Raw genomic sequence first — 41,431 nt, 5'->3', positions numbered from 1 at the left:
ACCCGGAAGCTAAGCCTCACAGCGCCGATGGTACTGCAGGGGGGACCCTGTGGGAGAGTAGGACGCCGCCGAACAATCATTCAGAAAAGCCCCTGATCCTTTGGATCAGGGGCTTTTCGCATTTCCGGACCGTCCGACCATGAACAGCCAGGTGTTGCTCCTGTCACCGACAGGTGGTCCTAGGTCCACCTCGGAATTGGGGTGCCATGGCCAATGTCCGGAGCGGGTCGTTGGTGAACACTGATGAAGGACGATCGGTACCGGCATCAGGAGCTTGCGTGACCACAGAGATTCGTACGAGCGGCACGTCCGTGCGTGCGCAGATGCGGGAGGCGCTCCGGACCGGCGGTCAGGGTCTGGGCCGGCTGGCGCAGGCAGTGCTGGGCGCGCTGCCGGGTTTCGTGCTGCCGGTGGGGGCCGCGATCTTCTCGGGGGTGGTGACATCCCGGTTCCTGGAGTACTACTACGCGGCGCCCTTGGTGGCCCTCGCGCTCGCGGCTGTCGTGGGCGCCGCGGTGGCTGCCCTCTGCGTCCGTCGGACCGCGGACCGCACGCGCAGGTTCCTGCAGCGCTGGTACGGCATCCGCCTGCCGGCGGTCTACGATCCGCTGCCGAAGCTGGAATCGGACGAACGCGGGCACTGGTGGACGGGTTACTCCTACCATCGCTCGGGGACCGTCGCGAGGTACGCGCAGCTGGTCCACTGGGGCCTGCGGGACCGGACCACCCGCGCCGAACTGCTCTGGCTGGTCGTGAACCCCGTCCTGGTCCTGGCGCTGGGCGGTGCGGTGGGTCTGCTGCTGGTGCTGGGCACGGCCTTCGCCCTCTCCGGCCCGGTGCCGGCGAACGCGTTCGGTCCGGTGAGCCCGAGACTGACGTCGATGGCGTTGAGCCTGCTGGTCGGGATCGGCATGGTCCTCGCCGGGATACTCCTCGCCCCGTACGCGGTGCGCGGGTACGCGGAGGTCGCCCGCAGGGTGCTGGACCAGGACGGCAGGGCGACGCACGCCCAGCTGACGAAGCGGGTCGCCGAGCTGACCGAGACCCGGGCGGACGCGGTGGGCAGCCAGGCGGCCGAGCTGCGGCGGATAGAGCGCGATCTGCACGACGGCGCCCAGGCGCGGCTGGTCGCGATCGGGATGACGCTGGGCACCATCGAGCACCTGATGGAAACCGACCAGGATGCCGCGCGGGAACTCCTCTCCGAGGCGCGGCAGTCCTCCGCCCGGGCGTTGCAGGAGCTGCGGGACCTGGTTCGCGGCATCCATCCGCCGGTGCTCGCCGAACGCGGACTCGGCGACGCAGTCCGGGCGTTGGCGCTGGACAGCGCGCTGCCCACCGAGGTGTTCGTGAGCCTGCCCGACCGGCTGCCGGCTCCGGTCGAGGCGGCCGCCTACTTCAGCATCAGCGAGTTGCTGGCCAACGCGGCCAAGCACTCGGCGGCGGAACGGGTCTGGGTGGACATCCTGTACCGGGCCGGCTCCCTGCGGATCACGGTGACGGACGACGGTGTGGGGGTGGCGGATCCGTCGCGGGGCACGGGCCTGCGCGGGATCGAGCGCCGATTGGGTACCTTCGACGGTGTCCTCGCCATCGACAGCACGTCGGGCGGTCCTACCACCATCACCTTGGAGTTGCCGTGCGAGTTGTCCTCGCCGAGGACCTCTACCTCCTCCGCGAAGGCCTGATCCGTCTGCTGGAAGCGCACGGCTTCACCATCGCGGCCGCGGTGGAGACCGGTCCCGAGCTGCTGGAGGCGCTGCTGACCCACCGCCCGGACGTGGCAGTGGTGGACGTCCGACTGCCCCCGACGCTCACCGACGAGGGGCTCCAGGCCGCGCTCAAGGCGCGCCGGGAGATCCGGGGCCTGCCGGTGCTGGTGCTCTCCCAGCACGTCCAGCAGCTGTATGCCCGGGAGTTGCTGGCCGACGGCACGGGTGGGATCGGCTACCTGCTGAAGGACCGGGTCTTCAACGCGGCGCAGTTCATCGACGCCGTCCGTCGGGTGGCCGCGGGCGGCACGGCGATGGACCCGGACGTGATCGCCCAGCTGATGCAGACCACCTCGCGCCGGCCCGGCCCGCTGCTCGGGCTGTCCCCGCGCGAGCGCGAGGTGCTGGAGCTGATGGCCGAGGGCTGTTCCAACTCGGCGATCGCTGCCCGCCTGTCGGTGAGCGACGGCGCAGTGGCCAAGCACATCGCGAACATCTTCAGCAAGCTCGAACTTGCCCCGGACGAGGATGCCAACCGCCGGGTGATGGCCGTCCTCGCCTACCTCAACGGAACCGCGGGGCAGAGCGGCTGACGGCCCGACCGGCCCGGACGCCCGGCGGCGGCCCGTACGGCGACACTCCAGGCTGCGGAAGAGCCGGAACAGGCGTACGAGTAAACTCCGGTGGGCCGAGCCCGGAGGTTGCTCAGCCGTCCGGCGGCCCGACTGACGGGAACCGGCAGCCGAGGCCCGTACGGCAGCAGCCGACATCCAGGGGTTGATAGACGTAATGGCACGCCCAACGCTCACCAAGGCTCATCGCGGCCTGCTCGGCCTGGTCGCGGCCGGCGCCTGCATTATCTCGGGCATCGGCTTCGCGGGCTCGTACAACGCGGTGCGCGAGCTGGCCATGGAGAAAGGTTTCGGTGCCTTCTCCTACGCCTTCCCGATCGGCGTCGACGCGGGCATCGTCGTGCTCCTCGCTCTCGACCTGGTGCTGACCTGGCTGCGGATCCCCTTCCCGATGCTGCGTCAGACCGCCTGGCTGCTGACCGTCGCCACCATCGCCTTCAACGCGGCCGCCTCCTGGGGCGACCCGCTCGGCATGGGGATGCACGCCGTCATCCCGGTGCTCTTCGTCGTCGTGGTCGAGGCCTCTCGGCACGCGGTCGGCCGGATCGCGGCGATCACCGCGGACCGCCACATGGAGTCGGTCCGGGTGATGCGCTGGTTGCTCTCCCCGGTGCCGACCTTCCGGCTCTGGCGGCGGATGAAGCTGTGGGAGCTCCGCTCCTACGACGAGGTCATCCGGCTCGAGCAGAACCGGCTGGTCTACCGGGCGCAGCTGCGGTTCCGCTACGGCCGCGGCTGGCGCCGCTCGGCCCCGATCCAGGCGCTGCTGCCGCTCAAGCTCGCCAAGTTCGGCGTCCCCCTGGACCCGTCGCTGCTCGACCGGTTGGACGAGGAGGCCCGCGAGCGCGAGGCCAAGGAGGTTCTGGTGGAGCAGGGGCCCCAGGAGCTCGAAACCCCGACCGAGCAGAACCTGGCCGCGGTGGCCATCGCCCCGGCGGCTCCCGCGGTCGGCAACCCGGCCGCTGCCCCCGCTGCCGCTCCTGCCGGAGCCCGGCCGCCGGCGGCTCAGCAGGCAGGGCCCCCGCAGGCTGGGCCCCAGCAGGTCCAGCCTCCGCAGGCCCAGCCCGAGTCGGCCCCGACCGGGCACCCCGTCCAGGACCAGCCCCAGCCCCAGGCCCAGACCCCCGCAGCCGCCGCTCCGCTGTCGCCCGAGGTCGCCGCGCCGATGCTGGCGAAGCTGCACGCCGTCCGGCTGCGCGCCGCCCAGGAGCCAGAGCAGGCGGCGGACAACGCCCCGCAGCCGCGTGACGAGGAGCTGAACGTCTGGACCGCTCGCCCGGTCCGCACCACCGGCCACTCGGCCGACCCGGCCCCGGGCGGGCGGGTGCCCGGCCAGGCCTCGCCGTGGTTCAAGCCCCCGCGCCCGGCCGCCGATGAGCCCGCCCACACGGCCCCCGCGCCCCGGTCGCAGTCCCAGCACCCGACCGCCCCGCAGCCGCAGGCCGAGCCGACCGTCGACCCGCAGTACCGCCAGTCGGCCGCCCAGGGCGAGCACCACGCCCAGCCCGAGCAGCCCGTTCCGGCCGAGGAGCCCGCCCAAGCCGGCCAGTCCGAACTCCACCCGGAGACGGTGCCGCTCGACCAGGACACCGCCTACGACGCCCTGGTCTCCTACATCGACAACCACGGCCACCAGCCGGACCCCCCGCGCCTCGCCGCCTGGCTGACCGCCGAGTACGGGATCACCGGCAAGGGGCCGGACGGCTCGGTCCACCCCAAGGAGGTCGCCGAGCTCTACCCGCAGCTGCGTGACCGCTACGCCGCCGCCGGAAGGGACTGAGCCCGCGCCGACACCCTCCGTCCACCGCTCGGTCGGCCATTGACGCCCGAACCCGCCGGAGCTACCTTCGCATCAACAAATTGTTGAAGCGCTGGTTCGGCACGGAGGAGTGCGGATGTCGCAGGTCGAGGTCGACGGAACCGGAGCGACCGGCGGAGCCTCCTTCTCCGCCGCCGCCCGCGACGCCGTGGAGGCGCTGCTCGCCCCGGTGGACGCGGACCTGGCGCGCCGCTACCCGGGCGACTCCGGCACCCGGCAGCCGGTGCACACCGTCTACGTCCCCGCCGACGCCTTCGGCGCCGACACCGTACGGGAGTGGGGCCGCCAGGCCCTGGAGGCCTTCGACACCCACGCCGGCACCCCCGCCGAGCTGGCCCGCGCCCTCGGCGTCGCCGACGACGCGCTGCTCGCCGACGTGCACGCCCGGGTGCGCGCCAAGCTGGAGCGCGAGCCGATCGAGGACCTGCGGATCGACTTCGAGGACGGATACGGCCCCCGCCCGGACGCCGAGGAGGACGCCGCCGCCGTCCGGACCGCCGAACTGGTCGCCGCCGCGGTGGCCGAGGGCGGCGCGCCGCCGTACCTCGGCATCCGGATCAAGTGCATGGAGGCGCCCGTCCGCGCCCGCGGCATCCGCACCCTGGAGCTGTTCCTCGCCACCCTGCTGGCGAACGGCGGCCTGCCCGAGGGCCTGGTGCTGACCCTCCCCAAGGTCACCTACGCCGAGCAGGTGACCGCGCTGGTCCGGCTGCTGGAGGACTTCGAGCGCCGGGCCGGGCTGCCCGCCGGCCGGATCGGCTTCGAGATCCAGATCGAGACCACCCAGGCGATCCTCGGCCCGGACGGCCGGGCCACCGTCGCCCTCATGATCGAGGCCGCCGAGGGTCGCGCCACCGGCCTGCACTACGGCACCTTCGACTACAGCGCCTCCTGCGGCGTCAGCGCGGCCCACCAGAGCATGGACCACCCGGTCGCCGACCACGCCAAGGCGGTCATGCAGGTGGCGGCGGCCGGCACCGGGGTCCGGCTCTCCGACGGCTCGACCAACGTGATCCCCACCGGCTCCACCGAGCAGGTGCACGCCGCCTGGAAGCTCCACCACGACCTGGTCCGCCGCTCCCTGGCCCGCGCCTACTACCAGGGCTGGGACATGCACCCGGCGCACCTGCCGACCCGCTACGTCGCGGTGTACTCCTTCTACCGCGAGGGTCTGGCGGCGGCCGCCGCCAGGCTGGCCGCGTACGTCGCCAAGGCGGGCGGCGACGTGATGGACGAGCCGGCCACCGCCCGGGCCCTCAGCGGCTACCTGCTGCGCGGCCTCGACTGCGGCGCCGTCGACCCGGCCGAGTTCACCGCGCTGACCGGTCTGGACCGCGCCCGCCTGGACGCGCTCGCCGGCCGCTGAGCCCCGGCTGCTGAGCCCCCGGCCACCGCACCGTCCCGGCCGCAACCGGCGGCCGCGGACCCCGCGGCCGCGCGCCAACTAGGCTGGCGGTGCCGCCCCGGAACCCTCCGGGGTGCGCGCCGCCAGCCGTCGCCGTTCCCGGGAGAACCACCGCGCCATGTCCGCCACGCCGGAACCGACCACCAGGCCGTACCTCACCATCCGGCGGGCCGGCAGCCACGAGACCGAGATCAAGAAGTCCCGCTTCATCTGCCACCTCGCCCGGGTCTCCGACGAGGACGAGGCGCAGGCCTTCATCGCCGGCATCCGCAAGCAGTACTGGGACGCCCGGCACAACTGCACCGCCTTCGTGGTCGGCGACGACCAGCGCCGCGAGCGCTCCAGCGACGACGGCGAGCCCGGCGGCACGGCCGGGGTGCCGATGCTGGAGGTGCTGCGCCGACGGGGCCTGACCGACACCGTCGCCGTGGTGACCAGGTACTTCGGCGGGATCAAGCTCGGCGCGGGCGGCCTGGTGCGGGCCTACGGGAACGCGGTGTCGGAGGCGGTCGACGAGGTCGGCCTGCTGGAGCGGCGACCGGTCGCACTGCTCGCGGTGACGGCGGACCACGTGCGCGCCGGGCGGGTGGAGAACGACCTGCGGGCCGCCGGGTACGCGGTGAGCGACCTCGCCTACGAGGCGGCCGGGGTGCGGATCGAGGTGGGCGTGCCGGAGCCGGAGGTGGCGGGGTTCCACACCTGGCTGGCCGAGGCGACCGGCGGTACGGCGGTGGCGGTGCCGGCCGGCCGCACCTACGTCGAGGTGCCGGTCTGAGGCCAGGCCCACCGGGTCGCCTTTCGTAGCCGAGCGGTTGTGCCACGCGGAAGACGGCTTGAACAGATTCACCCGAACGTAGTGTCGTAGCCCGGAGTTGGAACTTCCGCTCCGGGCCGTGGCGTTTCCTGGGCAAGGATCCGGCCGAACCGGACGAAATCCATCGATGGAGGACAACAGACCCCACCCCGCACCACGGAGGTATGCGCATGACCTCAGACCGCTCGCCGTCGTCCGCCGGTGCCGTCCTACCCGGCGCCCGCGGCCCCGCGACGCCCTACCGGATGACCGTCACCACCGCCCTCCCGCACGCCGACGCCGTCGCCCTGGCCGACGAGCAGCTCGCCTCCTGGCTGAAGCAGGAGGGCTGCGAGGAGCCGCCACCCACCTCCGACGCCGCCGCGGGAGCGCCTCCCGCCGCCGAGCGCCTGCGCCTGGGCGAGCGCGTCCTACTGGACCGTGACCACGGGCCGCTGCGCGGCGGCCCGGGCGCCGGTCGCTACGACCGCCGCCGCCTGCGCACCCCGGCCCCGCACGGCACCCGGCAGCTCACCCTCACCGTGGCCACCGGCGTGGGAGGCCCGACCTGGTTCCGGCTGGAGGCCGAGACCCACAGCACCGGCAGCGGTGTGCGCACCCCCTGCCGGGTGCCGGTCCCCGAACTCGCCCGCACGCTGCTCCCGCTGCTGGACGCCGCCGACGGCCCGGCCGCCGTCCACTCCGCCCCCCGGGTGATCACGGCCGACGAGGTCGACGACCTGATCGACGAGCTGTGCGACCCGGAGCGCCGGCTGCCCACCGTGGTCGCCAGCGTCCCGGTGAACCTCCCGCTCGACCACTGGGTCCAGGAGGTGGTCCGCCCGCTCTGCCGGCAGCTGCCCGGTCTCGCCAACGCCTACGTGCTGGATCCGGGCGCCCGCACCGGGTTCAACGTCGCGCTGGAGTACCACACCGTGTACGGCGGTGCGGTGCGCACCTACCTGCCCGAGGTCGACCCGGCCTCCCGGCAGGACGGCGTCCGGCACCCGGTGCTCGCCCGGGGCCGAATAGAGCAGGACCTCCGCGGTGCCGCCGGGCTGCTCGCCCGGGAGCCTCGCCGCCTCGCCGCCGACCAGCCGCTGCCGCCGACGCTGGCCGCCGTCCCGGTGCTGCGCGTCCCGCCGCCGCAGCTGCGCCCGGCCGTCGAGCGGACGACCGTGGCCGTGCCCGCGGGCACGGGTGCGGGTGCGAGTACGGCTGCGGCCGTGGACCGGGCCGTCGATCCGGTCGCCGAACTGGCCGCGCTGGCTCGCGAGGAACAGCAGGACCGCGCCGAGCAGCAGGCCAGGGCCGACGAGCTCGAGCGGGTCCGGCACACCCTCCGCCTGGAGCGTCGCGACCGTGGTCAGATCAGGGAAGCCCACGAGGTCCGCCTGCGCGCCGGCACCCGAGGTGTCCTGGCCGGCCGTCACTGCAGCGGCCCGGGCGCCGTCGGCCGTCGTGGTGCCGCCCAGTCCGCCGGGCGCCCAGTCAAGCCCGAGACCTTCACCGAACTCCTCGCCAGGATCGGGGAGTTCCCGCTGCTCACCTTCACCGGCGACCAGAAGAGCGCGCTCGCCCTGGACGGGCTCCAGTGCGTGGGCGCCGGCTGGGCCCGGCTCGCCTGGGACGGCCTGACGGCTCTGCAGGAGTACGCGGAGGCGGCCGTGCGCGGCGCTGCCGGCGGGGACTTCAAGCAGTGGTGCGAGCACACGCCGGACGGCTGCCACCGGTTCCCGCCCCGCAAGGCGGTGCGCGGCGAGTCCCGGACGGTGTTCAGTCACACCAAGTGGAAGCGCGAACGGATGCTGCCGGTACCGGAATGCGTGGACGCCTCCCGGCGCGCGTTCATGGGCGCACACCTGAGGATCGGCGGCGGCCGTACCGCACCCCGGCTGCACTACCTGGACGACTGCTCCGGCAGTGGCCGGATCTACGTCGGCTACATCGGTCTGCACCTCACCAACACCCGGACCAACTGACCGTCCTGGCTGACCGCTGCGCCCGTTCGGTGGACAATGTCCGGCAGGGGCGGGGCCGCGGTCCGGTCTGTCGCCCCTGGCAGGCGCCGGACGAGCATGGGGGAACGACGACCGATGCAGTACTCAGCAGACGGCCAGTCCGACGGCACCGCCACCGTCCAGTTCCCCCAACCGGGCTTCCTCGCCTCGGTCTTCCGCGACCTCGGCGCCGACCAGGGCCCGGAGCCGGAAGGCGCCGCGGGCCGGCCCGCGCCCGGCCGCCCCGGTGCGGGTCCGGCCGGGGACGACCAGTCGGCTCCTGGCGGCCCGTCCGACCCGAACTCCACCGACCCGAACTCCGCCGCCCCGAACTCCGCCGACCCGAATTCGGCTGCGCCGAACCCCACCGAGCCGAACCCCGACGACCCCGCCATCGCGGCGCACGCCCGGGCCGCCGCCCTCACCCACCACCGCACGCTCACCGTCCAGGCCGAGCACGACCGGCTGGCCGACCTGCTGCGGCGGGCCGCGCTGCCCGTCTCGGCCATGGACTTCGAGAGCCAGTTGCGCCACTACGAGCCGCGCCCCTACCCGGGCGACGGCCCGGGGGCCGACGAGGGGTCCGAGCCTCGCTGGGAGGACTTCGCCCCCGCCGAGCCGGCCGCCGCCGACCCGGAGGGCGGCGCCTCGCGCCGCCTGCTGGACTCCGGATACCAGCGCGAACTGGCCCAGGCCCGGCTGACCCACCAGCGGGCCCTGCGCGAGTGGCGCACCCGCCGGGCCGAGGCGGGCAGCCCGGCCGCCGACGAGTCCCGGCGCGCCCACGAGGCGGCCGAGGAGGCCCGGGCCCGCGCCGTGCGTGAGTACAACGACAGCCTGGAGGAGTGCCGGCGCGCCTACCGGCTGGCCGAACCGGCCGCCGTGGAATCGCTGCTCGAGCGCGCGCTGGCCGCCGCCGAGACCGCCACCCAGGACCTGTCGGCCCCCTGCCGGGCGGTCTTCCGGCCGCTCACCCGCACCGCAGTGCTGGACCTCGACCTCCCCCCGCTCGACCTGGTGCCCTCGCTCACCGGCTACCGGCTCGCCCCCGACGGCGACATCGTCCCGGTGCCGCGTCCGCCCGCGGACCGGGCCACCGACTACCTGCGGCTGGTCGCCCGGCTCGCCCTGCGCTCGCTGCAGGCCGCCGACGCCGTGGACACCGACGAGATACTCGCCGGCGTCGTCCTCAACGGCTGGCTGCGCGAACCCGGCGCGGTCGAGCCGCTCTGCCTGCTCAGCGTGGACGCCGACCGCGACGCGCTGGCCCGCACCCGGCTGCTGCCGCCGGAGACCCCGTACGAGGACCGCGACGACGAGGGTGTCTACGCCGACGCGGAGCAGGACGAGGCACTGGTCCGGCTGCGCCAGCTCGGCGCCGCCGTCACCCCGGACCCGTACGCCCGGACGGTCGTTCGGCCGGCCGCCCAGGCCGGTGCCACCGTCCCGGCCGCGCCCGACCTGTCCGCCAACGAGTTCGCCCAGCTGGTGCGCGACCTGCTCACCCGGGGCGGGCTCGCCGAGTGGAGCGTACGGCTGCGCGGCCCGGCCGGACTGGTCGCGACCGGCGAGGGCTCCCCCGGCAGTGCGCTGCCCGGCCGCTGGGTGGTCTGGGCCTCCCGGGACTCCGCGTCGGTCGGTGTGGAGCAGATCGAGACCCTGGCCGAGGCGGTCCGCGAGGAGTCCGCCGACCGCGGCCTGCGGCTGACCACCGGCCGTTTCGCCGACGAGGCCCTGGACCTCACCGCGGAGGAGAGCCACCGGCACATCCACCTGATCGACGGCGACGGCGTGCGCGAACTCGCCCGCACCCACCTGGGCCTGCCGCTCGCCGCCGGCCGTTGAGCCGTCCGCCCCCCGAAACCGGGGCGGCCCGCTCCGCCCGGAACTTCACTCCGACGGCCCACCCGGCGGGCGCCCTTCCGCGCCCGGACCAAGGCTGAGGGAACCGGGCCGACGGGACCGCACGGAGCAGCGGTCGAGCCCCTGGGCACCCCCCGGGCGATCACCCTCGAACGGCCGTCCGGTACGGTCGGCGGTCGGCCCGGCCACGGGCGGACCCCAGGGGAAGAGGAATGGGCACAACGCTCGGCAGACCACACGACGGCACCGGTCATCCGGCGGTCCTGGCGGCGGAGGCGGCCCGATGACCGCCGTCCTGGTCGCCGCCGGAGCGTTCCTGATGACGCTGATCGGCGGCTTCGTAGCCCAGCGCACCGGCGACCGCCGCCACCTGGTGCTCGGCTTCGCCGCCGGCCTGATGCTCGGCGTGGTCGCCTTCGACCTGCTGCCCGAGGCGATCCACCAGGCGCCGGGAGAGGTGCACGGCGTGCCCCAGGCACTGCTGATGTTCGCGGGAGGCTTCCTCACCATCCACGTGATCGAGCGCGCCGTCGCCATCCACCGCGGCCACGAGGGCGAGTACGCCGAACACACCCACGGCGGCCACCACCACGGCCACGCCCACCACTCCGGGCACCAGGGCATCGGCCTGACCGCCGCGCTGGCCCTGGTCGGGCACAGCGTGATGGACGGCTTCGCGATCGGCGCCGCCTTCCAGGCCGGCACCACGGTCGGCACCGTGGTGGCCATCGCGGTGGTCGCCCACGACTTCGCCGACGGCTTCAACACGTACACGATCACCCGGTTGTACGGGAACAACCGGCGCCGGGCGCTGACCCTGCTCGCGGCCGACGCGCTGGCCCCGGTCTCCGGCGCCGCGATCACCCTGGCCTTCACCATCCCGGAGCACCTGCTCGGTCTCTACCTGGGCTTCTTCTCCGGCTTCCTGCTCTATCTGGCGACCTCCGACATCCTCCCCGAGGCGCACAGCCCGCACCCCTCGCGCAGCACCCTGCTGTGCACCCTCGCCGGGGTCGGCTTCATGTGGCTGGTCATCGGCTTCGCCAGCTAGCCTCGCCGCCGCTCCCGCCGCTCCCGCCGCTCCCGCCGCTCCCGCCGCGGGTCCCGCCACCGACGCTGCTACGCCGCCCGCCGCTGAGCCTCCTCGACCGCGGCCCAGCAGTCCTTCATCACCGCCAGCGCCTCGGTGATCGCCGGCCGTCGGGAGGCCTGGGCGCGCCAGAGCGCGAACACCCGCCGGCTCGGCTGCGAGGCCACCGGGCGGGCCGCCACCCCGGCCGGCAGCGGGCCCCGGCCGAGCCGGGGCACCACGGCCATCCCCAGACCGGCCGCCACCAGCGCGATCTGGGTCTCGAAGTCGTCGACCTGGTAGCGCACGTCCGGCTCCTCGCCGGCCTCGCGCAGGGTGCGGACCAGCCAGTCGTGGCAGATGTTGCCCGGCGGCACGCTGATCCAGCGCTGCCCGCGCAGCCGTTCCACCGGCACCGCGTCCAGTGCCGCCAGGTCGTCGTCGGCGGGCAGCACGAGGTCCACCGGATCCGTACCGAGGTCCAGCCGGGAGAGCCCCTCCTGCACCGGCAGCGGCACGCTCGGCCAGTCCTGCACCAGCGCGAGGTCCACCTCGCCCCGCCCCACCAGCTCGGCCGCCGGGTACGGGTCGCTCTCCAGCAGCCGGACGTCCACCTCCGGGCAGCGCCGCCGCAGCTCGGCCAGCACCCCGGGCATCAGCCCGCGCGCCCCGGTCGCGAACGCGGCCACCAGCAGCCGCCCGACCGCCTGGCCGCGCTGTTCCTCCAGTCGCACCTCGGCCCGCTCCATCAGCCCCAGGACGGTCCGCGCGGTGGCGGCCAGCTCACGGGCCGCGTCGGTCAGCACCACGCCCCGGCCCTGCCGCTCCAGCAGCACCGTACGGGTCTCCCGCTCCAGCTTGGCGATCTGCTGGGAGACCGCCGAGGGCGTGAACCCCAGTGCGGCCGCCGCCCGGCCGACCGAACCGTGCACCGCCACGGCGTGCAGCGCCCGCAGGCGCCCCAGATCCATCATGCAGCAATCCTAAAGTGTTCTCTTCAGAATTCATCGCTGGTGCTACACGTTCCCGCGCCGCCATGCTCAACCCATGACCGCAACCCCCGCCGCTTTGGTCGGCGCGAGCATGAGTCCGCGTCACATGGCGCTGGCCGTCCTGGTGGCCGCCGTCTGGGGCCTCAACTTCGTCCTGATCCACGTCGGCCTGGACAGCTTCCCGCCGCTGCTCTTCTGCGCCCTGCGGTTCGCCGTGGTCGCCGTGCCGGCGGTCTTCTTCGTCGGACCGCCCCGGGTGGCCCGCCGCTGGGTGCTGGCGGTCGGCGTGGTCCTCGGTGTGGTCAAGTTCGGGCTGCTCTTCATGGGCATGCACGCCGGGATGCCGGCCGGCCTCTCCTCCCTGGTGCTCCAGGGCCAGGCCGGCTTCACCGCGCTGTTCGCCGCCGTCCTGCTGCGCGAGCGCCCCGGTCGGCGGCGGCTGCTCGGTCTGGCGACCGCCTTCGCCGGCATCGCCCTGAGCGCCTTCGACCAGGGCCTCGGCGGCCCGTTCGGCGCCTTCGTGCTGGTCGTGCTGGCGGCCGTCGCCTGGGGCCTGGCCAACGTGCTGACCCGCAAGGCCTCGCCGCCGGACGCGCTGCGCTGGATGGTCTGGGTCAGCGCCGTCCCGCCCCTTCCGCTGCTGGCCCTGTCCCTGCTGGTCGAGGGCCCGGGCGCGGACCTGCGCGCGCTGCGCGGGATGACCCTCGGCGGGCTCGGCACGATCGCCTACGTCGGGCTGCTCTCGACCCTGTTCGGCTTCGTCGCCTGGAGCTACCTGCTGCGCCGCTACGACGCGACCGCCGTGGCGCCCTACTCGCTGCTGGTGCCGGTGTTCGGGATGTCCTCGGCCTGGCTGCTGCTCGGCGAGCGGGTCAGCCCGACGGGCGCCGCGGCCGCCCTGCTGGTGATCGCCGGGATCGGGATCACCGCGCTGCGCCCGGGGGCGCCGTCCGCGGCGGCGGCCCGGCTGCGAGGAAGCGGGCCTCGGCGGCGCGCAGCACTCGCAGCAGCACCTCCTCGTCCTCGGGGCTGACCTCGCCGAAGTACTCCTGCGCCACCTCGTCGCGGACCTGCCCGATCCGTTCCAGGGCCGCGCGCCCGGCCTCGGTGAGCAGGATCCGGACCGCCCGCCGGTCGGCCGGGTCGGGGCGGCGCTCGACGAGCCCGGCCTCCTCGAGCGCGTCGACCACGGTGGTGGCCGAGCGCGGGGCGATGTGCAGCTTCTCCGCGAGGTCGCTCAGCCGCATCGCGGCGTCCGGGATCTCGCAGCCGGGGGCGTGGGCGAGCGTGCGCAGCGCCCGGGCCTGGCCGGGGGTGATGCCGTACGGCTCCAGACGCCAGCCGGTCTGGCGGCGGATCCGCTTGATCGCCCTGGTCATGCTGTCCGCGAGTTCGGCGGCGGAGCCGGGGGCGCCGGGCCGCGGGCCGGGGGAGGGGTCCGCCGGACCGGCGGGTGGCGTGGTGGTCATCGGCGGTCTCCTCGGCTGGCGTCGGGCCAAGCGTATCGGCCGGTCCCGGGCGTGCGGCCGACGGCGGGAAGTGGTCGGAGAAATATGTTGAGCCTAGCTCAGCATCTACGTTAAGGTGCCCCTAAGTGAGGGAACCCTAAGTTCTCCCTCCCGACCTTGGAGCACCCATGCCCGTTTCCACCGCCCGCGTCGCCACCGACCGTGCCGCCCGCTACGCCAAGCAGCTCGCCGCCCACATGAGCCGCCGGATCGAGACCTCCTTCTCCCCGGAGACCGGCCACGGCACCCTGGTCTTCCGCGCCGGCACCGCCACCCTGGAGGCCCAGTCGGACGCGCTGCTGCTCACCGTCGAGGGCGAGCGCGACAAGCTGCCCGAGCTGGAGGACGTCGTCGGCCGCCACCTCGTCCGCTTCGGCGCCCGCGACGAACTCGTCGTCGAATGGCACCGCGACAACGGCGAGGCCGGCCTCGTCCACCGCAACGACGAGGACGCCCCCGAGGCCTGACCCCCTCAGGCGCCCGTCCGGGGCAGCCACCGGTCGAGCGCCCACAGCACCAGGGCCGCCAGGCACCAGCTGGCCACCACGTCCAGCAGCCAGTGGAAGCTGCTCCACACCAGCCCCGCGCCCACCCCGAGCGCCGACACCGCCGCGGCCGCGGTCAGCCACCGGGCCGTCCGCGCCCCCGCCGCCCGCGCCAGCAGCAACGCCGCCACACCGTAGGAGAACGTCGCCGTCGCGGTGTGCCCGGACGGGAACCAGCCCCACTGCCCCGACGCCAGCGGATCCCCGAGCGGACCGGGCCGGGCGAACGCCGCCTTCGCCGGGACCACCAGCAGCGGGATCAGCGCCGCGGTCAGCGCCGCCACCGGCAGCGGAAGCCACCAGCGCCCCGCCCCCGCCCGGCGCCACCACCGGGCAGCCAGCCCCCCGGCCGCCAGCAGCACCGGAACGGCGAGCACACCGTTGCCCAGGTCCGACAGCAGGTGGCCCAAGTGGTCGAGCAGGGCACTCGGGTGGTCCCGGTGGGACGACCGGACGGCCGCGCGGACCGAGCGGTCCAGCCCGAGCAGCGGCCCGTCCACCACCACCTGCCAGGACACCAGCAGCAGGACCACCGCCGCCACCACCGGTACCGCCACCGACCGGGCCACCCGGCCCGGAACGGCGGACAGCCGCCCCGGAGCAGGGGGGAGAGCTCCGGGACGGCTCTGATGATCGCCGTTCCGTGCGCCCCGGGGGGTGTGGGTCGGACGGTCGGTCGATCGGCCTTCGGTGTGCGCCGACCCTCGCGGGGCGGCCTGGTTGTCCTCGCGGTGCCCGCGCGGACCCGTCCCTCGGGGAGGCTCCGCGGACGGCTCCGCCGATGGCTGAGGCTCGCTGTCCATCTGCGATGACACTACGTCAACCACCCTTCCACGCCGAGCGCCTTCAGCGATTCCGCACATCATCTTCACCCGGCTCCGGGCAACCCTCGGACGGTCCCGTCGATCATGCCCGAACGGCCCGGAGCAGCCCTCCGACGACCCCTGGACCCCCCGCACCCACCCCCGGCGAACCGAACGGCCCGTGGGGACCAGAAGTCCCCACGGGCCGTTCAGCGCTGCCGGACATCCCTCCGGCGGGCAGGTGGCGCCTGGATCAGGCGGCGGTGACACCCTGGAGCGCGAAGGCGCCCTCGATGATGTCCAGACCCTCGGTGAGCAGGTGCTCCGGGATCACCAGCGGCGGCAGGAAGCGCAGCACGTTGCCGTAGGTGCCGGCGGTGAGCACCACCAGGCCCTCGGCGTGGCAGGCCTTGGCCACGGCGGCGGTGAGCTCCGGGTTCGGCTCCTTGGAGCCCGGCTTCACCAGCTCGACGGCGATCATCGCGCCGCGACCGCGGACGTCACCGATCACGTCGAACTTCTCCTGCATGGCCCGCAGGCGGCCCAGCATGACCTCGCCGATCCGCTGCGCCTTGCCGACGAGGTCCTGCTCCTTCATCGTCTCGATGGCGCCCAGCGCGGCCGCGCAGGCCACCGGGTTGCCGCCGTAGGTGCCGCCCAGGCCACCCGCGTGCGCGGCGTCCATGATCTCGGCGCGACCGGTCACCGCGGCCAGCGGCAGACCGCCGGCGATGCCCTTGGCGGTGGTGATCAGGTCCGGGACGATTCCCTCGTCCTCGCACGCGAACCACTGGCCGGTGCGGCAGAAGCCGGTCTGGATCTCGTCGGCGACGAACACGATGCCGTTCGCCTTCGCGAACTCCACGATGGCCGGCATGAAGCCCTTGGCCGGCTCGATGAAGCCGCCCTCGCCCTGGATCGGCTCGATGATGATCGCCGCGACGTTGTCGGCGCCGATCTGCTTGTTGATGATCTCGATCGCCTGGGCGGCGGCCTCGGCGGCGCAGTTCTCCGCACCGGTCAGCCAGCGGTACGGGTAGGCCACCGGCACCCGGTAGATCTCCGGGGCGAACGGACCGAAGCCCTGCTTGTACGGCATGTTCTTCGCCGTCAGGCCCATGGTCAGGTTGGTGCGGCCGTGGTAGCCGTGGTCGAACACCACGACGGCGGTGCGCTTGGTGTACGCGCGGGCGATCTTCACCGCGTTCTCGACCGCCTCGGCGCCCGAGTTGAACAGCGCCGTGCGCTTGTCGTGGTCGCCCGGGGTCAGCTCGTTCAGCTGCTCGGCGACGGCCACGTAACCCTCGTACGGGGTCACCATGAAGCACGTGTGGGTGAAAGCGGCCAGCTGCTCGCTCGCCTTGGCCACCACGGCCTCGGCGCTGTTGCCGACATTGGTCACGGCGATGCCGGAGCCGAAGTCGATCAGCGAGTTGCCGTCCACGTCCTCCAGCACGCCGCCGTTCGCACGGGTGACGTACACCGGCAGGGTGGTCCCGACGCCGGCCGCCACCGCACCCAGCTTGCGGGCCTGCAGCTCCTGCGACTTCGGACCGGGGATCGCGGTGACCAGACGGCGCTCCTGCGGGAGCGGCGTTACGGCGCTCATGGGTATCTCCAGACTTCTCGGCTCGGTGGTTCGCAGGCTACGGCCGCCCTCCCCGACCGGGCATGCGCCACTCGGTAGCACTGCGCCGTCCGACTTGTCCGGCACGGCCAGCGCGGGCGACACGACTACCCGCAGGCCACGCTCCACTACCCTGAGCGCGGGCGTGTCGCCGGTACGGCGGCATGGGTATGGCGGCACCGACGGCGGTCGGGCCGGGCGGGCGAGGGAGCGGGGCCGTACATGGCACAGGACGGGTCACACCACCACGTCGAACACACCACCACCAGACCCCCGACCCCCGTACCCCACCAACGGCCTGGCACCCCTGCCTTCGACCTCGCCGCCTGGGCCACCGCCCCGCGCCCCGAAGCCGAACCGGGCGTCTACCGGCTCGGCTACCGCCGCATCGACCCGGAGCGGGCGGAGGCCGCCCGGGTCCCGACCTGGCCGCTGCTGCTCCGGGCGGCGCTCAACGTGGTGGTGGGGTGGCTGGCCTTCGTCTACGGGGTCGAGTTCGCCAAGGACGGGACCACCCTCATCGGCGTCCTACCCTCCCGGTCGGCCTTCGTCGCCACCTCCGTGGTGCTGACCCTGAACGTCCTGGTGCTGGGCGTGGTCATCAAGGTCTTCGGCCGCATGGGCCGCTGGCTGGAGGTCTGGCGCCGCTACGCGGCCCCGCTGCTGTCGCGGACGGTGACGCAGGAGGAGCCCGCCGAGGAAGCCGACCCGGCGGCGGGGGAGGCGGCCCGCAGGCTGGACCCGTGGGACGGGCTGCGCCGGGGCGGAGCGGTCGAGGCGGCGGTGCGGCTGGACGGGGAGGCGGTCGGCGACGTCGACTACGTGCGGATCCGGCGCGCCTGGGAGTCCGCGCAGGCGGACCCGGTGTTCGTGCCCGCCTTCGCCGAGCAGGTGGCCACCCGCGGCGCGGCGGCCTTCGCCCATCCCTCCGAGGCGCGTGAGCTGCCCGGCCGCGTCCGGCGGCACGATCTGCTGCTCGGTCAGGTCTGCCTCGGGGTCACGCAGGACGTACCGAAGAATCCGCTGAGCCATCGGGCGGCCGGCTTCGCGCTGGACCCGGCGGTGCTGGGCACCTCGCTGCTGGCGGTGGGTCCGGCCGGCACGGGGAAGACCGCACGGCTGGCTCGCCCGGTGGCCGAGGCGCTGTGCCTGCAGGCGCTGGCGGGCACCGCGTGCGCGGTGGTGGTCGGGGCGGCGGACGCCGACCTCGGCCCGGACGCCTGGTACGACGTGGTGATCGCTCCCGGCGATCCGGCCTCGGTGTACGGACTGGACCTCTACGGCGCGGCGCAGGACCCGGACGACGCGGCGGCCCGGTTGGCGGACGCGCTGCTGCCCGACGAGCTGACCGCCCGCGCGGAGAACGCGCGGACGGCGCTGCAGCAGGTGGTGGGCCCCTTCCATGCCGCGTTCGGCCGCTATCCGGGGGTGCGCGAGCTGCGGGCGCTGCTGGGCGGCGAGCCGGATGCGCTGGCGGCGCTGGTGAAGGCGCTCGGCGTGGCCGGCCGGCTTGCCGCGTACGAGCGGGACCTGGAGTACCGGGAGCGCCAGCGCGACCGGGCGGACGATCCGGGGGCGCTGCTGGCCGACCGGCTGGGGCTGCTGGAGCGGCCCGCGTTCGAGGGGGCCTTCGCGACCGACGGCTCGGGCCGTCCGCCGTTCGCGATGCGGGTGCTGGACCATCCGCTGCGGGTGCGGGTGAAGCTGCCCGAGCGCAGCCACCCGGAGGCCGCCCGGATGCTGTCCCGGCTGGTGGTGGGGCAGTTCGTGCAGGCGGCCGGGGCCCGCGAGGACCGCTCCCTGTTCGCCGGTCTGGTGGTGGACGACGCCTCGGCGGCGTTGGACGCCAACACCGTCCGTGGTCTCCAGCGGATGCGCGGCGCGAACGCGGGCGCGGTGCTGCTGCTGCGCACCCTGGTGGACCTGCCGGAGGCGCTGCGGGCGCCGCTGTTCGGCGCGGTCGGCTGCCGGATGGCCTTCCCCGGGATCGCGCCCTGGGACGGGCGGCTGTTCTCGGAGGCCTGGGGGACGCACCTGGTGCAGGAGACCGCGGTGACCCACACCCCCGACACCTCCGGGGGTTTGATGCGGCGGGCCGGGCGGGTCGGGCGGAAGGCGTTGTCGGGGACGACGGCGCAGACGGAGTCGGTGACGACGCGGGATGTGGAGAGGCTGCGGTGGTCGCCGTCGGATCTGGCGCACGCGTTGCCGGCGGGGCACGCGGTGGTGTCGTTGACGGCGGTGTCGGGGGAGCAGGTGCCGCCGTTGCTGGTGGACCTGCGGGGGTGAACCGGGGCGGGGGAGGGCCGGGGAGGGCGATGGGACGGAAGTCGCCTTCGAGGTGGATTCGGCAGTGCCGGTTGTCCGGGGCGTCCATAATGAAGGGGAGAAACCCCTCCCTCACTACTAGTCCCACTGCCCTCTCCTCGCCCGGCCGCAACGGCGCGGTCAGGTCGACCCCCCGAAGGTGCCATGCCCCCCACACTCGCCTCCGTCGTCCGCAACAGTTCGCTCCACCTGACGGTGCTCGCCGGTGCGGACCACCTGGAGCGGCAGGTCCGCTGGGTGCACACCAGTGAGCTGGACGACCCGACGCCGTTCCTGGAGGGTGGGGAGCTGCTGCTCACCACCGGTATCAAGCTGGGCCGTACGACGGCGCAGCTGCAGGCGTACGTGCACCGCCTGGCCGATGCCGGGGTGGTGGGGCTGGGGCTGGGGGTGGGGCTGTCGCACACCGAGGTGCCGCAGCCGCTGGTGGAGGCGGCGCAGCAGCGGGGGCTGCCGTTGCTGCGGGTGCCGGAGCCGACGCCTTTCATCGCGATCAGCAAGGTGGTGTCGGCGGCACTGGCCGCGGAGCAGTACGAGGCGGTGACGACCAGTTTCGAGGCGCAGGAGGAGCTGACCCGGGCGGCGCTCGGGAAGGACGGCACGACGGCGGTGGTGCGTCGGCTGGCGGCCCGGCTGGGGGGTTGGGCGGCGCTGTACGACGGGTCGGGGGCGCTGTCGGTGGTGGCGCCGGACTGGGCGGCGCGCCGGGCGGGGCGGCTGGCGGCGGAGGTGGACCGGTTGCGTCGGCGGCCGGCGCCGTCGAGTGCGGCGCTGCAGGGCCGTTCGCCGGGGATAGACACGGCGGACGAGGACTACGTGGTGGTCCAGTCGCTGGGGGCGGACCGGCGGGCCCGGGGTTTCCTGGCGGTGGGGACCGAGGACCGGATCACGCCGACCGAGCGGTACGTGCTGAACGCGGCGGTGGCGCTGCTGACGCTGACCCTGGAGCGGTCGCGGGAGTTGCGCCAGGCCGAGGAGCGGATGGGCGCGGCGCTGCTGCGGATGGTGCTGGCGGGTGAGGTGGCGACGGCCCGGCAGGTGGCGGTGGGGCTGTTCGGCGGGATGCCGGAGGGGACGATAAGGGTCCTGGTGGCGGGGGCGGGGCCGAACGCGGATGCCGCGGAGGCGCTGGCGGAGCTGGGGGACCGGGCCGAGCAGGCGGGTTCCCGGGTGGGCGAGAAGCTGCTGGTGGCGCGGGAGGACGGTGCGCACGGGCCTCGGCTGATGGTGCTGGCGCTGGACAACGGCGCGGTACACCGGGCCTGTCTGGGGGCGGTGGAGGAGCACGAGGGCCTGTCGCTGGGCGTCTCGGCGCCGGCCGCGCTGGAGGAGGCGGGTACGGCGCACGCCCAGGCGGAGCGGGCGCTGGCGGTGGCGCTGCGCGGCGGCCGCAGGTCGGTGGACCACGAGGAGGTCGGGGCGGGTTCGCTGCTGCCGCTGCTCGGGGAGGACGCGGTGACGGCTTTCGCGGAGGGGCTGCTGCGGCCGCTGCGCGAGCACGACCGGACGGCCCGCGGTGACCTGGTGGCCTCGTTGCGGGCGTGGTTGTCGCGGCACGGGCAGTGGGACGCGGCGGCGGCCGACCTGGGCGTGCACCGGCACACGCTGCGCTACCGGATGCGCCGGGTCGAGGAGTTGCTGGGCCGTTCGCTGGACGACACCGACGTGCGGATGGAGCTGTGGCTGGCGCTGCGCTCCGGCGAGGAGTAGGCGTTCCGGTCGAGGAGGAGGACGGCGGTCTGGACGAGGAGGACGGCCGCCTGGACGAGGAGGACGACGCCGCCTGGACGCGGTGGAGTGGCCCCGGAACCGAACACTCCTGGTCGGCCAATCCGGTCGGCCTGTCCTCGCCCCTACCCTCGGGTTCGGGTCCCACTCCCGTGGGCCGTACGACGACGAGGAGAGGGCCGGTACCACGGTGACCACCACGTACGATTTCTGGCTCGCCGGCCGCCGGGCGAGCGGTGACGCCGAGTTCGAGGTGCACAACAGCTGGGACGGCCGTCTGGTCGGCAAGGTCAGCGTTCCGACCGAGGCGCAGGTCGAGGAGGCGCTGGACGCCGCCGTGGCCGCGCTGCCGGTGTTCGCCGCCACCCCGGCGCACCAGCGGGCCGCCGCCCTGGACCACGTGGCCAAGCGGCTGGCGGAGCGCTCCGAGGAGCTCGCCCAGCTGATCACGGCCGAGAACGGCAAGCCGATCAAGTGGGCCCGCGGCGAGGTGGGCCGCGCGGTGTCGGTGTTCCGCTGGGCCGCCGAGGAGGCGCGCCGGACCAACGGCGAGACGATGCGGCTGGACACCGACCCGGGCGGCGTGGGCCGTTTCGCGCTGGTGCGCCGCTTCCCGCGCGGTGTGGTGCTGGGGATCGCCCCGTTCAACTTCCCGCTGAACCTGGTCGCCCACAAGGTCGCCCCGGCGATGGCGGTCGGCGCCCCGATCATCCTCAAGCCGGCCCCGGCGACCCCGCTGTCGGCGATGGTGCTGGGCGAGATCCTGGCCGAGACGGACCTGCCGGCCGGCTCCTGGTCGATCCTGACCGTGCCGAACGACCGGATGCCGGCCCTGGTGCAGGACGAGCGCCTGCCGGTGATCTCCTTCACCGGTTCGGACAAGGTCGGCTACCAGATCATGGACTCGGTGCCGCGCAAGCACACCACCCTGGAGCTGGGCGGCAACGCCGCGGCCGTGGTGCTCGCGGACTGGTCCTCGGAGGCCGACCTGGACTGGGCGGCCACCCGGATCGCGACGTTCGCCAACTACCAGGGCGGCCAGTCCTGCATCTCGGTGCAGCGGGTGATCGCCGACGCGGCGGTGTACGACGCGCTGGTGGAGAAGGTCGTGGCCAAGGTCGGCGCGCAGGTCACCGGTGACCCGAACGACGACGCGACGGACGTCGGCCCGCTGGTCGACGAGAACGCCGCGAAGCGGGTGGAGTCCTGGGTGGACGACGCGGTCGCCAAGGGCGCCAAGGTGCTCGTCGGCGGGACCCGCGAGGGCGCGACCTACGCCCCGACCGTGCTGGCCGAGCTGCCCTCGGACGCGATCCTGGCCAAGGCCGAGGTGTTCGGCCCGGTGCTGTCGCTGCACCGGGTGGAGGGCGTGGCGGAGGCCTTCGCCGCCGTCAACGACTCGCCGTTCGGCCTGCAGGCGGGCGTGTTCACCCACGACCTGCAGACCGCCTTCCGGGCGCACCGGGAGCTGGAGGTCGGCGGCGTGATCATCGGCGACGCGCCGTCCTACCGTGCCGACCAGATGCCGTACGGCGGTGTCAAGGACTCCGGTGTCGGCCGCGAGGGCGTCAAGTACGCGATGGACGACTACACCGTCGAGAAGGTCATGGTCCTCACCGGCCTGGACCTCTGAGGGTTCGACCTCTGACAGCCCGAGGACCGTCCGACGACGGTCCGATGACGGTCCGAGCGACGCGGGGCCCGGTCCGATGCGGACCGGGCCCCGCGCCGCGCTCAGCCGTCGTGCCCGGCCGCGGCGGCGACCGCCTCGGCCACGGTGGCGTTCCCGGCGACCAGCTCCAGGGTCTGTCCGGCGGTGCCCGGCTCGCGCAGCAGGGCGGCCAGGACGGCGGCCACGTCGGCCCGGTCGACCGTGCCGCGGCCGACGGAGGGGGCGAGGCGGACCAGGCCGGTGCCGGTGCCGTCGGTGAGCGAGCCGGGGCGCAGCACCGTCCAGTCCAGCGTGGTGCGGGAGCGGACGGCGTCGTCGGCGGCGCCCTTGGCCCGCAGGTAGGTCTCGAAGACCTCGTCGGGGTGGTGGGCGGCCGCGTCGGCGCCCATCGAGGAGACCATCAGGTAGCGCCGGACCCCGGCGAGTTCGGCGGCGTCGGCGAGCAGGACGGCCGCGTCGCGGTCGACGGTGTTCTTGCGGGCGGCGCCGCTGCCCGGGCCGGCGCCGGCGGCGAAGACCACCGCGTCGGTGTCGGCGAGCAGGGCGGCGAGCTGCGGGGCGGTGGCGGACTCCAGGTCGAGCACCAGCGGCTCGGCGCCGGCGTCGACGAGGTCCTGGGCCTGTTCGGGGCGGCGGATGATCCCGGCGGGGCGGTCGCCGCGGTCGGCGAGCAGCCGTTCGAGTTTCAGTGCGATCTGGCCGTGGCCCCCGGCGATGACGGTACGCATGGGTCCGACGGTAGCCCGGAGGGTGCGGATCGTCCTGGGGAGTGCCGCGAACAGGACACAATGGGCGCATGACTTCGCTCGCCCACCCGCAGCTGCGTTTCACGCCCACCGTGGCGGACCCCTCCGGCCCCCGGGAGCTGGTGATCCTCGGTTCCACCGGTTCGATCGGCACCCAGGCCATCGACGTCGTGCTCCGCAACCCGGACCGGTTCCGGGTGGTCGCCCTGTCGGCGGCGGGCGGCCGGGTGGAGCTGCTGGCCGGGCAGGCGCTGCAGCTGGGGGTGCACACCGTGGCGGTGGCCGATCCGGCGGCCGAGCCGGCGCTGCGCGGGGCGCTGGCGGCGAAGGCGGCGGGCCGTGCGCTGCCGGCCGTGCTGGCCGGTCCGGACGCGGCGACCGAGCTGGCCGCGATGGAGTGCCACTCGGTGCTGAACGGCATCACCGGCTCGATCGGCCTGCGGCCGACGCTGGCCGCGCTGCGGGCGGGCCGGGTGCTGGTGCTGGCCAACAAGGAGTCGCTGATCGTCGGTGGCCCGCTGGTGAAGGCCGTGGCGAAGCCGGGCCAGATCGTGCCGGTGGACTCCGAGCACGCCGCGCTGTACCAGGCGCTGGCGGGCGGCACCCGGGCCGAGGTCCGCAAGCTGGTGGTGACGGCGAGCGGCGGTCCGTTCCGCACCCGGACCCGGGAGCAGCTGGCCGGGGTGACCCCGCAGGACGCGCTGGCGCACCCGACCTGGGCGATGGGCCCGGTCGTCACGATCAACTCGGCCACCCTGGTCAACAAGGGCCTGGAGGTGATCGAGGCGCACCTGCTGTACGACGTGCCGTTCGACCGGATCGAGGTCGTGGTCCATCCGCAGTCGGTGGTGCACTCGATGGTGGAGTTCACCGACGGTTCGACGCTGGCGCAGGCCAGCCCGCCGGACATGCGGATGCCGATCGCGCTGGGCCTGGGCTGGCCGGACCGGGTGCCGGACGCCGCCCCCGCCTGTGACTGGACCAAGGCCGCGACCTGGGAGTTCTTCCCGCTGGACGACGAGGCCTTCCCCGCCGTCGAGCTGGCCCGTGAGGTGGGCACCCTGGGCGGGACGGCTCCGGCGGTGTTCAATGCGGCGAACGAGGAATGCGTGGAGGCCTTCCTGAAGGGCCGCCTCGCCTTCACCGGAATCGTGGACACTGTTGCGAAGGTCGTGGCCGAGCACGGGACGCCGGCGGCGGGAACTTCCCTGACCGTCGAGGACGTCCTGCACGCGGAGGACTGGGCGCGCGCCCGGGCCCGCGAGCTGGCGGCGGGCTGACGGGCCCCGACTCCGGAAGGCGGCGGCGGGCCGCCGGTGCCCCGGTACCGGCGGTGTCCGGCGCGGCACGGACCGCGGTACGACGAGACGATGAGCGGAGCGGCATGACGGAGGGCCAGCGGTGGCAACGGTTTTGACGGTGGTCGGCATCCTGGTCTTCGTGGTCGGGCTGCTCTTCTCGATCGCCTGGCACGAGCTCGGCCACCTCTCCACGGCCAAGCTGTTCGGCATCCGGGTGCCGCAGTACATGGTCGGCTTCGGCCCGACCATCTGGTCGCGCCGCAAGGGCGAGACCGAGTACGGCATCAAGGCGATCCCCTTCGGCGGGTACATCCGGATGATCGGGATGTTCCCGCCGGGTGAGGACGGCCGGATCACCAAGCGCAGCAGCTCGCCCTGGCGGACCATGATCGAGGACGCCCGGGAGGCCTCCTACGAGGAGCTGCAGGAGGGCGACGAGAACCGGCTGTTCTACACCCGCAAGCCCTGGAAGCGGGTCATCGTCATGTTCGCCGGGCCGTTCATGAACCTGGTCCTGGCGTTCGGGCTGTTCCTGACGGTCATGATGGGCTTCGGCGTCACCATGGCGGTGCCGACCATCGGCTCGGTCGCCCAGTGCGTCGTCAAGGCCGGCCAGCCCACCGACACCTGCCCCGCCGACGCGCCCAAGACCCCGGCCAACGAGGTGGGGCTGCGCCAGGGCGACAAGGTGCTCTCCTTCGACGGCGACCGGATCCGCGACTACGACCAGCTGCAGGCGGACATCCGCAGGAGCGCCGGCAAGCAGGTGGAGGTCGTGGTGGACCGCGACGGTCAGCGGCTCACCTTCAGGCCCACCATCGCCGTCAACGACGTGCAGAAGTACGACGGCAACGGCGTGCCGGTGAAGGGCCAGACCGTCCAGGCCGGGTTCCTCGGGTTCACCCCCAGGAGCGAAACCGTCCAGCTCGGCCTCGGGCAGTCGATCGACCGGATGTACGGCATGGCCGAGAACGGGGTGAAGTCGCTGGCGGCCCTGCCCGGCAAGATCCCCGGCCTGTGGAACGCCGTCGTGGGCAACGCCCCGCGTGATCCGGACTCCCCGATCGGGATGGTCGGCGCCGCCCGGGTCAGCGGCGAGGTGTTCTCGCTCCACGAGTCGGCCGCCCAGCGGGTCGCGATCTTCGTGAACCTGCTGGCCGGCATCAACCTGTCGCTCTTCCTCTTCAACATGCTGCCGCTGCTGCCGCTGGACGGCGGCCACATCGCCGGCGCCGTGTGGGAGTCGGTCCGGCGCCGGTTCGCACGGCTGTTCCGGCGGCCCGACCCGGGCCCCTTCGACGTCGCCAGGCTGATGCCGGTGGCATACGTCGTGGCCAGCATCTTCATCGGATTCACCCTGCTGGTGATGGTGGCCGACCTGGTGAACCCGGTGAAGGTCGGTTAGGGCGTCCGGGTACGGCGGGTGTGCTGGGCGCCCGGGCCGTGCCGTACCGTGGAGGCCGGGTGCGCGATCGTCCGCGTGCCCGGCCCCGGCCGTCCCAACGGCCGGGCGGTCGACCACACCTCAACCCCGGGGAACCCTGCGCACATGACCGCGATCTCGCTCGGTATTCCGTCCCTGCCGCTCAAGCCGCTGGCCAAGCGCCGCTACTCCCGGCAGATCATGGTCGGCAACGTGCCGGTCGGCGGCGACGCCCCCGTCTCGGTGCAGTCGATGACCACCACGGTCACTTCGGACATCAACGCCACGCTGCAGCAGATCGCCCAGCTCACCGCGTCCGGCTGCCAGATCGTCCGGGTCGCCGTCCCCTCCCAGGACGACGCCGACGCGCTGCCGATCATCGCCAAGAAGTCGCAGATCCCGGTCATCGCCGACATCCACTTCCAGCCGAAGTACGTCTTCGCCGCGATCGACGCCGGCTGTGCGGCCGTGCGCGTCAACCCGGGCAACATCAAGGCGTTCGATGACAAGGTCGGCGAGATCGCCAAGGCCGCCAAGGACGCCGGGGTGCCGATCCGGATCGGCGTCAACGCCGGCTCGCTCGACAAGCGACTGCTGGAGAAGTACGGCAAGGCCACCCCGGAGGCGCTGGTCGAGTCCGCGCTGTGGGAGTGCTCGCTGTTCGAGGAGCACGACTTCCGCGACATCAAGATCTCGGTCAAGCACAACGACCCGGTCGTGATGATCCAGGCCTACCGCCAGCTCGCCGCCGCCTGCGACTACCCGCTGCACCTGGGCGTCACCGAGGCCGGGCCGGCCTTCCAGGGCACCATCAAGTCCGCGGTCGCCTTCGGCGCGCTGCTCGCCGAGGGCATCGGCGACACCATCCGGGTCTCGCTCTCGGCCCCGCCGGCCGAGGAGATCAAGGTCGGCAACCAGATCCTGGAGTCCCTCGGGCTGCGCCAGCGCGGGCTGGAGATCGTCTCCTGCCCGTCCTGCGGCCGCGCCCAGGTCGACGTCTACAAGCTCGCGGAGGAGGTCACCGCCGGGCTGGAGGGCATGGAGGTGCCGCTGCGGGTCGCCGTCATGGGCTGCGTCGTGAACGGGCCGGGCGAGGCGCGCGAGGCCGACCTCGGGGTCGCCTCCGGCAACGGCAAGGGACAGATCTTCGTCAAGGGCCAGGTGATCAAGACCGTTCCCGAGTCGAAGATCGTCGAGACCCTGATCGAGGAGGCGCTCAAGCTCGCCGAGCAGATGCAGGAGGAGGGCGTCGAGGCCGGTTCGCCGACCGTCGTCGCTGCGGAGTGACCGCGATGTGACCGCGATGTGACCGCGGGGCGGTCACGTCACGGGGGCCGCGGAGCGGTCCGAACGCAACTGCAGCGAAGTTTTCCGGAAGCGGGGCCGTCCGTTCGCGGACGGCCCCGCAGCCGTAGCCGGGTGGGGCCACGGAGTAGGGTGCGGCCAGAGTCGTCTCAGTGAGGTGCTGTCTCGATGATCGATCGAGGTGTGATGCTCCCCAGCTCCTTCCAGGCCGCCCGGGCGCTGGCCACCACCCGCGTGCTGGAGCCGCCCGACCTCGCGGACGCCCTGGCGATCCTCCACCGCGACCCGGTCGCCAACGCCTTCGTCGCCACCCGGGTCGAGGCCGTCGGGCTGGACCCGTGGCGGCTCGGCGGGGAGATGTGGGGCTGGTACGACGGGAACGGCGTGCTCGACGCCCTGTGCTACGCCGGGGCGAACCTCGTCCTGGTCGACGCCGGACCGCAGGCCGTCGCGGCCTTCGCCGAGCGGGCCCGGCGGCAGGGCCGGCGCTGCTCCTCCATCGTCGGACCGGCCGGCTCGACCGCCGCCTTCTGGGCACTGCTGGAACGCAGTTGGGGGCCCGCGCGTGAAGTCCGGGGCCACCAGCCGCTGTTGGCCACCTCCTCGCCGTCCGCGGAGATCGCGCCCGACCCGCTGGTGCGGCGGGTGCGGCGCGACGAGGTGGAGGCGCTGATGCCCGCCTGCGTGGCGATGTTCACCGAGGAGGTGGGGGTGTCCCCGCTGGCCGGTGACGGCGGACTGCTCTACCAGGCCCGGGTGGCCGAACTCGTCACCACCGGACGGTCGTTCGCGCGGTTCGCCGAGGACGGCCAGGTCGTGTTCAAGGCCGAGATCGGCGCCGTGACCGAGGGGGCCTGCCAGATCCAGGGGGTCTGGGTGGCACCCGAGTACCGGGGGCAGGGGCTCTCCGAGACCGGGATGGCCGCAGTGCTGGACGTCGCGCTGCGGGAGGTGGCGCCGGTGGTCTCGCTGTACGTCAACGACTTCAACCTGCGGGCGCGGGCGGCTTATCGGCGGGTGGGGTTCCGGGAGGTCGGGGCGTTCATGAGTGTGCTCTTCTGAGGCGCTCTTCCGCCGGGGTGGCGGCGAGGGTGCTGTTGTGGCGCGGTTCGCGGGGGCTTCGCCCGTCGTTGGGTTCCGATCTTCGGCCGCGCCACCGGGCGGCTGGTAGTAACGTCCGGAGCATGGAGCAGCTGACCGGGGTGACGATCGGGGCCATCGACCTTGCGGCCTGGGCGCCGCAGGCGTTGGAGGTCCAGGCGGTGGCGTTCGGCCTCACCCCCGAGGAGGTCGCGGTACGGCTGCACATCGTCGGACGGCACGCCCAGCAGCCCGGGGTGATCGCGTTCGGGGCGATGAGCGGGGGGCGGCTGGTCGGCTTCGGGTACGGGATGCCCAACCAGCGGGAGCACTGGTGGAGCACGGTCATCGAGCCGTACCTGAGCGCCCGGGGGCACGCGGACTGGCTGGACGACGTGTTCGCGGTCACCGAACTGCACGTGCTGCCGGAGTTCCAGGGGCAGGGGGTGGGCTCGCGGCTGATCCGACTGCTGTGCGAGGGGTCGGGGCTGGAGCGCAGCATCCTGTCGGCGATCGACGCGGAGACGCCGGCCCGGCGGCTCTACCGGTCGCTGGGGTACCGGGACCTGGCCCGGGCGGTGCGGTTCCCGGCGACGGACCGGCTGTACGCGGTGATGGGGGCGCGGTTGCCGCTGCGCGGGGCGTAGCGGGCGCCGTTCAGGCGGTCCGCCCCGGTGATCGGTCGGCGTTGGCCGGTCGGTGCTCTTCAGACGTGGCCGGCGAATTCGAGGTGCAGTTCGGCGTCCTCGCGCCGGCCCGTGGCCAGGTCGCGCAGGGCGAGGTCCACGGCGCGGAAGAGGGTCCAGCCGCGCAGCCGGTCCCGGTCGACGTCGAGGGCCTCGGCGAGTTGGTGGAGCCGTCGGCGGACGGCGGCGGGGGCACCGGGGGAGCCGAGCAGGGTGTCCGCGCGGTCCAGGACGAGCCGGGCCAGGTCGTAGGCGCGCTCGCCGGTCAGCGGGCGGGGGTCGATCGCCAGCCAGGGGGCGCGGTCGGCGGCGAGGACGTTGCCGTGGTGGAAGTCGCCGTGCAGCAGGAAGGTCTCGGTGGCGGAGCCGGTCAGGTCCTCGGCGGTGGCCAGGGCCTCGTCGAGCAGGGGCTGCGCGACGGCCGCGGCGGAATCGGCGCGGTGCTCGGCGACCCGGGCGGCGGTGTCCGCGGCCCGGTCGGCGAGGGTGGGCAGGGCGCTCCCGGTGGGCGGCTCCACCCAGAGGCGGTGCAGCAGGCTGGTGGCCTCCAGCATGGCCTTGGGCTCGGCGAGCGAGCGCAGCGGGATCTCGCCGTGCAGGCGCTCCAGCAGCAGGACGCCCTCGGCGGGGTCGGCGGCCAGGAGGAGGACGGCTCCCCGTCCGGCCCAGTGGGTGAGCGCGGTGTGCTCGTGGGCGGTCTCGGGGGTGACCAGGCCGGTCTTGAGGACCGCGGGGGAGAGGTCGTCGCGGTGGACGTACGCCACGAGGCTGAGACTGCCGCCCGGGTCCAGGGTGCGTTCGAGGGTGAGGCCCCAGCGGGTCAGGTGGGTGGCGACCCTGGCGGGGAGGGTGGCCAGCCACTGGCGGCCCTCTTCGCCGTGGCCGGCGGTGACGCTGTTCGTCAGCCAGGTGGGGACGGTGATGTGTGGTGCTGCTCCCGACATGCCGGCCTTCCGGTTGTTGCTCCCCCGTGGGTTGTGCCGTGTCCATTGTCGGGGATGTGGGGGTTTGGTGGTGGGTGGTGGGCCTTTGGGAGGGTGGGTGACCCGGGGGTGGGCGCGCGGGGCGTTGCCCGCGCGCCCAGGAGGGTCAGCTCGGGGTGACCGTGGGGGCGGGGTCGGGGAGGCCAAGGAAGGGGGTGGTGGGGGCGCCCCAGTGCTGGGCCCGGAGTGTGCAGTCACGGAGGGCGGTGGCGGCGGTTCGGCGGTGGGGGGTGGGGAGGTCGGCCACGAGGTCGGCGTAGACGGTGGTCAGGCGGGTTTCCAGGTGGGCCGCGAGCTTGGTGGCGGTGGGGGCGTCGGTGACGGGGAAGGGGAGCTGGTAGCCGCCGGCGGCGGGGGTGGGGGTGGTGCCGAGGGTGGTGAGGAGGCGCTGCCAGGCGTCGCGTTGGGCTTGGTGGGCGGCGTAGTAGGTGCGGGCGTCGGCGCGTTGTTGGTCGTCGGGGAGGTGGGCGCCGACGACGCCGTAGCCGTAGACGGCGGCGTGTTCGGCGCTCAGGGCCTGTTGGAGGGCGGGCAGTGCGGTTCCGGGGGAGGTGGCCGAGGGGGCGGTGGCGGAGGGGGAGGGGATCGGCGTGGTGGCGGGGTCGGGCTGGTCGGGCGGGGCGCCGAGGGTGGTGGCGTGGAGCGCGTTGGCGGCGGCGATCGAGGCCAGGAGGCGGGCGAGGGGTGGCCGGGCGGCGTCGAGGTCGGCCAGGTGGGACTGGGCGGTCTGGCGTTCCAGGGTGGCCAGGGCTGCAGAGGTGCTCGGGGCCGTGGTGGGGGCGCCGGGAGTCGGGGTGCCGGAGCCGGCCGGTATGCCCTGGGCGAGGGCGGCGCGGTGCTGGGCGGTCTCGGCGCGGAGGGGTTGGAGTAGGGCGGTCCGGGCGCCGGGGGTGCCGAGGAGGGCGTCGTAGGCCGACAGCAGGGTGTCGGTGGCGGCGACGGCGCGCAGTCGGACGGGGGCGTCCGGGTCGGGGGCGGGGGCCTTGGTGGCGGCGTCCGTCCCGTCGGTGCCGGTGCAGGCGGTGGTGAGGGTGATCAGTCCGAGGGCCAGGAAGGTCCGTCGGCTGGGCGGCTGCATCGGGGTCACTCCGGAGCGGGTAGGGAGGACGGCCTCCCCTTGTCCGTCCTCGGTGGCCCGATCTTCGCAGAATCCCCACGATTGCGGGGGGCCGGTGCGGCGGGTGGGCCGGTGTGAGCTTGCTCGCAGTGGGTGGCGTCCGGCTGGTCCGGGGAGGTCCGGAATCGGTGGTTCGTGGCTTCACCGGCTAGGCTTTGGGCCGAGCTGCCGTGACCCGGTGTGCGCCGGACGGGCGCGGAGGGCGCGGGGCGACCCCTGACAACAGCAGACGCGGCCGAGGAGTCCACCCGGATGAGCACCACCCACACCGACCGGCTGCGCGCGTTGCTGGAGCCGCTGGCCGCCCAGGCCGGACTGGACCTGGAGGACGTCAAGGTCACCAGGGCGGGCAACCGCCGGCAGGTGCAGATCGACGTCGACACCGACGGCGGCGTGGACATGGACACCATCGCCGAGTTCAGCCGGGTGGTCGGCGAGGCCCTGGACGCCTCGGACGTGATGGGGGACGAGCCGTACCTGCTGGAGGTCGGCTCGCCGGGTGCGGAGCGTCCGCTGGTGCTGCCCCGGCACTGGCAGCGCGCGGAGGGCCGGCTGGCCAAGATCCACCTGGTCGACGGCGGGGAGATCGTCGCCCGGGTGCTGGAGGCGGACGAGGACGGCGCGCTGGTCGAGGTGCAGCCGGTGAAGGGGCGCGGCCGTCCGAAGGAGCGCCGTCTGGAGTACGCCGAGGTGGCTCGGGCACGGGTCCAGGTCGAGTTCAACCGCAAGGACGACGAGCAGCTCCTGGACGAGGCCGCCGACTTCGACGAGGGGGACGACGGCGCCGAATGAGCCGGCCGCCGTACGACCATCATGAACGTGACGAAAGACGAGGAGGCGTAGCCGTGGACATCGACATGAGTGCCCTGCGCACGCTGGTCAACGAGAAGAACATCCCCTTCGACCTGCTGGTCGAGTCCATCGAGTCCGCCCTCCTCACCGCGTACCACCGCACCGAGGGCTCGCGCCGCCGCGCCCGGGTGCACCTGGACCGCAAGAGCGGGCACGTCACCGTGTGGGCCACCGAGGACCCGGCGGAGCTGGACGAGGGCGTCGAGCCGAAGGAGTTCGACGACACCCCGAGCGGTTTCGGCCGGATCGCGTCCAGCATCGGCATCCAGGTGATGATGCAGCGCCTGCGCGACGCCGCCGACGACCAGACCTTCGGCGAGTACGCGGGCAAGGAGGGCGACATCGTCACCGGTGTCGTCCAGCAGGGCAACGACCCGAAGAACGTGCTGGTCGACATCGGCAAGCTGGAGGCCATCCTGCCGCCGCAGGAGCAGGTCCCGGGCGAGGACTACCGGCACGGCACCCGGCTGAAGTGCTACGTCGTGGCGGTGCGCCGGGGTGTCCGCGGGCCGTCGGTGACGTTGTCGCGCACCCACCCGAGCCTGGTGAAGAAGCTGTTCGCGCTGGAGGTCCCGGAGATCGCGGACGGCAGCGTGGAGATCGCCGCGATCGCCCGTGAGGCCGGTCACCGCACCAAGATCGCGGTCTGGTCGCGCCGGGCCGGGCTGAACGCCAAGGGCGCCTGCATCGGTCCGATGGGCTCCCGGGTGCGCGCCGTGATGGGCGAGCTGCACGGCGAGAAGATCGACATCGTCGACTGGTCCGAGGACCCGCGCGAGATGGTCGCCGCGGCGCTGTCCCCCGCCCGGGTGACCAGCGTGGAGATCGTGGACGCCGCCCAGCGCTCCGCGCGGGTGATCGTGCCGGACTACCAGCTGTCCCTGGCGATCGGCAAGGAGGGGCAGAACGCCCGTCTGGCCGCACGTCTCACCGGGTGGCGGATCGACATCCGGCCGGACACCGAGGGGCAGGCCCAGGAATCGTCGGTGCAGTAGTCAGTGTTGTTCCTGGCGGTCCCCGCCGGTCCTCCGGGATCAACGGGGCGGCGCCATGTCGCTTCGGAGGGGTAGACTTGCCTTCGTCTGGCCGGACGCACGTCCGAGCACGCCCGGAACGCACCTGCGTGGGCTGCCGCAAGCGAGCGGCCAAGCACGAGCTGTTGCGTGTCACGGCGGTCGAGGGCGTCTGCGTCCCCGATCCCCGTGGCGCACTGCCGGGCCGGGGCGCTCACCTGCACCTCGACCTGGCCTGCCTCGACCTCGCGGTCCGCCGTCGGGCGTTCCCCCGGGCCTTCCGGCTCCAGGGGGCGCTCGACACGGAGCGGCTCCGCGGGTTCATCGAGGAGCGGGTCGGCGGAGCCCCTTCGGCGGACCGCCTCCCGTGACGGCCGCCGCTCACCGCGGCGGAGAGAACCACCGCAACAAGCACAGCGCTCGGGCAGCCGCGCGCCGTGCACCAGTCAGGTACCTCGCGATGTGGAAGTAGGTCGAGATTGCGATGAGCACTCGATGAGTACGCGATGAGTACGCGATGGGTACGCCCATGAAGTAGCGACAGTCCGGCGGACGAGACCCCCGGACTCATAGACAGGAGTGAAGTGGCTAAGGTCCGGGTTTACGAACTCGCCAAGGAGCTTGGCTTGGAGAGCAAGGCCGTCATGGCCAAGCTGACCGAGCTCGGTGAGTTCGTCCGTTCGGCGTCCTCGACGATCGAGGCGCCGGTCGTGCGCAAGCTGACTGACGCGCTTGGTGTGGCCCCCACCGGTGGTGGCGCTGCCAAGCCGGGCCCGCGGAAGACCGCGGCGCCCCAGCCCGCGGCAGGTGCCGCGGGTGCACCCAAGCCGGGTGCACCGACCCCGGGTCCGCGCCCTGGCGCGACCCCTGGTCCCCGTCCGACCCCTGCGGCCGCGGCTCCCGCCGCTCCGGCCGCGCCCGCGGCTCCGGCCGCCCCCGCCGCCCCGCGTACGGGTGCGCCGACCCCGGGCCCCCGCCCGGCCGCGCGTCCCGCCACCCCGGCGGCTCCGGCTGCTCCCGCGGCCGAGTTCTCCTCGCCGGCTCCGGCCGGTGACGCCCCGCGTCCGGCCGCCCAGGCCCCGCGTCCGGCCGGCCAGGCCGGTGGCGGTGCCCGTCCGGGCCCGCGTCCGGCCGGCCCGCGTCCGGGCAACAACCCGTTCACCTCGGGCAGCGCGACCGGCATGGCCCGCCCCGGCGACCGCCGTCCGGGCGCGCCGGGTGCCCGTCCGGGTGCTCCGGGCGCGCAGGGCGGCGACCGTCCGCGTCCCGGTGGCGACCGTCCGCGTCCGGCCGGTGCCCAGGGTGCCGGTGCGCCGCGTCCCGGTGGCGACCGTCCGCGTCCGGCCGGTGCCCAGGGTGCCGGTGCCCCCCGTCCGGGCGGCGACCGTCCGCGTCCGGGTGGCGCGCCGGGTGCCGGTGCTCCGCGTCCCGGTGGCGCCCCGCGTCCCGACGGCATGCCGCGTCCGGCCGCGCCGCGTCCCGGCGGGCCGACCCCGTCCGGCATGCCGCGTCCGAACCCGGGCATGATGCCGCAGCGTCCGGCCGGCCCGCGTCCGGGCCCGGGTGGCCGCGGTCCGGGTGGCCCCGGCGGTCGTCCGGGTGGTCCGGGTGCCGGCGGTGCCCGTCCCGGCTTCCAGGGTCGTCCGGCCGGTCCGGGCTCGCGTCCGGCCGGTGGCGGCGGCTTCGGCGGTCCGCGTCCCGGTGGCGGTGCCCCGGGTGGCGGCGGCGGCTTCGGCCCCCGTCCCGGTGGCTTCGGCGGTCGTCCCGGTGGCCCGGGTGCCCGTGGTGGCACGCAGGGCGCCTTCGGTCGTGGCCCGGGCGGTCGCCCGGCGCGCGGTCGCAAGTCGAAGCGGGCGAAGCGCCAGGAGTACGAGGCCATGCAGGCCCCGTCCGTCGGCGGTGTGATGCTGCCCCGCGGCAACGGCCAGACCGTTCGCCTGTCGAGCGGCGCCTCGCTGATGGACTTCGCGGAGAAGATCAACGCCAACCCGGCCGCGCTCGTCTCCGTCATGTTCAACCTCGGTGAGATGGTCACCGCGACCCAGTCGGTCTCCGACGCGACCCTCGAGCTGCTGGCCGGCGAGATGGGCTTCCAGCTGGAGATCGTCAGCCGGGACGACGAGGACCGCGAGCTGCTGGAGTCGTTCGACATCGACTTCGGTGCCGACGAGGGCGACGAGGACCAGCTGGCCCCGCGCCCGCCGGTCGTCACCGTCATGGGTCACGTCGACCACGGTAAGACCCGCCTGCTGGACGCGATCCGCAAGTCCAACGTGGTGGCCGGCGAGGCCGGTGGCATCACCCAGCACATCGGTGCCTACCAGGTGGCGACGATCGTGAACGGCGAAGAGCGCCCGATCACCTTCCTCGACACCCCGGGTCACGAGGCGTTCTCCGCCATGCGTGCCCGTGGTGCCAAGTCCACCGACATCGCGATCCTGGTGGTCGCGGCCAACGACGGTGTCATGCCGCAGACGGTCGAGGCGCTGAACCACGCCAAGGCCGCGGGTGTGCCGATCGTGGTCGCCGTCAACAAGATCGACGTCGAGGGCGCCGACCCGACCAAGGTCCGCGGCCAGCTGACCGAGTTCGGCCTGGTGGCCGAGGAGTACGGCGGCGACACCATGTTCGTCGACATCTCCGCGCGCCAGGGTCTGAACATCGACCAGCTGCTGGAGGCCGTGGTCCTGACCGCGGACGCCTCGCTCGACCTGCGGGCCAACCCCGACCAGGACGCGCAGGGTATTGCGATCGAAGCCCACCTGGACAAGGGCCGCGGCGCCATGGCGACCGTCCTGGTCCAGCGCGGTACCCTCCGCGTCGGTGACTCGATCGTCGTGGGCGACGCCTACGGCCGCGTCCGCGCCATGCTGGACGAGAACGGCAACAACCTCAGCGAGGCCGGCCCGTCCCGTCCGGTGCTGCTGCTCGGTCTGACCTCGGTGCCCCGCGCCGGCGACAGCTTCATCGTCGTCGACGAGGACCGCACCGCCCGCCAGATCGCCGAGAAGCGCTCGGCCCGCGACCGCAACGCCGCCTTCGCGCAGCGTCGGGTCCGGGTGTCCCTGGAGGACCTGGACAAGGCCATCGCCGCCGGCTCCATCGAGCAGCTCAACCTCATCATCAAGGGTGACGTCTCCGGTTCGGTCGAGGCCCTCGAGGACGCCCTCGTCAAGCTGGACGTGGGCGAGGAGGTCGAGCTCCGGGTCCTGCACCGCGGTGTGGGTGCCATCACCGAGTCCGACGTGGACCTGGCGATGGGCTCGGACGCCATCATCATCGGCTTCAACGTGCGCGCCGAAGGCCGTGCGCGCGCCGCGGCCGAGAAGGAAGGCGTGGACGTCCGGTACTACTCGGTCATCTACCAGGCGATCGAGGAGATCGAGAACGCCCTCAAGGGCATGCTCAAGCCGGAGTACGAGGAGGTGCGCCTCGGCGCCGCGGAGATCCGCGAGGTCTTCCGCTCCTCCAAGTTCGGCAACATCGCCGGTGTCCTGGTCCGCGACGGCATCATCCGCCGCAACGCCAAGGCCCGCCTGCTGCGCGACGGCAAGGTCGTGGCGGAGAACCTCTCGATCGAGGGTCTGCGCCGCTTCAAGGACGACGCGACCGAGGTCCGCGAGGGCTTCGAGGCCGGTGTCACCCTGGGGTCGTTCAACGACATCAAGGTCGAGGACATCATCGAGACCTACGAGATGCGCGAGAAGCCGCGCGCCTAGTCGGTGTCAACCGGGGCCGGTCGACGGGTGGTATTTCCGTCGACCGGCCCCGGTCTCGCTGTGTAGGGTCCGGGGTGTTCGGAAGTCAGCTTCCGACGGTCCCGGCGCGGGCCCGGTCCGGGCCCGCGCCTCCCCCGAGGCCTTCCAGGTCGGCGAGACCTGTCACACATGTTCGTGGGAACACTCACCTTCGACCTGCTGCTGGGCGACGTCCACTCGCTCAAGGAGAAGCGTTCGATCGTGCGGCCCATCGTGGCCGAACTGCAGCGCAAGTACAGCGTGTGCGCTGCCGAGACCGGGAACCAGGACCTGCACCGCAGGGCCGAGATCGGCCTGGCGGTGGTCTCCGGCGAAGCCGGGTACGTCACCGAGGTCCTGGACAGCTGTGAGCGGTTGGTCGCCGGCCGCCCCGAGGTGCAGCTCCTCTCCGCGAGGAGGCGCTACCACAACGACGACGACGAATGAGGACCGTGGAGCCGGCCGGCGGAAGTCGCCGTTCTCACACGGATCAGGACCGAGAGCGCCCGCAAGGCCGGGCGCGGGCCGGTACTTTGGGGCATGGGCCCCGACGGGTGCGCAGCTCGCCCGGGTACCGGGCCCACTGCACGAGGAGGCAACGTGACCGACACCGCTAGGGCGCGCAAGCTCGCCGACCGCATCCAGGTGGTCGTCGCCCAGACCCTGGAGCGGCGGATCAAGGACCCGCGACTGGGGTTCGTGACCATCACCGACACCCGGGTGACCGGCGACCTCCGCGAGGCCACCGTCTTCTACACCGTCTTCGGCGACGAGACCGACCGCGAGGCCACCGCGGCCGCGCTGGAGAGCGCCAAGGGCGTGATCCGCTCCGAGGTCGGCAAGATCGGGGTGCGCTTCACCCCGACGCTGACCTTCGTCGCGGACGCCCTGCCGGAGAACGCCCGGAACATCGACGACCTGCTCGACCGGGCGAAGGCCATCGACGCGGCGGTGCGCACCACCGCCGCGGGCGCGACCTACGCCGGCGACGCGGACCCGTACCGGGTGCCGGCGTCCGAGCGTGACGACGAGGACGAGTAGTCATGGCGGGTGAGTCGGCGCAGGCCGCCTCGCGAGCCGGATCGACCACGGGGGCGCCCTCCACCAGCACGGTGGAGGGTGCCCTCGCGGCGCTCCCCGGGCCGCGCACCGAGGAGAGCGGCTTCGAGCTGGTCTGGCAGCAGGTGGTGGCGGAGATCGGGCGGGCCCGTTCGATCGACCTGATCTGCCACATCTGCCCGGACGGCGACGCGCTGGGCTCCTCCCTGGCGGCCGCCCTGGCGCTGCGCGCGCTGGGCAAGCAGGTGCGGGTCTCCTTCGGCGACGACCCGCAGGTCGTGCCCGAGTCGCTGGCCTTCCTGCCCGGCCAGGAGCTGATCGTGCCCGCCGCCGAGGTGCCGGACGTGCCGGAGCTGGTGCTCTGCTTTGACGTCGCCGCGCAGAGCAGGCTGGGCCTGCTGCACGACAAGGCCTTCGCCGCGCCCGTCCTGGTGGTGTTCGACCACCACGCCTCCAACCCGGGCTTCGGCACCCACCAGCTGATCGACCCGTCCGCGCCGGCCACCGCCGTGCTGGTGGACGAACTGCTGCGCCGGCTCGGCGTCGAACTCGACCAGTCCCTGGCCACCTGCCTGTACACCGGGGTCGCCACCGACACCGGCTCCTTCAAGTACCGGGCCACCACGCCCGCGACCCACGAACTCGCCGGGCGGCTGCTGGCCACCGGCATCCGGCACGACCTGATCTCCCGGCAGCTGTGGGACACCTCCTCCTTCGGCTACCTCAAGGTGCTCGCGGCCGCGCTGGACCGGGCCGTCTACGAGCCGGACGCGGCCGACGGGCTGGGCCTGGTGTGGACCTGGGTGCCGTACCAGGACCTGGCGCTGTTCAGCGTCACCGTCGAGGAGATCGAGGGGCTGATCGACATCCTGCGCCGGCCGGCCGAGGCCGAGGTGGCGTTGGTGCTCAAGCAGGACCCGGACGGCACCCTGCGCGGCTCCTCCCGCTCCAAGGGCGCGGTCGACGTGGCCGCCGCCTGCGCCGAACTGGGCGGCGGCGGTCACGTCTTCGCGGCCGGGTTCAGCGCCCGGGAGGACGTCGGCGCGGTGGTGGAGCGGTTCCGGGGTGCGCTGCGGCCGGTACGTTGAGGGCTCCTGCACGTCTTAGAGAAAGAACTCGATGAAGCGCAAAGGCACCGGCCCGGACGGCCTGGTGATCGTCGACAAGCCCGAGGGCATCACCTCCCACGGGGTCGTCGCCAAGATGCGGTGGCTGGCCGGCACCAGGAAGGTCGGGCACGCCGGCACGCTGGACCCGATGGCCACCGGTGTGCTGGTGATCGGCGTCGAGCGGGCCACCCGGCTGCTCGGCCACCTGATGCTGACCGCCAAGACCTACGAGGCGACCGTCCGGCTCGGCCAGACCACCGTCACCGACGACCGCGAGGGCGAGGTCACCGCCTCGACCCCGGCGCAGGGCGTCACCCGGGAGGCGATCGACGCCGGGATCGCCGCGCTCACCGGCGAGATCATGCAGGTGCCGTCCAAGGTCAGCGCGATCAAGATCGACGGCAAGCGGTCGTACGCGCGGGTGCGCGAGGGCGAGGACTTCGAGCTCGCGGCCCGGCCGACCACGATCCACTCCTTCACCGTGCACGAGCAGCGCGCGGCGGTCGCCGGGGACGGCACGCCGGTGATCGACCTCGACGTCACCGTCGAGTGCTCCTCCGGCACCTACATCCGGGCGCTGGCCCGCGACCTGGGCGCCGGGCTGGGCGTCGGCGGGCACCTGACGGCGCTGCGCCGCACCAAGGTCGGGCCGTACGGGGTGGAGTCGGCGCGCACCCTGGAGCAGCTGGAGGCCGCCGTCACCGGCGAGCCCGCCGCGCCGCTGGAGGTGCTGCCGATCGCGCAGGCCGCGGCGGCCGCCTTCCCGCGCTGGGACCTGGACGAGGACTCGGCGCAGAAGCTGTCCCACGGCGCCCGGCTGAAGGCGCCCGGGCTGGGCGTGGACGGGCCGATCGCGGTGTTCGGGCCGGACGGGCGCTTCCTCGCGCTGGTCGAGGAGAAGGGCGGCCAGGCGAAGCCGGTCGCGGTGTTCGTCGGCTGAGCCGGTCGTCTCCGGCCGAGCCGGTCGTCGGCTGAGCCGGTCGTTCGTGTGTGAACCCCCGTCGGGAATCCCGGCGGGGGTTCACCTTTGCGGGCCGTTCACCCGAACGGAGGGCGTCACCCGCCCGGGGGAGCGCACGAGGTGAACGACCGTGGTGAGCGGCGCGGGAGCGGTGGGGGCGCCGCCCCGGCGGGCAGGCTCCCGGCGGCGAGCGGGCGACAGGCCCGAGCGAGGTCGAGGGGGCGTTCATGGGGTTTGCGGAGGGCGATCCGGGGCGGTACCTGCTGCGGATCCGCGACCTCAACGGGCGGCTGCACGGCTTAGGGTTCGTCGCCGACCCGCAGGGCGGGGTGCTCACCGCGCACGAGGCCGTGGCGGGCCTGGACCGGGTGGTGCTGCACACCCCCGGCGGGCAGACCCGGGTGCTCGGCCCGGACGCGGTGCTGCCGCTGCCCGAGCACGGGCTCGCCCTGCTGCGCACCGACGCGGTCGGCGGGCTGCCGGTGCCGCCGCTGCCGGTGGCCGCGGTGGCCGCGGTGGGCGCCGGGCAGGAGGTGCTGCTGCCCGCGCTCACCGGGGACGACGGCCCGGCGGTCGTGCTGCGCTGCGGGCTGCTTGGCGTCGGCGGCGCGGCGTACGGCGGGCACCCGCCGGCCGGGGTGCTGGTGCTGGACGTGCCGGCGGTGGGCGGGGTCGTGGTGCCGGCCGGCTCTCCGGTGCTGGACGCCCGCAGCGGCGCGGTGGTGGCGCTGGCCGCGCCCGCCCTGCGCGGCGGGGGGTTGACGGCGGTCCCGGCCGGGGGTGGGGCACTGTCGGCCGTTACCGCCGGGGGCGGGGCAGTGGTCGCGGAGGCGCTGGCAGGGCTGCTGGCGCGCAACGCGGCGGCGGTGCCCGGGTACGGGCCCGCGCTGAACCTGGCCGGGGTGCTGCGGCTGTCCGCCTCCCAGCTGGCCGCCGCCGGTGCCGGGCCGGACCGGGTGGCCGGGCTGGCCGCCGACCGGGTCGACCGGCCGGACGGGCCCACCAGCGACGAGCCGGAGGCGACCGTCACCGTCCTGGTCGGCGCCCCCGGCAGCGGGCGCTCCACCGAACTGGCCGCGCTCGCCGTCCGCCGCTCCGGCGGCACCCGGCCGCTGCCCACCCTGTGGCTGCGCGGCGACGACCTGCGCGCCGAGGACCGTTCGCTCGCCGAACCGGTGGAACGGGCGCTGGCCGCCGCCGCGGCCGAACTGGGCGTACCGGCGCCCGCGCCGGAACCGGTGGCGGCGCTGTGCGCGGCGGCCGGACGGTCGCTGCTGGTGATCCTGGACGGCCCCGAGGAGGCCCCGGCCGACCTGGACCCGCGCTGGCTGCGCGGCGCCGGGCAGTGGCTGACCGGCTGCGGGGCACGGTTGCTGACGGCCTGCGGCGAGGAGGTCTGGGAGCGCCTGGCGGCCGAGCCGTGGGGCAGCGGCCCGCCCGGCGTCCCCCGTCCGGGGGAACCGGGACCGGACGGCGACCTGGCCAGCGCCCCCACCGTACGGATGGACGGCGCGGGCCCGGGCGCGCCGACCCTGGCGGGGCAGCGCCTCGGCCCGCTGCCCG

General features: G+C 74.0%; 33 protein-coding genes, 1 rRNA gene and 1 pseudogene. 28 read left to right on the top strand and 7 right to left on the bottom strand.

Annotation, left to right across the window (positions count from 1 at the left end; all coding sequences use genetic code 11):
* The 9 genes from rrf to HS99_RS31905 all read left to right on the top strand — a co-directional run.
* A 5S ribosomal RNA gene (gene rrf / locus HS99_RS48725) occupies window positions 1-74 on the top strand; the annotation flags it as partial.
* Window positions 75-278: 204 nt separating this feature from the next.
* Window positions 279-1,688, top strand: a complete 1,410-nt coding sequence (locus tag HS99_RS31940) for a sensor histidine kinase (protein WP_223886063.1) — start codon at window positions 279-281, stop codon at window positions 1,686-1,688.
* Complete coding sequence (locus HS99_RS31935) at window positions 1,640-2,305, top strand: response regulator transcription factor (RefSeq protein ID WP_030290388.1); 666 nt, start codon at window positions 1,640-1,642, stop codon at window positions 2,303-2,305. Before HS99_RS31940 ends, HS99_RS31935 begins: the two co-directional genes overlap by 49 nt.
* Before the next feature lie 196 nt (window positions 2,306-2,501).
* Window positions 2,502-4,124 carry a DUF2637 domain-containing protein gene (locus tag HS99_RS31930; protein ID WP_030557787.1) on the top strand — a complete coding sequence of 541 codons (1,623 nt, stop codon included), beginning with the start codon at window positions 2,502-2,504 and terminating at the stop codon, window positions 4,122-4,124.
* 115 nt (window positions 4,125-4,239) lie between these two features.
* Window positions 4,240-5,529 carry a DUF6986 family protein gene (locus HS99_RS31925; RefSeq protein ID WP_030290390.1) on the top strand — a complete coding sequence of 430 codons (1,290 nt, stop codon included), beginning with the start codon at window positions 4,240-4,242 and terminating at the stop codon, window positions 5,527-5,529.
* Window positions 5,530-5,686: 157 nt separating this feature from the next.
* On the top strand, window positions 5,687-6,343 hold the full coding sequence (locus HS99_RS31920; protein WP_046385372.1) for a YigZ family protein: 657 nt from the start codon (window positions 5,687-5,689) through the stop codon (window positions 6,341-6,343).
* A gap of 209 nt (window positions 6,344-6,552) precedes the next feature.
* Entirely contained in the window at window positions 6,553-8,343 is a 1,791-nt protein-coding gene (locus HS99_RS31915) for a hypothetical protein (protein ID WP_050366779.1), read from the top strand.
* Between the two features lie 114 nt (window positions 8,344-8,457).
* Window positions 8,458-10,206, top strand: a complete 1,749-nt coding sequence (locus HS99_RS31910; RefSeq protein WP_030557788.1) for a restriction endonuclease — start codon at window positions 8,458-8,460, stop codon at window positions 10,204-10,206.
* Between the two features lie 301 nt (window positions 10,207-10,507).
* Window positions 10,508-11,275: a ZIP family metal transporter gene (locus tag HS99_RS31905; protein ID WP_030290394.1), complete on the top strand. Its 768-nt coding sequence runs from the start codon at window positions 10,508-10,510 to the stop codon at window positions 11,273-11,275.
* 68 nt (window positions 11,276-11,343) lie between these two features.
* Here the strand turns inward: HS99_RS31905 and HS99_RS31900 are convergent, their stop codons facing one another.
* Window positions 11,344-12,267, bottom strand: a complete 924-nt coding sequence (locus HS99_RS31900; protein WP_030557789.1) for a LysR family transcriptional regulator — start codon at window positions 12,265-12,267, stop codon at window positions 11,344-11,346.
* A gap of 109 nt (window positions 12,268-12,376) precedes the next feature.
* Between HS99_RS31900 and HS99_RS31895 the strand changes: the two genes are divergently transcribed.
* Window positions 12,377-13,318: an EamA family transporter gene (locus tag HS99_RS31895; protein ID WP_030557791.1), complete on the top strand. Its 942-nt coding sequence runs from the start codon at window positions 12,377-12,379 to the stop codon at window positions 13,316-13,318.
* Here HS99_RS31895 and HS99_RS31890 read toward each other — a convergent pair.
* Window positions 13,209-13,754: a MarR family winged helix-turn-helix transcriptional regulator gene (locus tag HS99_RS31890; protein ID WP_078867723.1), complete on the bottom strand. Its 546-nt coding sequence runs from the start codon at window positions 13,752-13,754 to the stop codon at window positions 13,209-13,211. The two genes, HS99_RS31895 and HS99_RS31890, sit on opposite strands and share 110 nt — an antisense overlap.
* Window positions 13,755-13,921: 167 nt before the next feature.
* Here HS99_RS31890 and HS99_RS31885 point away from each other — a divergent pair, with 167 nt between their 5' ends.
* Entirely contained in the window at window positions 13,922-14,260 is a 339-nt protein-coding gene (locus tag HS99_RS31885) for a DUF2218 domain-containing protein (protein WP_033355070.1), read from the top strand.
* Between the two features lie 5 nt (window positions 14,261-14,265).
* Here the strand turns inward: HS99_RS31885 and HS99_RS31880 are convergent, their stop codons facing one another.
* Both HS99_RS31880 and gabT read right to left on the bottom strand, forming a co-directional pair.
* The gene (locus HS99_RS31880; RefSeq protein ID WP_050366780.1) at window positions 14,266-14,895 is read right to left on the bottom strand and encodes a phosphatase PAP2 family protein; all 630 of its coding nucleotides are present in this window, start codon (window positions 14,893-14,895) and stop codon (window positions 14,266-14,268) included.
* A gap of 499 nt (window positions 14,896-15,394) precedes the next feature.
* Window positions 15,395-16,750, bottom strand: coding sequence for a 4-aminobutyrate--2-oxoglutarate transaminase (gabT, locus tag HS99_RS31875; protein WP_030290400.1), 1,356 nt, complete (start codon window positions 16,748-16,750; stop codon window positions 15,395-15,397).
* Between the two features lie 240 nt (window positions 16,751-16,990).
* Here gabT and HS99_RS44295 point away from each other — a divergent pair, with 240 nt between their 5' ends.
* The 3 genes from HS99_RS44295 (at window position 16,991) to HS99_RS31860 (ending at window position 22,457) form a co-directional block, all read left to right on the top strand.
* Complete coding sequence (locus tag HS99_RS44295; RefSeq protein WP_046387106.1) at window positions 16,991-19,057, top strand: type IV secretory system conjugative DNA transfer family protein; 2,067 nt, start codon at window positions 16,991-16,993, stop codon at window positions 19,055-19,057.
* A gap of 183 nt (window positions 19,058-19,240) precedes the next feature.
* A complete protein-coding gene (locus tag HS99_RS31865) occupies window positions 19,241-20,806 on the top strand; it encodes a PucR family transcriptional regulator (protein ID WP_030290402.1) in 1,566 nt (521 codons plus the stop codon).
* A 208-nt stretch (window positions 20,807-21,014) separates the two neighbouring features.
* Entirely contained in the window at window positions 21,015-22,457 is a 1,443-nt protein-coding gene (locus HS99_RS31860; protein WP_030557795.1) for an aldehyde dehydrogenase family protein, read from the top strand.
* 101 nt (window positions 22,458-22,558) lie between these two features.
* Here the strand turns inward: HS99_RS31860 and HS99_RS31855 are convergent, their stop codons facing one another.
* Complete coding sequence (locus HS99_RS31855; protein WP_030290404.1) at window positions 22,559-23,224, bottom strand: NAD(P)H-binding protein; 666 nt, start codon at window positions 23,222-23,224, stop codon at window positions 22,559-22,561.
* A gap of 68 nt (window positions 23,225-23,292) precedes the next feature.
* Here HS99_RS31855 and dxr point away from each other — a divergent pair, with 68 nt between their 5' ends.
* The 5 genes from dxr to HS99_RS31830 all read left to right on the top strand — a co-directional run bounded on the left by dxr (window position 23,293) and on the right by HS99_RS31830 (window position 28,998).
* Window positions 23,293-24,522: a 1-deoxy-D-xylulose-5-phosphate reductoisomerase gene (gene dxr, locus HS99_RS31850; protein WP_030557796.1), complete on the top strand. Its 1,230-nt coding sequence runs from the start codon at window positions 23,293-23,295 to the stop codon at window positions 24,520-24,522.
* Between the two features lie 121 nt (window positions 24,523-24,643).
* Complete coding sequence (locus HS99_RS31845; RefSeq protein WP_030557798.1) at window positions 24,644-25,948, top strand: M50 family metallopeptidase; 1,305 nt, start codon at window positions 24,644-24,646, stop codon at window positions 25,946-25,948.
* A 144-nt stretch (window positions 25,949-26,092) separates the two neighbouring features.
* Complete coding sequence (ispG, locus tag HS99_RS31840; protein ID WP_030290407.1) at window positions 26,093-27,253, top strand: flavodoxin-dependent (E)-4-hydroxy-3-methylbut-2-enyl-diphosphate synthase; 1,161 nt, start codon at window positions 26,093-26,095, stop codon at window positions 27,251-27,253.
* Between the two features lie 204 nt (window positions 27,254-27,457).
* A complete protein-coding gene (locus HS99_RS31835) occupies window positions 27,458-28,333 on the top strand; it encodes a GNAT family N-acetyltransferase (RefSeq protein WP_046386227.1) in 876 nt (291 codons plus the stop codon).
* 122 nt (window positions 28,334-28,455) lie between these two features.
* The gene (locus HS99_RS31830) at window positions 28,456-28,998 is read left to right on the top strand and encodes a GNAT family N-acetyltransferase (RefSeq protein WP_030290409.1); all 543 of its coding nucleotides are present in this window, start codon (window positions 28,456-28,458) and stop codon (window positions 28,996-28,998) included.
* A 59-nt stretch (window positions 28,999-29,057) separates the two neighbouring features.
* On the opposite strand, the gene HS99_RS31825 is transcribed toward HS99_RS31830, so the two are convergent.
* Window positions 29,058-29,981 (bottom strand): aminoglycoside phosphotransferase family protein, encoded by a 924-nt coding sequence (locus HS99_RS31825; protein ID WP_030557799.1) that lies wholly within the window; start codon window positions 29,979-29,981, stop codon window positions 29,058-29,060.
* A 145-nt stretch (window positions 29,982-30,126) separates the two neighbouring features.
* Window positions 30,127-31,098 carry a ferritin-like domain-containing protein gene (locus HS99_RS47965; protein WP_079151548.1) on the bottom strand — a complete coding sequence of 324 codons (972 nt, stop codon included), beginning with the start codon at window positions 31,096-31,098 and terminating at the stop codon, window positions 30,127-30,129.
* A 291-nt stretch (window positions 31,099-31,389) separates the two neighbouring features.
* Here HS99_RS47965 and rimP point away from each other — a divergent pair, with 291 nt between their 5' ends.
* From rimP to HS99_RS31775, 9 genes and pseudogenes are all read left to right on the top strand, one after another.
* Window positions 31,390-31,929: a ribosome maturation factor RimP gene (gene rimP, locus HS99_RS31815; RefSeq protein WP_030289881.1), complete on the top strand. Its 540-nt coding sequence runs from the start codon at window positions 31,390-31,392 to the stop codon at window positions 31,927-31,929.
* Between the two features lie 53 nt (window positions 31,930-31,982).
* A complete protein-coding gene (gene nusA / locus HS99_RS31810; RefSeq protein ID WP_030289883.1) occupies window positions 31,983-32,984 on the top strand; it encodes a transcription termination factor NusA in 1,002 nt (333 codons plus the stop codon).
* A gap of 128 nt (window positions 32,985-33,112) precedes the next feature.
* Entirely contained in the window at window positions 33,113-33,373 is a 261-nt protein-coding gene (locus HS99_RS31805; RefSeq protein ID WP_046387426.1) for a YlxR family protein, read from the top strand.
* Window positions 33,374-33,586: 213 nt separating this feature from the next.
* Entirely contained in the window at window positions 33,587-36,721 is a 3,135-nt protein-coding gene (infB, locus tag HS99_RS31800; protein ID WP_030289886.1) for a translation initiation factor IF-2, read from the top strand.
* Between the two features lie 168 nt (window positions 36,722-36,889).
* Window positions 36,890-37,186: a DUF503 domain-containing protein gene (locus tag HS99_RS31795; protein WP_030289887.1), complete on the top strand. Its 297-nt coding sequence runs from the start codon at window positions 36,890-36,892 to the stop codon at window positions 37,184-37,186.
* Between the two features lie 153 nt (window positions 37,187-37,339).
* Window positions 37,340-37,780: a 30S ribosome-binding factor RbfA gene (rbfA, locus tag HS99_RS31790; protein WP_030289888.1), complete on the top strand. Its 441-nt coding sequence runs from the start codon at window positions 37,340-37,342 to the stop codon at window positions 37,778-37,780.
* 2 nt (window positions 37,781-37,782) lie between these two features.
* Window positions 37,783-38,886, top strand: a complete 1,104-nt coding sequence (locus tag HS99_RS31785) for a DHH family phosphoesterase (RefSeq protein ID WP_078939100.1) — start codon at window positions 37,783-37,785, stop codon at window positions 38,884-38,886.
* A gap of 31 nt (window positions 38,887-38,917) precedes the next feature.
* Window positions 38,918-39,847, top strand: a complete 930-nt coding sequence (truB, locus tag HS99_RS31780) for a tRNA pseudouridine(55) synthase TruB (RefSeq protein WP_030557101.1) — start codon at window positions 38,918-38,920, stop codon at window positions 39,845-39,847.
* Between the two features lie 248 nt (window positions 39,848-40,095).
* Window positions 40,096-41,431: pseudogene (locus HS99_RS31775) on the top strand (hypothetical protein); the annotation flags it as partial.

The sequence above is a fragment of the Kitasatospora aureofaciens genome (genome assembly GCF_001188955.3).
GTDB classification, from domain to species: Bacteria; Actinomycetota; Actinomycetes; order Streptomycetales; family Streptomycetaceae; genus Kitasatospora; species Kitasatospora aureofaciens.
Note: the sequence above shows the minus strand (reverse complement) of the source record. Positions and strands in the feature narration are given on the sequence as shown.

Coding starts and splice junctions, on each gene's coding strand:
- ispG (WP_030290407.1), top strand. CDS start 26,093: ATGACCGCGATCTCGCTCGGTATTCCGTCCCTGCCGCTCAAGCCGCTG.
- HS99_RS31865 (WP_030290402.1), top strand. CDS start 19,241: ATGCCCCCCACACTCGCCTCCGTCGTCCGCAACAGTTCGCTCCACCTG.
- truB (WP_030557101.1), top strand. CDS start 38,918: ATGAAGCGCAAAGGCACCGGCCCGGACGGCCTGGTGATCGTCGACAAG.
- gabT (WP_030290400.1), bottom strand. CDS start 16,750: ATGAGCGCCGTAACGCCGCTCCCGCAGGAGCGCCGTCTGGTCACCGCG.
- dxr (WP_030557796.1), top strand. CDS start 23,293: ATGACTTCGCTCGCCCACCCGCAGCTGCGTTTCACGCCCACCGTGGCG.
- HS99_RS31895 (WP_030557791.1), top strand. CDS start 12,377: ATGAGTCCGCGTCACATGGCGCTGGCCGTCCTGGTGGCCGCCGTCTGG.
- HS99_RS44295 (WP_046387106.1), top strand. CDS start 16,991: ATGGCACAGGACGGGTCACACCACCACGTCGAACACACCACCACCAGA.
- HS99_RS31830 (WP_030290409.1), top strand. CDS start 28,456: ATGGAGCAGCTGACCGGGGTGACGATCGGGGCCATCGACCTTGCGGCC.
- HS99_RS47965 (WP_079151548.1), bottom strand. CDS start 31,098: ATGCAGCCGCCCAGCCGACGGACCTTCCTGGCCCTCGGACTGATCACC.
- HS99_RS31930 (WP_030557787.1), top strand. CDS start 2,502: ATGGCACGCCCAACGCTCACCAAGGCTCATCGCGGCCTGCTCGGCCTG.
- HS99_RS31900 (WP_030557789.1), bottom strand. CDS start 12,267: ATGATGGATCTGGGGCGCCTGCGGGCGCTGCACGCCGTGGCGGTGCAC.
- HS99_RS31835 (WP_046386227.1), top strand. CDS start 27,458: ATGCTCCCCAGCTCCTTCCAGGCCGCCCGGGCGCTGGCCACCACCCGC.
- HS99_RS31785 (WP_078939100.1), top strand. CDS start 37,783: ATGGCGGGTGAGTCGGCGCAGGCCGCCTCGCGAGCCGGATCGACCACG.
- HS99_RS31905 (WP_030290394.1), top strand. CDS start 10,508: ATGACCGCCGTCCTGGTCGCCGCCGGAGCGTTCCTGATGACGCTGATC.
- HS99_RS31915 (WP_050366779.1), top strand. CDS start 6,553: ATGACCTCAGACCGCTCGCCGTCGTCCGCCGGTGCCGTCCTACCCGGC.
- HS99_RS31795 (WP_030289887.1), top strand. CDS start 36,890: ATGTTCGTGGGAACACTCACCTTCGACCTGCTGCTGGGCGACGTCCAC.
- HS99_RS31885 (WP_033355070.1), top strand. CDS start 13,922: ATGCCCGTTTCCACCGCCCGCGTCGCCACCGACCGTGCCGCCCGCTAC.
- HS99_RS31910 (WP_030557788.1), top strand. CDS start 8,458: ATGCAGTACTCAGCAGACGGCCAGTCCGACGGCACCGCCACCGTCCAG.
- HS99_RS31890 (WP_078867723.1), bottom strand. CDS start 13,754: ATGACCACCACGCCACCCGCCGGTCCGGCGGACCCCTCCCCCGGCCCG.
- HS99_RS31855 (WP_030290404.1), bottom strand. CDS start 23,224: ATGCGTACCGTCATCGCCGGGGGCCACGGCCAGATCGCACTGAAACTC.
- HS99_RS31825 (WP_030557799.1), bottom strand. CDS start 29,981: ATGTCGGGAGCAGCACCACACATCACCGTCCCCACCTGGCTGACGAAC.
- rimP (WP_030289881.1), top strand. CDS start 31,390: ATGAGCACCACCCACACCGACCGGCTGCGCGCGTTGCTGGAGCCGCTG.
- HS99_RS31920 (WP_046385372.1), top strand. CDS start 5,687: ATGTCCGCCACGCCGGAACCGACCACCAGGCCGTACCTCACCATCCGG.
- HS99_RS31925 (WP_030290390.1), top strand. CDS start 4,240: ATGTCGCAGGTCGAGGTCGACGGAACCGGAGCGACCGGCGGAGCCTCC.